The organism is Streptomyces sp. NPDC127100, assembly GCF_042724095.1.
Lineage (GTDB): Bacteria > Actinomycetota > Actinomycetes > Streptomycetales > Streptomycetaceae > Streptomyces.
Genome location: NZ_JBHXFL010000006.1, coordinates 1 through 56959, shown reverse-complemented (window position 1 = coordinate 56959; position 56959 = coordinate 1). Strand labels below are relative to the sequence as shown.

Genomic DNA, 56959 nt, shown 5'->3' with positions numbered 1-56959 from the left:
GCCCGCTACTACCAGGCGGTCGCCCCCGGCATCCTGCGCGCCCTGCGCGACCGGCCCACCACCCTGGAGCGCTACCCCGACGGGGTCACGGGCGAGTGGTTCTACCAGAAGCGCGCCCCCAAGGGCATGCCCGACTGGATCCCCACCGCGCACATCACCTTCCCCAGCGGACGCAGCGCCGACGAGATGTGCCCCACCGAACAGGCCGCGGTCGTGTGGGCCGCCCAGTACGGCACCCTCACCTTCCACCCCTGGCCCGTGCGCCGCGACGACGTCGACCACCCCGACGAACTGCGCATCGACCTGGATCCCCAGCCCGGCACCGATTACGACGACGCGGTCCGCGCCGCGCACGAACTGCGGGCGGTGCTGGAGGAGTTCGGGGGCCTGCGCGGCTGGCCGAAGACCTCCGGCGGGCGCGGCATCCACGTCTTCGTGCCGATCGAGCCGCGCTGGACCTTCACCCAGGTGCGCCGCGCCGCCATCGCCGTCGGGCGGGAGCTGGAGCGGCGGATGCCGGACCGGGTCACCATCAAGTGGTGGAAGGAGGAACGCGGCGAGCGCATCTTCGTCGACTACAACCAGACCGCCCGGGACCGCACCATCGCCTCCGCCTACTCCGTGCGCCCCCGGCCGCACGCCCCCGTCTCCGCGCCGCTGCGCTGGGACGAGGTCGGTGTCGCGCACCCGCGGGACTTCGACATCACGACCATGCCCGCGCGCTTCGCCGAACTCGGCGACGTGCACGCGGACATGGACGATCACGCCTACTCCCTCGACGCCCTGCTGGACCTGGCGACGAAGGACGAGCACGACCACGGACTCGGTGATCTGCCGTACCCGCCCGAGTATCCGAAGATGCCGGGAGAACCCAGGCGGGTACAGCCGAGCCGGGCGAAGAAGCCCGTCTCAGGAGCGGAGTGAGCTACAGCTCCTTGATGCGGACGTCCCGGTACGAGACCACGTCCGTCGTGCTGTGCACCTGGAGCCCGACGTAGCCGGAGGCGAACCGCCGCCCGTCCGTGCCCGGGTCGTCCGAGCGCGCCGGGTAGAAGTCCTGACCGCCGATGTTGTCGAACTCGTTGATCAGCACGCCGTTGCGGTACACCGAGTAGTGCTGGTCGACCACCCGGATCTCGTAGTCGTTCCAGGTGCCCTTCCCGGTGACGCCGGCCCCGGCGAGCCCGACCCGGTCGAATCCGTAGAGGGACCCGGTCTTGTACATGTCGCCGGTCGGGCTGTCGAGCACCTGCACCTCGTGCCCGTACTTGATGGCGACCCACTCCGGCCGCGTCTCCTCCGGGTGGTCGTGGACCCACGGGAAGCGCACGAACACGCCGCCGTTGGCGTTCCCGGAGGCCGGTGCGTCGTCACGCCACTGGAGCTTCAGCGAGAAGTCGCCGTACTTGCGCTCGGGGAACCACAGCATGCCCATGCCCGGCGTGCTGGTGCTGGAGGTGATCGACCCGTCCGCGTTCAGCGCGAACGAACCACCGCCCACCTGCTCCCACTTCGCGAACGACTCCTGGGTGCCGTCCATGATCTTGCGGTAGCCGTCGGTCTGGCCGGGCTTGCCGATCCCGGACTGGCGGGCGGCCTTGTTGATCGCCTTGACCTCCCGCTTGTCGACGACGCCCTCGTCCAGGAGCGCGTCCAGGACCTCCCCGACGTGCTTGAGGAAGAGCGCCTGGGACGTCCACTCCTTCTCGTCCTCGATCAGCTCGTTGATGCGGCACCGGTTGTTCGTCACCCGGTTCGGCACCCCCGAGTCGACCGTGCCGACGATCACCGTCAGCCGCTCGTCGTACTCCGGGCACGGCGGCGCCGGCACGCCTCCGCCCGCCACCACCGTGAAGCTCACGCTCAGCGGCTCGGACGTGTTGCCCGCCCGGTCGCTCGCCCGGTAGGTCACGGTGTGCCGTCCGGCCCGGTCGACGACCACGGGCGCGGTGTAGGCCAGGTAGGGCCCGGCGTCGAGGGAGTACTCGATGCCGGCCACGCCGGAACCGCCCTCGTCCGCGGCACTGACGGTCACCCGCGCGTTGCCGACGTACGCGCCGTCGGAGTTCTTCGTGCCCTCCACGGTCGCGCCCGTCACCGGGGCGGTGGTGTCCTGCGGGGGAGCGGCGACGACCGTGAACTCGACGCTCTTGTCGGCCGCGACGTTGCCGGCCTTGTCGGTGGCGCGGTACCGCACGGTGTGGGTGCCCACCTGATGCACCATCACCGGGGCCGTGTACGCCTGCCAGGCACCGTCGCCGACCGCGTACTCGATGCCGTTGACGCCGGAACCGGTGTCGGAGGCCGTGACGGTCACCGTCGCCATGTCGATGTACGCGCCGTCCGCGTTCCGCTCGCCGCCGACCGTCGCCGAGGTCTCCGGCGGCGTGGTGTCGTCGGTCGGCGGGGCGGCCACGGTGAACGTGACGCTCTTCTCGGCGGCGACGTTGCCCGCCTTGTCGAACGCCCGGTAGCGCACCGTGTGTTCACCGACCTGGTCCACCACGACCGGCGCGGTGTACGGCTGCCAGGCACCGTCGGCGCCGATCGCGTACTCGACGCGGTCCACCCCGGAACCGCCCTCGTCGGTCGCGGCGATCGTGACGGCCGCGGAACCGACGTACGCGCCGTCGGCGTTCCGCGTGCCGTCCACCTTCGCCGAGGTCGCGGGCGCCGTGGTGTCGTCGCCGCCCCCGCCCTCGGTGACCGTGAGCACGCCCGTCATCTGGCCGTGGCCGGGGATCGTGCAGTGGTACAGGTAGCGGCCCGGGGTGAGGGTGACCTCGACGCTGTGCTTGCCGCCCTGGGCGTCGAACGGGTTGGCCAGGATGTTGAGCTGCACGTCGGTGTTGTACGCCGGGTCACTGGTCACGAACGTCAGCGTGTGCGGCATGCCGGTGGTGTTGCCGGTCGCCTCGCTGTTCTCGAAGACGATCGTCGCCGGTCCGGCCACCGCCGTCTCGGGTGCGGACGTGTACTTGGTGATGTCGTCACCGGCGGTCCAGGTGAGGACCTGCTCGGCGGCCGGCGCCTCGGCCCGGGGCTGTCCGGAGGCGGACGTGGCCTGGAGGCCCAGCACCATCAGCAGGCCGGCCAGCAGGGCGGCCCACATTCTTCGTCGGCGTATCACTCGGTCCCCCTCGCCAGTTGTGCGGCGGCCGGGGTCGGCCCACCGCCCTTGTAGGTGACCCGCCACAGGGCCGACTTGGAGTCGGAGGTGAAGAAGCCGCGGCCGTAGTCGAGGACGTACAGCGCGCCGTCCGGGCCGAACTTCCAGCCCATCAGGTTCTTGATGCCGTCGTTGCCGACCGGCACGATCTTCTTCAGCGACTCCGCGTGCACCGGCAGACCGCCGTCGCCCTGCGTCCTCGGGTCCATCAGCACCGCGTTGCGCGGCTGGTCGGCGTCGTAGAAGTCGCCGACGAACCACTTGCCGTCCCAGTAGGCCGGCCACTTGGTCTCGCTGGTGCTCGCCGCGTCGTAGCGGTAGACCGGGCCGTTCATCGCGGCCTGGCCGCCGCCCTTGAGCCAGGGCAGCCTGTAGGTGGCCTCGTCCTGCTTGTACGACGGGACGCCGTTCTCGTCGCGCGGGAAGTCGGGGCCGCCGCCCTGCGGCGAGTACCAGATGTTGTTGCCGGTCACCGGCGGCAGGTTGACCAGGCCGTCGTTGTTCGGCGACTCGTTCTTCGGGTGGTCGCAGTCGTACCAGCCCAGCGGCTTCGACGGGTCCGGCAGGTTCCGGTCCCGGTACGGCTGCTTGTTGCCCATGCAGTACGGCCAGCCGCGGTTGCTCGCCTTGGTGATCACGGCGAAGGTGTCGTACTTGGCCGGGCCCCACGTCGGCGACGGCGCGCCCGCGTCCGGGCCGACCCAGCCCGCGTAGAGGGTGTCGGTCGACTTGTCGACGGAGATGCGCGCCGGGTTGCGGACGCCCATCACGTAGATCTCGCCGCGCGTCTTGCCGCCGCCCTCGGCGGTCTCCTTGCCGGTGAACAGGTTGCCCTCGGGGAGCGTGTAGGTCCCGTCCGGCTCCGGGTGGATGCGCAGGATCTTGCCGTTGAGGTTGTTGGTGTTGCCGGCGGTGCGGCGCGCGTCGGCGAAGGACACACCCTTGAAGTTGGGCTGCGGGTTGTTGCCCGAGTAGCCGTCGCTGAAGCCGCTGGAGTTGTTGTCACCGGTGGCGATGTACAGGTTCCCCTTGGAGTCCCAGGCCATCCCGCCGCCCGCGTGGCAGCAGCTGTGGATCTGCACCGGCCACTTCAGCAGCACCTTCTCGCTGCCCAGGTCCAGCTTGTTCGTCGCCCGGTCGAGCGTGAAGCGGGAGACGCGCCGCTCGGCCATGTGGGTGTCGCGGTTGATGCCGGAGTGCGGCGTGTAGTGCAGGTACACCCACCCGTTCTGCTCGAAGGCCGGGTCCAGCTCGATGCCGAGCAGGCCCTCCTCGACCTTGACCAGTTCGTCGCCGCCGCCCTTGTTGCCGAAGACGGTCAGCTCACCGGCCAGTGTCACCTTCCCGGTCTTCGGGTCCCAGACGTGGACCTGGCCCTTGCCCTTGCCGATGTCCGGGTTGTTCCAGTCGGTGACGACGGGCTGCGACGAGTCCGCGCCGCCCCGGCCGATGTAGAACACCCTGCCGTCGGGCGCGGTGACCAGGCCGTGCGGCTCGCCGATCTGGTCGTTCTGGCCGGCCTGGTTGGGCTGGGTCAGCCGCTCGGCCCGGTAGTTGCCGGTGATGGTCGCCTTGCAGTCGGCCTGCACCAGCCGTGTCGTCCACAGCAGGGCGCCGCGCAGATGGGCGCGGAAGTCGGTCTCGTCGTACGACGACACCGTGCCGCCCATGCCGGTGTAGAAGGACCGCCCGCCGTCGTAGTCCCGGCACCAGCTGACCGGGTGGTCGGCGCCGTTGGCGCTCGCGCCGGGCGCGTACGTCGACTCGCGGACCCGCGCCACGGTGTGGACGTCACCGGACGGGTTCTTCTGCCAGTTCAGCCACGCGTCGGGGCGCTTCCACTCCAACGGCAGGTCCTTGGTGGCCGGATGGCGCCGGTCGCCGACCTCCACCGTGGCCCGCTGGACCTTCGCCGGGCTGGAGGCGGCCGGCCGCGCCCCCACCAGACCGGTGAACCAGTCCGAGTAGGGCTCGGCGCGGGCCGCGTCGTGGACGCCGACGAAACCGCCGCCGGCCTCCATGTACGCCTCCAGACCCGCCTCCTGGTCCGGATCGAGGACGTCACCGCCCCCGGTCAGGAACACGACCGCGTTGAAGCGGCCGAGCTTCTTCCCGTTGGTGAACACCGAGGCGTCGTCCGTCGCCTCGACCTTGAAGCGTTCCCTCGCCGGGCCGGACAGCCCGATCCGCTCGATCGCCGCGATCCCGGCGTTCACCACCGGTGACTCGTCCCCGGCCGCGGCGGAACCGTAGAAGATCAGGACGCGGACGTTCTCGCCGCCCGGCGGCGACTTGATCGACATCGTTGTCAGGGATGGATCCGGCGCGGGCCGCGCGCTGGCGGCAGGGCCCGACAGCAGTCCGGCGGCGACGAACCCGGCGGTCGCGAACGCCGCCCAGCCCCTTCTTCTCGTGCTCAACCCTCGTAAGCGCATGGGCACCTCCTAGGTCACGGCAGCAGCGCCATGGAAGTTAGACCTCTTTGCGCGATTCGCCAATAGGTATCACCGGGATGGGTCGAACTTTGTCCTGAGTGTGGATAAACAGAGCGGGGCCCGGTACCGTCTCACAGGCTCATCACAGCTACGTCTGAGCAAATTCCGTACCAGTGTGGGGAGTTCGGCATGGACAGACGGGGCTTCAACCGCCGCGTGCTGCTGGGCGGCGCTGCCGCGGCGACATCGTTGTCGGCGGCTTCGGGGGCGGCCGGCGCCGCCGACCGTACGCAGGCGGTGCAGGCGGGAACGGCGACGGCGCCGGCCGGCGGCAAGGTGAAGCACATCAAGCTGTACGCCGAGAAACTGCCCGACGGGCAGATGGGGTACGGCCTGGAGAAGGGCCGGGCGACGATCCCCGGCCCGCTGATAGAGCTCAACGAGGGCGACACGCTCCACATCGAGTTCACCAACACGATGGACGTGGCGGCGAGCCTGCACGTCCACGGTCTCGACTACGAGATCTCCAGCGACGGCACGAAGATGAACCGGAGCGACGTCGAGCCCGGCGGCACCCGCACCTACACCTGGCGCACCCACGCGCCCGGCCGCCGCCCGGACGGCACCTGGCGGTCGGGCAGCGCGGGGTACTGGCACTACCACGACCACGTCGTCGGCACCGAACACGGCACCGGCGGCATCCGCAACGGCCTCTACGGTCCGGTCGTCGTCCGCCGCAAGGGCGACGTGCTGCCGGACGCCACGCACACCATCGTCTTCAACGACATGCGGATCAACAACCGTGCGCCGCACACGGGTCCGGACTTCGAGGCCACCGTGGGCGACCGCGTCGAGTTCGTGATGATCACGCACGGCGAGTACTACCACACCTTCCACATGCACGGTCACCGCTGGGCGGACAACCGCACCGGCATGCTCACCGGTCCGGACGACCCCAGCCGGGTCGTCGACAACAAGATCGTCGGTCCGGCGGACTCGTTCGGCTTCCAGGTGATCGCGGGGGAGGGGGTCGGTGCCGGGGCGTGGATGTACCACTGCCACGTGCAGAGCCACTCCGACATGGGGATGGTGGGGCTGTTCCTGGTGAAGAAGACGGACGGCACGATTCCCGGGTACGAGCCGCACGAGCACTCCCAGCCGGCCGGGGACGCCCCGGAGCACGAGCACTGACGACGGGCGGCGGCCGGTGCGCCGGCCCCAGCCGCGCCCTCCCCGAGCATCCCGGCCGCAGGGGCCGGGAGCCGGCTCCCGCCCGGCGACCTGCCGCTATCCTGAGCGGCAGCCGCCGAGGAGGAGCCCGTGACCGAGACCGCGCCGCGTCCCACGCTGGAGGCCGTGGCCGCGCGGGCCGGGGTCTCCCGGGCCACCGTCTCCCGCGTGGTCAACGGAGCGCACGGGGTGCGGGACGCGCTGGCCGAGCGGGTCCGGCGTGCCGTGGAGGAGCTCGGCTACGTCCCCAACCAGGCCGCCCGCAGCCTGGTGACGAGACGCCACGACGCCATCGCCGTCGTCGCCGCCGAACCGGAGACCCTGGTCTTCGCCGATCCCTACTTCGCCCAGCAGCTCCGCGGGATCAGCAAGGAGCTGACCGCCCACGACAACCAGCTCGTCCTGCTGCTCACCGAGGGCCGCGAGGACCACGCCCGCGTCGGCCGCTACCTGGCCGGCGGGCACGTCGACGGCGCCCTCGTCTTCTCGCTCCACCTCGACGACCCGCTGCCCGGCCTCGTCCGCGGCGCCGGTCTGCCGACCGTGTTCGGCGGACGGCCCGGCTGGGACGACGGCCGGGAGGACGCGCTCTACGTGGACAGCGACAACCGCGGCGGTGCCCGAGAGGCCGTACGCCACCTGGCCGGACTCGGCCGCACCCGTATCGCGCACATCGCCGGCCCGCTCGACCAGACCTCCGCCGCCGACCGGCTCGCGGGCTTCCGGGACGTCCGGGTGGACGCCGGCCCGGGCCTGGTCGCGCAGGGGGACTTCACGCCGGGCGGCGGTGAGCGGGCGATGCGCGAGCTGCTGGACCGGCGCCCGGACCTGGACGCCGTGTTCGCGGCCAACGACCTCACCGCGGCGGGCGCCCTGCGGGTGCTGCGCGAGCGGGGACGGCGGGTGCCGGACGACGTGGCCGTGGTCGGCTTCGACGACATGGCGCCCGTCGCCGAGCAGACCGACCCCCCGCTCACCACGGTCCGCCAGGACATCGAGGGGATGGGCCGGCTGATGGCCCGCCTGCTGCTGCGGGTGCTGGACCGCGGGACGGCGGGCGACGGCGGGGACGCCGCGGTCCACGGGGCGGGAGCCGCGCCGGGCACGGACCCCGGCGTGATCCTGCCGACCACCCTGGTCCGGCGCGCCTCCGCCTGAGCGCGCCGGACCGGGCACGCCGCTCAGCCCTGCCGCGGCGCCGGCCTGAGCACCGCGAACCGGGCGCCGTACGGGTCGGCGAGGCGGGCGAGGCGCCCGACGCCCTCGATGTCCGTCGCGGGCATCCGCACCGTGCCGCCCAGCTCCCCGGCCCGGGCGACCGTGGCGTCCGTGTCGGCGACGGCGAAGTACGGCAGCCAGTGGGCGTCCGTCTCCACCGCGTCGTCGGCGAGTGGTACGACACCGCCGAACATGCTCTCCTCACCCTCCCCGGACGGGTTCACGCACGTGTACGTCCCGGCGCCGGGGAAGGGGACGGCGGAGGTCTCCAGCCCCAGCGCCGCGTGGTAGTAGGCGGCGGCGGCCGCGACGTCCGGCGTGTACAGCTCGACCCAGCACAGGGCACCGGTCTCGCCCGCCACGCCGAGGCCGCCCAGCCGTCCCGGCTGCCAGACGCCGAACGGCACCCCGGCCCGGTCGGCGAGGATCGCCACGGTGCCCTGGTCCATCACGTCCGCCGGCCGCACGAGCACACCGCCGTGGGCCTGCTCGGAGGCCTTGGCGGTGGCCTCGGCGTCGGGGGTCTGGAAGTACACCGTCCAGGACGGCGGTCCCTGGTCCGCCGTGGTCCGCATGCCGCCGGCCGCGATCCGGCCGTCCAGCTCGAAGAAGCCGTACCCCCCGGCCTCGGGCCCCGCCGACCGGAACCGCCAGCCGAAGAGACCGCCGTAGAAGGCCGCGGCGCCGTCGAGGTCGGACGTGCCGACGTCGATCCAGTTCGGCGCGCCGGTGACGAAACGGGTGGTGAGCATCATCGCCCTCCTCGGAAGGGTCCCGTTGCCTGCACTGCCGAGTCTTCCACCGGTCACCGGCGATCGCTTCCGCGCGCCGCCGTGCGCGTCCCCCCGGGGCGGGGCGATCATCGGGGTGTCCGCCGGGGCGGCCGTCGCCCGGCCGAGGCGGCGTTGATCCCGCGTTGATCGAACGTTTTTCTCCTGCGGGCACCATCCTGCGCATGCACATCGACACGATCGCGACGCCCGACCTCACCTGGCAGCAGGAGGCGTTGTGCGCCCAGACCGGGGCCGATTTCTTCTTCCCCGAGCCCGGAAGCTCCGTGCGGGACGCGAAGCGGATCTGCGCGCTGTGCCCGATCCGCTCGGCCTGCCTGGAGTACGCGCTGAGCAACGACGAGCGCTTCGGCGTCTGGGGCGGGCTGTCGGAGAAGGAACGGCTGGCACTGCGGCGCACCGCGCGCTGAGCCGGACCGGCCAGCGCCCGCGCCGGACACCCCCGACGCACCGGGGCCCCGGGCGGTGTCGTCACCGCCCGGGGCCCCGCGCAGTGCCCGCACCGGACCTCGCGGACCGGCCGGGCGGGACGCCGTCGGGTCAGCCCGCGGCGCGCGCCGCCATCCGGGCCTTGCGCGCCGCCAGCTTCTCGTCGAACTTGGCGGCCTCCGCGTCGAGCCCGCCCATGTACAGGCCGAGCTCCTCCTGGGCCCGCTGCCCCTCGGGGCCGAGGCCGTCGATCTCCATGATCTTCAGGAAGCGCAGCACGGGCTGGATCACGTCGTCGTGGTGGATGCGCAGGTTGTAGACCTCGCCGATGGCCATCTGGGCCGCGGCGCGCTCGAAGCCGGGGATGCCGTGGCCGGGCATCCGGAAGTTCACGACCACGTCCCGCACCGCCTGCATCGTCAGGTCGGGCGCGAGGTCGAAAGCGGCCTTGAGCAGGTTCCGGTAGAAGACCATGTGCAGGTTCTCGTCGGTCGCGATGCGGGCCAGCATGCGGTCGCAGACCGGGTCGCCGGACTGGTGGCCGGTGTTGCGGTGGGAGATGCGGGTGGCGAGCTCCTGGAAGGCCACGTACGCCACCGAGTGCAGCATCGAGTGCCGGTTGTCCGACTCGAAGCCCTCGCTCATGTGGGACATGCGGAACTGCTCCAGCTTGTCCGGGTCGACGGCGCGCGAGGCGAGCAGGTAGTCGCGCATCACGATGCCGTGCCGGCCCTCCTCGGCGGTCCAGCGGTGCACCCAGGTGCCCCAGGCGCCGTCGCGGCCGAAGAGGGAGGCGATCTCGTGGTGGTAGCTGGGCAGGTTGTCCTCGGTCAGGAGGTTCACCACCAGGGCGATCCGGCCGATCTCGGTGACCTGGGACTGCTCCTTCTCCCAGGCCTCGCCGTCCTCGAAGAGCCCCGGGAAGTTGCGGGCGTCGCTCCACGGCACGTACTCGTGCGGCATCCAGTCCTTGGCGACCTTCAGATGCCGGTTGAGTTCGGTCTCGACCACTTCCTCCAGGGCCTGCAGCAGCCGGGCGTCGGTCCAAGCGGCGGAAGTGCCGAGGTGCGGGGAAGTGATCGTCACGGGTACTCCAGGGGGACGTGCGACAGAGCGGATGGTGAACCGGCGAGCGGTGCCGGGAACCTACGGGATCGTAGGCTACGAAACCGTAGGTTACGAGACCGTAGGTTAAACGCACTGTAAAGGCCGCTGATCAGCCGCTGTCCACCGGGGTGTGGCGCGGCCCGACCCGCAGGTCCTGGGCCGAACGGGTGAAAGGCGGTGCGCCGACGGGCCATCATGCAGTGCCGGCGCCCGCGCGCGGAACCCCCGGAGGCGTCCGGTGACGCCTCCGGGGGTCCCGCCCCGGCCGGAACGCCTCCGTCAGCCGGCCCGCTGTCCCGCGGCCGGGCCCGCCTCCCGCGTGACGTCCCTCAGCTCTCCCTCCTCCAGCAGCAGCCGGCGCGTGATGCCGAGCGAGTCCAGGAACGGCATGTCGTGACTGGCCACGATCAGCGCCCCCTCGTACGACTCCAGGGCCGTGGTGAGCTGCCGGACGCTCGCCATGTCCAGGTTGTTCGTCGGCTCGTCCAGCAGGAGCAGCTGGGGTGCGGGTTCGGCCAGCATCAGCGCGGCCAGGGTGGCCCGGAAGCGTTCGCCGCCGGACAGCGTGGCCGCCTTCCGGTCGGCCCGGGCGCCCCGGAACAGGAAGCGGGCCAGGCGCGCCCGGACCCGGTTGCCGGTCACGCCCGGCGAGAGACGGGCCACGTTCTCGGCGACGGTCAGTTCGTCGTCCAGGACGTCGAGCCGCTGCGGCAGGAACCGCAGCGGGACGTGCGCGGTCGCCTCGCCCGACACCGGTTCCAGCTCGCCGGCGATCGTGCGCAGCAGCGTGGTCTTGCCCGCGCCGTTGCGCCCGGTCAGCGCGATCCGCTCGGGCCCGTGCAGGTCCAGACCGCCCCGCACCCGCGCGCCGTACACGAGCTCCAGGTCCCGCAGGGTGAGCACCGTCCGGCCCGGCGGGACGGCGGTGTACGGCAGGTCGACGCGGATCTCGTCGTCGTCCCGCACGGCTTCCACCGCGTCGTCGAGTCGCTCCTTCGCCTCGGCGAGTTTCTCCTCGTGCATGATGCGGTACTTCCCGGCCGACTCCTGGGCGGTGCGCCTGCGCATCCTCATCACCGCCCGGGGCTCGCGCTTGGTGTCGTACATCTTCTGCCCGTACCGCCTGCGCCGGGCCAGGACGACATGGGCGTCGGACAGTTCGCGCCGCTGTCTGCGCAGGTCGGCCTCGGCGACCCGCACCATGCGTTCGGCCGCCTCCTGCTCGACGGCCAGGGCCTCCTCGTAGGCGGAGAAGGTGCCGCCGTACCGGGTGATCCCGCCGGCCCGCAGGTCTGCGACCTGGTCGACGAGCTCGAGGAGCTCACGGTCGTGGCTGACCACGACCATCACCCCCGGCCAGGAGGCGACGGCCGCGTACAGCCGCCTGCGGGCGTACAGATCCAGGTTGTTGGTGGGCTCGTCCAGCAGCAGGACGTCCGGCCGGCGCAGCAGCAGGGCCGCCAGCCGGAGCAGGACGGACTCGCCGCCTGACACCTCGCCGATGGTGCGGTCCAGCGCCACGTGGCCGAGGCCGAGCTCGCCGAGCGTGGCCAGCGCGCGCTCCTCGACGTCCCAGTCGTCGCCGACGGCCTCGAAGTGCTCCTCGGACACGTCACCGGCCTCGATGGCGTGCAGCGCGGCCCGCCGCGCGGCGATGCCGAGCACCTCGTCGACCCGCAGGCCGGTGTCGAGCGTGACGTTCTGCGGGAGGTGGCCCACCTCGCCGGCCACCCGGACGGTGCCGTCGGCGGGGACGAGCCGCCCGGCGATCAGCTTCAACAGGGTGGACTTGCCGGACCCGTTGACGCCGACGAGTCCGGTCCGGCCGGGGCCGAACGAGGCGTCGAGACCCTCGAAGACGGAGGTGCCGTCGGGCCAGGAGAAGGAGAGGGCCGTACAGGTGATGGAAGCGGTCATGCGAAGTCTCCGCGGTTGCTCGATGCGGTCAGGGGCAAACGCGTATCGAGACACCGGAAGGCGGCGGCCGCCGCAGGGCGGGGAAGGGAGGAGTCCGCCGGCGGCGGGCATGAGAAATGCCCTGTTCCGCCAGGGACGGCTCGAACGCCGAGGCCGCACGCGACGTGCACCCACGCTGGGCGGGTGACGCGGTGTCTCAGAACCTCAGACGAACAACGTCCTTCTCCGATCGGCGGCAACAGAAGCGTTGTACACCGTAGGAGCGCCCGATCCGGGCTGTCAACGCATTTACCGCCGAGCCGGTCCCACAGCCCCGAGGAGGCCCTCGTGCCCAACGGCCCACTCTCCCCGCCGTCCCGGCTCTGCCTGCTGGCCTGGAACCCGGCGCGGCCCGGGAGTGCCGACACGGCGCGGCTGCACCACCTGGTGCGCGCCGGCGCCCTCACCGAACTCGCCCGGCGCGGCCTGCTCACCGACGACGACGGCATCGCCACGCCCGTCGACCCCGACTCCCGCACCGGTGACGCCGTCCTCGACGGACTGCTGGACCTCGTCCGCGAGTCCGTGCCGCGCCGCTGGCGGGCGTGGGTGCGGCCGTACGCGCGTGTCACCTTCGACGCCGTCCGGGAGCAGCTCGTGGCCGACGGGTACCTGCGGGCGGAGAAGAAGCGGGTGCTCGGGGTGTTCCCCTCCGTGGACCACGTCCTGGCCCGGGTCGCCGCGGCGCAGGCCCTGCGCGAGGAGGCGCGGGACGTCCTGGAGGGCCCGCTGCCGGCCGGGGAGGTCTCCGGGCGGGACGCGATCGTCGTCGCGCTGGCGGCCTCCGCCGAACTGCGTGCCCTGGGGCCCGTGGGGGACCGGGTGCGAAGGGAGGGCCGGATCGAGGAGCTGACCGCGCGCGGCGCGGCGGGGACGCCCGGCCTGGGGAAGGTGCTGCGGGAGGTGCGGGCGGAGGTGAGCGCGGAGACGGCGCGCGCGGTGGCCACCGCGGGCCGCTGACGGACGTCGGCGGGGGACGGGCCCGGCCCCCGCCCGGGACCGCTCGTCTCGGCCGCGCGGCGCGCGCCGGCCGGCCGGTCCGCTCAGCAGGTTCCGCGCATCAGCTCCGCCAGGTCGTGGTCCAGGTCCAGTTGCAGATGCTCCAGGCCCACCGGGACCAGTTCACTGGTGGCCTGCAGGAACCGGCGCAGCTCGCCGGAGCGGACGTGGACGACGGCGGTGCCCTCGGGGGCGTGGAACTCCAGGACGGTGCGGTCGTACCCGTAGGGCCGCACGCGCACGTCACCGTGGCCGTCGGGTTCCTGCATCCCGGCGATGAGCAGCTCGCGGGAGAAGGTCCAGCACACGTCCACGCCCTCCAGCGTGGCCGGGGCCGGGAAGCTCATGCGGACGGCGAACGGATCGCTGCGGTCGTAGTGCAGCGTGGCGGGAATGCTCGGCATACGCGGCGCGGCAGCGACGAGACGCGCCTCGACGGGCTGCTCGATGACGGTGGACAACGCCTTGCTCCCTCGTGACGGCTGGACGGGCTTCCGGGGGTGGTACGGGCCGGGCACTGGAAGAGACGACGGAATCAGCCAATCCGTGCACACGATGTGCGAGTGACCTCTGTCACCGCCTTCATGCACCCGAGTGACAAGACTCTCCTCGGTAGTCGCACAAGCCACTTGCGGCCGCCGCGCCACGCGCCCGTCCGCTGCCCCGCCCGGCGGAGCTCCGGACGCCGGGCAGGGTGTTCGTCCGTAACGTGGGTATCCGTTCGCTGAACGCGAGAGGAAGTGAGCGGACATGCCACGTGGTTCGAGCCCCAAGCGGGAGCGGCAGTACGAACACATCAAGGAGAGCGCCGAGGACCGTGGCGAGAGCACCGGCCGGGCGAAGGAGATCGCGGCCCGGACGGTGAACAAGGAGCGTGCGCAGTCGGGCGAGTCGAAGACCGCCAGCCGTACGTCCACGCAGGACAAGTCGCCGAGCAGGCGCGGCGGACAGCGCTCCGGGTCCCGGCAGGGCGCCCAGGGCCCCACCTTCGACCAGCTCTACCAGGAGGCCAAGCGCCGTGACATCAGCGGCCGTTCGAACATGAACAAGGGCGAGCTGCGGCGCGCGCTCGGCAAGTGAGCCGCGTCCGCCCTAACCGGGCGTCTCCCGGTAGCGCTCCAGCGCCGGGGCCGTCTTCGTGGCGACGAACTCGGTGACGCGGTACGCGCACACGCCCGCCTCGACGAAGGGATCGCCCGCGGTGATCTCCTCGATCCGTGCCCGGTCCTCCGCGACGGCGATGATCACTCCGCCGTTGCGGGGTTCCTGGCGCCCGGAGGCCAGGAACACCCCCTGTTCGTACAGGGCGTCGAGCCAGGCCACGTGAGCCGGCAGCACGGCGTCGACCGCTTCGAGCGGCGCGGTGTAGGACAGCTCCAGTACGAACATGACCGGGAGCCTACTCCCGGGGTCCCGTAGGCTTGCGGCCACCATGACGACCGTGACCGCGCAGACCCCCGCCGACTGGCCCACGACGGAGGAACGGGCCCGCGCCGTCCAGGACGAACTGCGGGCCCGGGTGGTGCTCGACGAGCCGGGCCCGCCCCCGGGCTCGGGACGGGTGACCGGCGTGGACGTCGCCTACGACGACGAGCGGGACGTCGTCGCGGCGGCCGCCGTCGTCCTCGACGCGGCGACCCTCGCCGTGGTCGCCGAGGCCACCGCCGTCGGCCGGATCTCCTTCCCCTACGTGCCCGGCCTGCTCGCCTTCCGCGAGATCCCCACCGTCCTCGCCGCTCTCGCCGCCCTGCCCTGCCCGCCCGGCCTGGTCGTCTGCGACGGCTACGGACTGGCCCATCCGCGCCGCTTCGGCCTCGCCAGTCACCTCGGCGTGCTCACCGGACTGCCCACGATCGGCGTCGCCAAGAACCCGTTCACCTTCACCCACGACGACCCCGGGGCTCAGCGCGGCAGCGCGTCCCCGCTGCTCGCCGGTGCCGAGGAGGTCGGGCGCGCGCTGCGCACGCGCCACGGGGTCAAGCCGGTCTTCGTCTCCGTCGGCCACCGCGTGAGCCTCGACAACGCCTGTGCGCACACACTGGCGCTGACCCCCGCCTACCGCCTGCCGGAGACGACCCGCAGGGCGGACGCCCTGTGCCGCGCCGCCCTGCGGGATGCCACCTACTGGGCCCGGTCCTCGACGCTCCAGCGGCCCACCTCCCCGTACCGCGAGTCGTAGACCGCCGAGCCGTCGCCCGGGCGCAGTGCGTAGTGCCGCAGGTTGCCTCCCCAGTACCGCAGGATCCGCTGGACCTCACCCACCGGGTCCGCGGCGACCGCGCCGTCGTCCAGATCCACCTCGAGCAGGAACTTCGTCATGCCTCAATCGTTTCACTGAACTTCCCTGTGGCACTTGGGCCCACGGCGCCGCAGGTGAGGAGTGAGAGAGGCCGCCAAAGTCTCAAAGCGGGTGGATGCCAGGGGTCAGCGTGCGGCGGCCACCCGGAAGGCGATGCCCGCGGTCCGCAGCCGCTGGGTGAGCGCGTCGCCCATCGCCACCGCCGTGGTGACCTGACCGGCCGTCGCCGGCAGGTCGTCGAGGGCGAGGGACAGTGCGGCCTCGGCGAACATCTTCGCCGTCTCGTCGTACCCGGGATCACCGCCCGCGACCTCGGTGAACACCCGGCGGCCACCGCCCTCGCCCACGAAGCGGACCCGGAACCAGCTCCTCGCGCGCTTCTGCGGGCTCGGTCCGTCACCCGGTGCGAGCAGGCCGGACAGGCGGCGCCGCACCGGCGGGACCTGCGCGGCGGCCACCAGCGCGCCGAGTGCCGTCACCGAGCCCACCGCGACGGGCAGATGCCGGACGGCCGCGTAGTGCCGGTAGCGGAAGTCGGGGCCGTACCGGTCGAGTGCCTTGGCGGAGCGGCGCACGATCTGCGGGTCGACGGTCGGCAGCGGCAGCGCCCAGGCCCCCACCTCACCGGCGTACCGCGGGGCGCCCGTCGGCGTCACCGCCCGGCGGCCCACCAGCCGCGGCTCGTGCCGGCGCCGTTCCCGCGCCGCGTCCCGCATCTGCCGGCCGCGTGCGAACTGGCCCAGTGCGGAGGCGAACGTGCCGCCGGAGAAGGCGGCACCGGCGGTCACGAAGCCGTCCACGGTCAGCGGCACGCCCTCCGGCAGCTGCCGCACCGTGAAGTACACGCCCAGGTCGTGGGGTACGGAGTCGAAGCCGCACGCGTGCACCAGACGCGCTCCCGTCTCCCGGGCACGTGCGTCGTGCCGCACGTACATGAGGTCCACGAACTCGGGCTCGCCGGTCAGGTCCAGGTAGTCCGTGCCGGTGTCCGCGCAGGCGGCGACGAGCCCCTCGCCGTACCGGATGTACGGGCCCACCGTCGAGGCGACCACGCGTGCCTGCTCGGCGAGCGCGCGCAGGGAGGCGGGGTCGGTCACGTCCGCCCGCAGCATGCCGACGTCCGTGCCGCCGGGCAGCCGCTCGGCGAGCCGGCGCAGCCTGCCCTCGTCGCGGCCGGCGATCGCCCAGCTCAGTCCCTCCGGTGCGTGCGCGGCGAGGTACTCCGCGGTGAGCTCGCCGACGAATCCCGTCGCCCCGAAGAGGACGATGTCGTACGGCCGGTCCGACCTTTTTAGCCTGCTCATGACACTCCTTCGCCACCGTCCGGCATCCCGTCGGTGTCACTCGGCGGCCTCGCCGGCACCCCTGGGCCCACAGCACGCGCCGTCGCCGGTGGCTGAGGCTAGCGTGAGGAGTGCCGGGCCCGGCGACGCGCCTGCCCCATAATTGGCTAAGCGCTTGCTCGTCAGGTCTTGTGCCGAGTGGAACACGTTCTTAGCATCGCTGGTGTTACATCAGTTGTGTCACAGAGCTTGGGGGCTCGATGACGGAGGCGAAGACGCCGGGTGACGGCCCGCTCAGCGGCGTGCGCGTGGTCGAACTGGCCGCCATCGGCCCCGGGCCCTTCGCCGCCATGCTCCTCGCCGACCTCGGCGCCGACGTGGTCCGCGTCGACCGGCCCGGCGGACCCGGCCTCGCCATCGACCCCGCCCTCGACGTCACCAACCGCAACAAGCGCTCGGTGGTCGTCGACCTCAAGGCGCCCGACGGTCCGGCCCGCGTCCTCGACCTCGCCGAACGCGCCGACGTCCTGATCGAGGGCTACCGCCCCGGAGTCGCCGAGCGCCTCGGCGTCGGCCCCGGGCCCTGCCACGCCCGCAACCCGCGCCTGGTCTACGGGCGCATGACCGGCTGGGGCCAGGACGGCCCCCTCGCCCAGCGGGCCGGCCACGACATCGGATACATCGCCCTCACCGGAACCCTAGGCATGATCGGCGCCCCCGACGGAGCGCCGGCGGTCCCCGCCAACCTGCTCGGCGACTACGCGGGCGGCTCGCTCTACCTGGTCGTCGGCATCCTCGCCGCCCTGCACCACGCCCGCGCGACCGGCACCGGCCAGGTCGTCGACGCGGCCATCGTGGACGGCGCCGCCCACCTCTCCGCGATGATCCACGGCATGCTCGCCGCCGGCGGCTGGCAGGACCGGCGCGGCAGCAACCTCTTCGACGGCGGCGCCCCCTTCTACGGCACCTACGAGACGGCCGACGGCGGGTACATGGCGGTCGGCGCCCTGGAGGCCCGCTTCTACGCCGAGTTCCTGGAGCGGCTCGGCATGCCGGACCAGGTGCCGTCCCGCGACGACCCGGCGTGCTGGAGCGAGCTGCGCGAGGCGATCGCCGCCCGCTTCAAGGCCCGCACCCGGGACGAGTGGACGGCCGTCTTCACGGACTCCGACGCCTGCGTGGCCCCCGTCCTGTCACTGCGCGAGGCCCCGCACCACCCGCACCTCGCCGCCCGCGGCACCTTCACCGACCACGGCGGCATCACCCAGCCGGCCCCCGCGCCCCGCTTCTCGGCGACCCCCACCGCCGTCCGTACCGGACCCGCCCGGCCGGGCGCCGACGCGGAGGCCGTCGCCCGCGACTGGGACCTGCCCCGCACCCAACAGCAGAACAGCCCCGCGAACCCTCAGTGAAAGGCCTGCCAGTGAGCACCGAAGCGTACGTGTACGACGCGATCCGCACCCCGCGCGGACGCGGCAAGGCGAGCGGCGCCCTGCACGGCACCAAGCCCGTCGACCTGGTCGTCGGCCTGATCCACGAGATCCGCGCCCGCTTCCCCGGCCTCGACCCGTCGGCCGTGGACGACATCGTGCTCGGCGTGGTCGGCCCGGTCGGCGACCAGGGCTCCGACATCGCCCGCATCGCCGCCATCGCCGCCGGACTTCCCGACACGGTGGCCGGCGTCCAGGAGAACCGCTTCTGTGCCTCGGGTCTGGAGGCCGTCAACATGGCGGCCATGAAGGTCCGCTCCGGCTGGGAGGACCTGGTCCTGGCCGGTGGCGTCGAGTCCATGTCCCGGGTGCCGATGGCCTCGGACGGCGGCGCCTGGTTCAACGACCCGATGACCAACCTCGCCACCAACTTCGTCCCGCAGGGCATCGGCGCCGACCTGATCGCCACCATCGAGGGCTTCTCCCGCCGCGACGTCGACGAGTACGCGGCCCTCTCCCAGGAGCGCGCGGCCACGGCGTGGAAGGAGGGCCGCTTCGAGCGGTCCGTCGTGCCGGTGAGGGACCGCAGCGGCCTCACCGTCCTCGACCACGACGAGCACCTGCGGCCCGGCACCACCGCCGACTCCCTGGCGAAGCTCAAGCCGTCCTTCGCCGACATCGGCGAACTCGGCGGCTTCGACGCCGTCGCGCTGCAGAAGTACCACTGGGTGGAGAGGATCGACCACGTCCACCACGCGGGCAACTCCTCCGGCATCGTCGACGGCGCGTCGCTGGTCGCCATCGGCTCCAAGGAGGTCGGCGACCGCTATGGGCTGACCCCGCGCGCCCGGATCGTCTCCGCCGCCGTGTCCGGTTCCGAGCCCACGATCATGCTGACCGGGCCCGCCCCCGCTACCCGCAAGGCCCTCGCCAAGGCCGGGCTGACCATCGACGACATCGACCTGGTCGAGATCAACGAGGCGTTCGCGGCGGTCGTCCTGCGGTTCGTCAAGGACATGGGGCTGTCGCTGGACAAGGTCAACGTCAACGGCGGCGCCATCGCGCTGGGTCACCCGCTCGGCGCCACCGGCGCGATGATCCTCGGCACCCTCGTGGACGAACTGGAGCGCCAGGACAAGCGGTACGGCCTCGCCACCCTGTGCGTGGGCGGCGGCATGGGCATCGCCACCATCGTCGAGCGCATCTGACCCCCTCCCGACGGATCACCTGGAGCACCCCCTCATGACCACCGAGTCCACCACCATCCGCTGGGAGCAGGACGACACCGGCGTCGTCACCCTCGTCATCGACGATCCCGACCAGTCCGCCAACACCATGAACGCCGCGTTCCGGGCGTCCCTCGCGGCCGTCGCCGACCGCCTGGAGGCCGAGAAGGACGCGATCCGCGGCGTCATCGTCACCTCCGCCAAGAAGACCTTCTTCGCCGGCGGCGACCTGCGCGACCTGATCCGGGTCACCCCCGAGACCGCGCAGGACCTCTTCGACGGCGGCATGGCGATCAAGCGCGACCTGCGCCGCATCGAGACCCTCGGCAAGCCCGTCGTCGCCGCGATGAACGGCGCCGCCCTCGGCGGCGGTTACGAGATCGCCCTCGCCTGCCACCACCGCGTCGCCCTGGACGCGCCCGGCTCCAAGATCGGCTGCCCCGAGGTCACCCTCGGCCTGCTCCCCGGTGGCGGCGGCGTCGTCCGCACCGTCCGGATGCTCGGTATCACCGACGCGCTGCTGAAGGTCCTCCTCCAGGGCACCCAGTACAGCCCGCGCCGCGCCCTGGACAACGGCCTGGTCGACGAGGTCGCCGACAGCCGCGAGGACATGCTCGCCAAGGCCCGCGCCTTCATCGACGCCAACCCGGAGTCCGCCCAGCCCTGGGACCGGCCCGGCTACCGCATCCCCGGCGGCACCCCCGCCCACCCGAAGTTCGCCGCCAACCTGCCCGCCTTCCCGGCCAACCTGCGCAAGCAGACGGCCGGCGCCCCCTACCCGGCGCCGCGCAACATCATGGCCGCCGCCGTCGAGGGCTCCCAGGTCGACTTCGAGACCGCTCAGGTCATCGAGGCCCGCTACTTCGTCGAGCTGGCCGCCGGCCAGACCGCGAAGAACATGATCCAGGCGTTCTTCTTCGATCTCCAGGCCGTCAACTCCGGTGCCAACCGCCCGAAGGACATCGAGCCGCGCAAGGTCACCAAGGTCGCCGTCCTGGGCGCCGGGATGATGGGCGCCGGCATCGCCTACTCGTGTGCCCGCGCGGGCATCGACGTCGTCCTCAAGGACGTCTCGCTGGAGGCGGCGCTCAAGGGCAGGGCCTACTCCGAGAAGCTGTGCGCGAAGGCCGTCGCCAGGGGCCGCACGAGCCAGGAGAAGGCCGACGCGCTGCTCGCCCGGATCACCCCGACCGCCGAGGCCGCCGACCTGGCGGGCTGCGACGCGGTCATCGAGGCGGTCTTCGAGGACACCTCCCTCAAGCATAAGGTGTTCCAGGAGATCCAGCACGTCGTCGCCCCCGACGCGCTGCTGTGCTCCAACACCTCCACGCTGCCCATCACCGCGCTGGCCGAGGGCGTCGAGCGCCAGGACGACTTCATCGGACTGCACTTCTTCTCGCCCGTCGACAAGATGCCGCTGGTCGAGATCATCAGGGGCGAGCGCACCGGCGACGAGGCCCTGGCCCGTGCCTTCGACCTGGTCCGGCAGATCAGGAAGACGCCGATCGTGGTCAACGACTCGCGCGGCTTCTTCACCTCCCGCGTGATCGGCCACTTCATCAACGAGGGCGTCGCCATGGTCGGCGAGGGCATCGAGCCCGCCTCGGTCGAGCAGGCCGCGGCCCAGGCCGGCTACCCGGCCAAGGTGCTCTCCCTCATGGACGAGCTGACCCTCACCCTCCCCCGGAAGATCCGCAACGAGACCAAGCGGGCCGTGGAGGAGTCGGGCGGCACCTGGACCGCGCACCCCGCCGAGGCCGTCATCGACCGCATGGTCGACGAGTTCGAGCGCCCCGGCCGCTCCGGCGGCGCCGGCTTCTACGAGTACGGCGAGGACGGCAAGCGGACCGGACTGTGGCCGGGCCTGCGCGAGCACTTCACCAAGCCGGGCTACGAGATCCCGTTCCGCGACATGCAGGAGCGCATGCTGTTCTCCGAGGCGCTGGACACCGTCCGCCTCCTGGAGGAGGGCGTGCTGACCTCCGTCGCCGACGCCAACATCGGCTCGATCTTCGGCATCGGCTTCCCCGGCTGGACCGGCGGCATCCTCCAGTACATCAACGGCTACGACGGCGGCCTGCCCGGCTTCGTCGCCCGCGCCCGGGAACTCGCCGAGCGCTACGGCGACCGGTTCACACCGCCCGCGCTGCTCGTGGAGAAGGCGGAGAACGGGGAGGTCTTCACCGACGGCCGCTGACGGTGGCCTCCCACCGACGGCGGGCGACTGAGGAACTTCTCAGCGCTCGCCGTCGGCGTCCAGCCACTCGCGCAGCTCGTCCCGCAGCGACCGCTGGAAGGTGGTCAGCAGCGCCTGCACCACGATCGGGTGCATGTGGGCGGACAGGGACCGCACGTCCCGCGCGTCGCGCTCGGTGACGGCGTCGCGCAGCAACCGCGACAGGTCGCGCGCGGCGGCCCGGGAGTGCTCGAGCAGAGAGGTGCGTGCGGCGAGGACCGTCTCGGGGGACAGGGGCACGTCGAGCAGCTCGACGCCGAGCCGGAGCAGCCCCGCGTCGACGCGGTAGGCGTCCCCGCGCCCCGCGTTCCCGTCTTCCGCGTTCCCGTCTTCCGCGTCCCCGCGCCCCGCGTCGCCGCCTTCCGCGTCCCCGTTCTTCGCGTCGCCGTCCCGCGCGACGATGTCCATCTCCGTCAGCCGGGCCACCTCGTCGTCGGTCAGCGGCCGCCCGGCCCGCCGGCCCAGCTCCTCGCGCGTGACCCGCTCCACCGTCTCCGGCGCCCAGGACGCCACCACCGCGCGGTGCAGCGCCAGGTCGTGGACCGTCAGGTCGGGCGGCAGCTGCTTCAGATACCGCTCGATCGCGGCCAGCGTCATGCCCTGGTGCTGCAACTCCTCGATCAGCGCCAGCCGGGCCAGGTGCTCCCGGCCGTACCGACCCACCCGCCGAGGGCCGATCGCGGGCGGCGGCAGCAGGCCCTTGGTGCCGTAGAAGCGGACCGTGCGCACCGTGACGCCGGCCCGCGCGGCCAGCTCGTCGATCGTGAGGGCCGGCTCCCCGGTGTCGCTCGTCGTCATGTGCAGCAGTATCGCTGTCTCACCAGTGCTGTGACACCTCATGTGCCCCACGTGAAGACGCCCGGCGGGTCCTGTGAGAAGTCACGCTCTGTGACATGAACCACCGCATGTGAACGCAGAGTCGTGGGAAGGTGCTGCACTGGTCTGTGCCGCGAAGGGTGGTGCGGGCCACGTCACTGTACGGACGACCCGGGCGCACCCCGCCCGGGCGCACCAGAGAGTGGAACCACCCGTGAGCAAGGACGCCGTCGACACGGCACAGGCCGCCGCCCATCCCCAGGCGGCCGGGACACCCGCGGACGCGGGCGACGCCGGCTACAGCAAGGACCTCAAGGCCCGCCACGTCAACATGATCGCCATCGGCGGCGCGATCGGCACCGGCCTCTTCCTCGGCGCCGGCGGCCGGCTGCGCGACGCGGGCCCGGCGCTCGCCGTCGCCTACCTGGTCTGCGGTGTCTTCGCCTTCTTCGTGGTCAGGGCGCTCGGCGAGCTCGTGCTCTACCGGCCCTCGTCCGGGTCGTTCGTGTCGTACGCGCGCGAGTTCCTCGGCGAGAAGGGCGCCTACGTCGCCGGCTGGATGTACTTCCTGAACTGGTCGACCACCGGCATCGCCGACATCACCGCGATCGCGCTGTACACGCACTACTGGAGCCTGTTCACGAGCATCCCGCAATGGGTGCTCGCCCTGGCCGCCCTCGCGGTGGTCCTGGCCGTGAACCTCATCTCGGTGAAGATCTTCGGCGAGATGGAGTTCTGGTTCGCGATCATCAAGGTCGCCACCCTGGTGGGCTTCATGCTGATCGGCATCTTCCTGCTGGCCACCCAGCACGACGTGGGCGGCTACACCCCGGGCGTCGGCATGATCACCGACCACGGCGGCATCCTCCCGCACGGCGTGATGCCCGTGGTGCTCGTGATGCAGGGCGTGATCTTCGCCTACGCGGCCCTGGAACTGGTCGGCGTGGCCGCCGGCGAGACCGCCGAGCCGGAGAAGGTCGTCCCGCGCGCGGTGAACTCGATCATGTGGCGCGTCGCCCTCTTCTACGTCGGCTCGGTCGTCCTGCTGGCCCTGCTGCTGCCCGGATCGCTCTACTCGGGTGACGAGAGCCCCTTCGTCACGGTGCTGTCCAAGGTCGGCGTCCCGGCGGCCGGCGACGTGATGAACCTCGTCGTCCTCACCGCCGCCATGTCGTCGCTGAACTCCGGCCTGTACTCCACCGGCCGCATCCTGCGCTCCATGGCGATGGCGGGCTCCGCGCCCAAATTCACCCGCGTGATGAGCCGCAGCCAGGTCCCCTACGGCGGCATCCTGCTGACCTGCGGCATCTGCGTGCTCGGCGTGGGCCTGAACTACCTGATGCCGAGCAAGGCCTTCGAGATCGTGCTGAACGTGGCCTCCCTCGGCATCATCAGCACCTGGGTGATCATCATGATCTGCCACCTGGTCTTCGTGCGCCGCGCCCGGGCCGGGCTGGTCACCCGCCCGCACTTCCGCCTGCCCGGCAGCCCGGTCACGGAGATCGCCACGGTCGCCTTCCTCGTGGCCGTGCTGTGCATGATGGGCAACGACCCCGAGATCGGCCGCTGGACCCTTCTGCTGATCCCGGTGGTCGCGCTGATGCTGGTCGTCGGCTGGTTCGGCGTCCGCCGCCGGGTGGCGCACAACGCCGACCGGGAACTGGGCCGGCTGAACGGCTAGCCGACCCGGGCCGCTGTCAGTGGCGGCCTCTACGGTGGCGTCATGTCGGAGATCGCGTACGTCCGTGGTGACGCCACCGCCCCGTCGGTGAAGGGCGTCAAGGTGATCGCCCATGTCTGCAACGACCTCGGCGGCTGGGGCAAGGGCTTCGTCCTGGCCCTGTCCCGCCGCTGGCCGGAGCCGGAGGCGGCCTACCGCGCCTGGCACCGCGACCGCGCCGCGAACGACTTCGGTCTGGGCGCCGTGCAGTTCGTCCAGGTCGAGCCCTGCACATGGGTGGCCAACATGATCGGCCAGCGCGGCACCAGGACCGGCAGCAAGGGCGTCCCGGTTCGCTACGAGGCGATCGACACCGCGCTGGGCCGCGTCGCCGCCCGGGCGGCCGAGCTGAACGCCTCCGTGCACATGCCCCGCATCGGCTGCGGCCTGGCCGGCGGAAAGTGGTCCCGCGTCGAGCCGCTCGTCACGCAGCGGCTCACCCGGCAGGGCATATCCGTGACCGTGTACGACCACGGGGACGGCGCCTGAGCGGACGCCGTCCCCGGTGCCTCAGTGCTCGTGCACGTCGTTCGTCGCGGCGATCCCCTTCCACGACCGCGGCTGCGCGGGCGCGGCCGGCGCCTTCGCGAGGGACGCCGCGCGAGCCGCCGGCGCGTCCGGCCTCGACGGCTGGAACAGCCAGGTGTCGAACAGCGCGGCCAGCGGCTTGCCGGACACCTCCTCGGCATACCGCCGGAAGTCGGCGACCGACGCGTTGCCGTAGGCGTACCGCTGCGGCCAGCCCTTCAGGACCTCGAAGAACGCCTCGTCGCCGATCTCGTTGCGCAGTGCCTGCACGGCCAGCGCGCCCCGGTCGTAGACCGCGGCGTCGAACTGGTTCTCCGGACCGGGGTCACCGGGCCGCACCGTCCAGAACGGGTCGTCGGCCGGGTGCGAGGCGTACGTGTAGTCGGCGAGCTCCTGCGCCGTGCCCTCGCCCTCGTGCTCGGACCACAGCCACTGGGCGTACCGCGCGAAGCCCTCGTTGATCCAGATGTCCTTCCAGCCGCGCACGGACACCAGGTCGCCGTACCACTGGTGGGCCAGCTCGTGGACGACGACGGACACGTTCGACCCGTTCGCGAACTGCCGCGGGCTGTAGAAGGGCCGGGTCTGCGTCTCCAGCGCGTACCCGGTGGTCGTGTTCGGCACGTACCCGCCGAGCGCGTTGTAGGGGTACGGCCCGAAGTAGCCGCTCAGCCAGTCGGCGATCTCCCCGGTCCGCTCCACGCTGGCCCGCGCCGCGCCGTCGTGGGCGCCGAGGTCCCTGCTGTAGGCGTTGACGACCGGGATGCCGCTCTCGGTCGTGCCGGTGGTGAGGTCGAACCTCCCGACCGCCAGGGTGGCGAGATACGTGGCCTGCGGCTTGTCCGAGCGCCAGTTGTACCGGGTCCAGCCGAGTCGTGAGCTGCTGGACTGGAGGGTGCCGTTGGAGATGGCCTGGGTGCCGTCCGGCACCTGCACCGACACGTCGAAGGTGGCCTTGTCGAGCGGGTGGTCGTTGCTGGGGAACCACCACCAGGCCGCCTCGGGCTCGTTCGCGCCGACGCCGCCGTCGGGGGTGCGGTGCCAGCTGGTGAAGCCGTACGCCTGCTTGGAGGACGGCACCCCGCTGTAGCGCACCACCACGGTGACGGGCGTGTCCTTGCGCAGCGGGCTCTTCGGGGTGATCACCAGCTCGTGCTCGCCCGACGTCGTGAACGACGCCTTCGCGCCGTTCACCCGCACTTCGGCCACGTCCAGCAGGAAGTCCAGGTCGAAGCGCGACAGGTCCTGCGTGGTGCGGGCCAGGATCGTCGCCGTGCCCTCCAGGCGGTCGGTCGCCGGCTGGTACTTCAGGCGCAGGTCGTAGTGGGAGACGTCGTATCCGCCGTTGCCGTAGGCCGGGTAGTAGGGATCGCCGATGCCCGGAGCGCCGGGGGAGTGGGCCGCCGCCGACGCCGGGATCGCCAGCATGAGGGAGGCGGCGCCCAGTGCGCCCGGCACGATGAATCTGCGGTGCACGAAAGCTCCAAGTCGTAAGGGTGCGCGGTCTGTTCGGAGCCTATTCAGCACCTGTGCGCCCGGTCATGTCCACGGCCACCGCGGTCACACGATCGTCATCCGGCCGTCATGGAACACCGAGGGGGCCCCGACACCCGCCGCCGGGGAGGTGAGTTCCGCGTCGCGCGTGGTAAGGGCGTACCAGAGGACTATTTTCGGCCTCACCGATGTGAAAGGTGCCGCCTGTGACGCAGGACCGATCGAGCGACGAGGAACACCATGAAAGAGGCACGCTTCCGGGTTCGGAGGCGGCCCTCCCCGGGCAGGAGAAGCACCCCCGGACCGACCGGGTCGTCTTCGGCGTCACGGCTGCCCTGACCCTCGCCTTCGTCATCTGGGGCGCCGCCTTCACCGACTCGCTGGAGAACGCCTCCAGCACCATGCTCGGTGGCCTGATGCACAACGGCGGCTGGGCGTTCATGCTGGCCGCCTCGGGCTTCGTCGTCTTCGCCCTCTGGCTCGCGGCCAGCCGTTACGGCCGGATCCACCTCGGCAGCGAGGGCGAGAAGCCCGAGTTCCGCACGGTGTCCTGGGTCGCGATGATGTTCAGCGCGGGCATGGGCATCGGCCTGATGTTCTACGGCGTCAGTGAGCCGCTGGCGCACTACACGACGCCCCCGCCGGGCACCTCCCCGGCCGACTCCGGCGACCGCATGGAGACGGCCATGGCCACCACCCTGTTCCACTGGACGCTCCACCCGTGGGCCATCTACGCGGTGGTCGGTCTCGGCATCGCCTACAGCACCTTCCGCAGGCGCCGCCGCCAGACCATCAGCGCCGTGTTCACCCCGCTCATCGGCGAGAAGAACGCCAACGGCGTCGGCGGCCGGATCATCGACATGCTCGCCATCATCGCGACCGTCTTCGGCTCCGCCGCCTCGCTCGGCCTCGGCGCCCTCCAGATCGGCTCCGGCGTGGAGAAGCTGGACTGGCTGGACAAGGTCAGCACGGGACTGCTCGTCACCATCATCGCGGTGCTGACCGTGGCGTTCGTGGCCTCCGCGATCTCCGGTGTGGAGAAGGGCATCCAGTGGCTGTCCAACACCAACATGGTGCTGGCCCTGATCCTCGCGGTGTTCGTCTTCGTCGCCGGCCCGACCATCGTGGTCCTCGACCTGGTGCCCACCTCGGTCTTCGCCTACCTCGGCGACCTGCCCCAGCTGGCCGGCCGCACGGAGGCCAGCGGCGGCAAGGGCGTCGCCGACTGGCTGGGCAGCTGGACCGTCTTCTACTGGGCCTGGTGGATCTCCTGGACGCCCTTCGTCGGCATGTTCATCGCCCGCATCAGCCGGGGCCGGACGATCCGGCAGTTCATCGGCGGCGTCATCCTCGTGCCCAGCACGGTCAGCCTGATCTGGTTCGCGATCTTCGGCGGCTCGGCGATGAAGCTGCAGGAACAGGGCCGGCTCGGCAACGACTCGACGCCCGAGGGCCAGCTCTTCGCCGTCCTCCAGGAATTCCCCGTCGCCACCGCCACCAGCCTGCTGGTGATGATCCTCGTCGGCATCTTCTTCGTCTCGGGTGCCGACGCGGCCTCGATCGTGATGGGCACCCTCTCGCAGAAGGGCGCGCTCGAACCCAGCCGCTGGGTGGTCGTGTTCTGGGGCGTGGTCACCGGTGCCGTCGCCGCGATCATGCTCCTGGTCGGCAGCGGCCAGGGCGACGCGCTGACCGGCCTGCAGAACCTGACGATCCTCGCGGCGGCGCCGTTCGTCATCGTGATGATCTTCATGTGTGTCGCCCTCATGCGCGACCTGCGCCGGGACCCGCTCATCGTGCGGGGCGAGATGGGCTCCGAGGCCGTCGAAATGGCCGTCATCGCGGGCCACGAGAAGTACGACGGCGAGTTCGAGCTCCGCATCGGCCCGGGCGCCGGCACGGAAGTGGAGGGCGACCCGATCGGCAAGCACGACGCCTGACCACCGCCGGGGCGGTCCCCGCGTCCCGCATCCGCGGGGCGGCCGGGGACCACGCCTCGCCTCGGTGGGCGAGGCGTCGCTCACGGGTCCGGACTCCGGGCGGCTCCGCCTCCGGCCGGCCGGGCCCGCCCGGAGTCCGGCAGCCCCTTCGGCCTCGCCGAGGCCAGGGCGGCTGACCGCCGGGTACCCGTCCGACCGCCCATGGGGTCCGACTGCGGGCGGTGGAGGCCGTGGCGGTCGCCCCCGCCACCTGCCCGACCGCCCATGGGGCCCGACTGGTGGCGGTGGAGGCCGGGGCCGGGCCGTCTCCGGGCCCCGGCACCCGTCCGCCCGCCCGACCGCCCGCGGCCGCAGAGCGGCGGCGGCTCCACCGGGGAGGGGCACCCCGCACCGTCCGCCGGCCCCGGCGGAGCCACCCGCGGTCCCGTCGTCAGCCTGCCGCCAGTCGCGCCGCCTCCCGGGCGCAGCCCCAGGCCACCGTCACGCCCGCGCCGCCGTGACCGTAGTTGTGCACCAGCAGCCGCCCGTCCGGCAGCCGCTCGCTCTCCAGCCGCACCGCGTCCCGCGCCGGCCGCAGCCCCACCCGGTGCTCCAGCACCCGAGCCCCGGCGATCTCCGGCCGCAGCGCGGCACACCGCCGCACGATCGCCTCCGCGACCGCCGGGTCCGGCTCCGCCGACCAGGCGTCCTCCTCGGCCGTGCCGCCCAGCACGAGCCGGCCGGGGTGCGGGAACAGGTACGCCATCTCCCCGGAGACCGGGTCGGTGGAGACCAGCCAGGTGTCGATGCCCGGGTTCTCCACCACCACCAGCTGCCCGCGCACCGGACGCACGGACGCGTCCGGCACCAGCTCCCGGGCGCCCAGCCCCGTGCAGTTGACCACCACCGGCGCCCCGACCTCCGCCAGGTCGGCCACCGCCCGCGTCTCCACCACACCGCCCGCCGCCGCCAACCGCTCCCGCAGCCATGGCAGATGAGTCGACATGTCGATCAGGGGCAGCCGCGCCCACAGCCCCGACCCGCCGTACTCGTCGGCGCGCGCCGGACGGAGCCCCGGCAGCCGCGCGGTCGCCCATCCGTCGACCTCGGCCGGTTCCGTCTCGCCCAGCACCCCCTCGACCACGCGGACGCCCGTCCCCTCGGGTCGCGCCGCGAGTTCCTCGTACACGTCCAGGGAGCGCAGCGCCCATTCCCGCGCCAGCGCCACCGGTTCGATGCGGTACGGCCACCACAGCGCGCCCGCGACCGCTGAGGTGGTGCGCTCGACGGGCTCCCGCGTCCACACCCGCACCCGCCGGCCGCGCTCGGCGAGCACGACGGCCGTCGTCAGCCCGATCACACCGCCGCCGACCACGACGACCTCGTCACCCAGTTCGTTTTCCACACCGGGACGATAGGCCCTCGCCGCCCGGGAACGTCAGGGCGTGCACAGCCGAACGACGCCGGCTGCCCCGCCCGACGGCGGCCGGCCGCGCGGCAGGGCGCGGTTAGGATCGACGGTCTGATGACTGCCACCCTCGTCGCCAAGAACCTCGCCGCCGGCCACGGCGACCGCTCCCTGTTCACCGGGCTCGACCTCGTCGTCGCCCCCGGCGACGTGATCGGACTCGTCGGGGCCAACGGCGCCGGCAAGTCCACCCTCCTGCGGATGCTCGCCGGCCTCACCACCCCTGAGCAGGGCGAGCTGCGCCTGTCCCCGCCGAGCGCCACCGTCGGCCACCTCCCGCAGGAGCCGGAGCGCCGGCCCGGCGAGACCGTCCGGGCGTTCCTCGCCCGCCGCACCGGCGTCACCGAGGCCCAGCGCGCCATGGACGAGGCCACCGAGGCGCTGGTCGAGGGCGCCCCGGGCGCCGACGACGCCTACGCGACCGCCCTGGAACGCTGGCTCGCCCTCGGGGGCGCCGACCTCGACGACCGTGCGGAGGAGACCGCCGCCGCGCTGGGCCTCACGGTGGGCCTGGACCAGCCGATGACGTCCCTGTCCGGCGGCCAGGCGGCGCGGGCGGGCCTCGCCTCGCTCCTGCTGTCCCGCTACGACGTCTTCCTGCTCGACGAGCCGACCAACGACCTGGACCTGGACGGCCTGGAGCGCCTCGAGCGCTTCGTGACCGGCCTGCGCGCCGGCACCGTCGTCGTCAGCCACGACCGCGAGTTCCTCACCCGCACCGTCACCAAGGTCCTGGAACTGGACCTGGCCCAGCGGCAGATCAACCTCTACGGCGGCGGCTACGAGGCCTACCTGGAGGAACGCGAGGTGGCCCGCCGGCACGCCCGCGACGAGTACGAGGAGTACGCCGACAAGCGCGCGGCGCTCCAGGACCGGGCGCAGATGCAGCGCACCTGGATGGACAAGGGCGTCAAGAACGCCCGGCGCAAGGCGGGCAACGACAACGACAAGATCGGCCGCAAGTTCCGCAGCGAGGCCAGCGAGAAGCAGGCGGCCAAGGCCCGCCAGACCCAGCGCATGATCGAACGCCTCGACGTCGTCGAGGAGCCGCGCAAGGAGTGGGACCTGCGCATGGAGATCGCGTCGGCGCCGCGCTCCGGCGCGGTGGTCGCCACGCTGCGCGACGCGGAGGTCCGGCGCGGCGACTTCACGCTCGGCCCGGTCTCCCTCCAGATCGACTGGGCGGACCGCGTGGCGGTCACCGGAGCCAACGGCGCGGGCAAGTCCACACTCCTCGGCGCCCTCCTGGGCCGCGTCCCGCTCGACGCCGGGCACGCGGCGCTGGGCTCGGGCGTCCTGCTCGGCGAGGTGGACCAGGCACGCGCGCTGTTCCACGGGCCCGAGTCCCTGCTGGACGCCTTCCGCACGGCGACACCGGACACCGAGCCGGCCGACATCCGCACCCTGCTGGCCAAGTTCGGCCTCAAGGCGGACCACGTCGTGCGTCCGGCGTCGACCCTCTCCCCGGGCGAACGCACGAGGGCCGCCCTGGCCCTCCTCCAGGGCAGGGGCGTCAACCTCCTGGTCCTCGACGAGCCGACCAACCACCTGGACCTGCCGGCCATCGAGCAGCTGGAAGCGGCCCTCGACGCCTACGAGGGCACCCTCCTCCTGATCACCCACGACCGTCGCATGCTGGACGCCCTCCACGTCACCCGCCGCCTGGAAGTGACGGACGGCAAGGTCACGGAAAGCCGCCCGTAGCCGCGGGCAGTCGTGCCTCAACCCAGTGCCTGAACGGCCTGGGAGGTCGCCAGGGGCGGCACGGGTGGGCGCGGCGGCGGCACCCGGCAAGCGCCGGTCCGCCGCGCCCACCCCGAGCCACGGCGTCGCGCGACTACGCCAGCCCGGCCCGCCGCAGCGCGTCCGCCATCGCCCCGTTGGAGGGAGCCGGCGCGGCCGACGACCGCCCCTTCCCCCCGGACGGCTGCCGCTGCTGCCGCTGCCGGGGCGGCTTCCCGCCGCGCTCCCGCTTCTGCTCCGTCTGCGGGGCGGCCTCGTCGTCCAGCCGCAGCGTCAGCGAGATCCGCTTGCGCGGGATGTCGACGTCCAGCACCTTCACCTTCACGATGTCCCCGGGCTTCACCACGTCCCGCGGGTCCTTCACGAACGTCTTCGACATCGCGGACACGTGCACGAGCCCGTCCTGGTGCACGCCGACGTCGACGAACGCCCCGAAGGCGGCCACGTTCGTGACGACGCCCTCCAGGACCATCCCGGACGCCAGGTCGGAGATCTTCTCCACGCCCTCCTTGAAGGTGGCGGTCTTGAACGCCGGCCGCGGGTCGCGCCCCGGCTTCTCCAGTTCCTTCAGGATGTCGCTCACCGTCGGCAGGCCGAACTTGTCGTCCACGAACTCCGCCGGCCGCAGCGACCGCAGCACCGAGGTGTTGCCGATCAGCCCGGCCACCTCCTGCCCGGCGGTCTTCACCATCCGCCGCACCACCGGGTAGGCCTCGGGGTGCACGCTGGACGAGTCCAGCGGGTCGTCGCCGCCCCGGATCCGCAGGAAGCCCGCGCACTGCTCGTACGCCTTCGGCCCGAGCCGCGACACCTTCTTCAGCTCGGTCCGCGAGCGGAACGGCCCGTTCGCGTCGCGGTGCGCCACGATGTTCTCGGCGAGCCCGGAGGTGATGCCGGAGACACGGGCCAGCAGCGGCGCGGAGGCCGTGTTGACGTCCACGCCCACGCCGTTCACACAGTCCTCGACCACCGCGTCCAGCGAGCGCGACAGCTTCACCTCGGACAGGTCGTGCTGGTACTGGCCGACGCCGATCGACTTCGGGTCGATCTTCACCAGCTCGGCCAGCGGGTCCTGGAGGCGCCTGGCGATCGACACGGCGCCGCGCAGCGACACGTCCATGTCGGGCAGTTCCTGCGAGGCGAAGGCGGACGCCGAGTACACCGAGGCGCCCGCCTCGGACACCATCACCTTGGTGAGCTTCAACTCCGGGTGCTTGGTGATGAGTTCACCAGCGAGCTTGTCGGTCTCGCGGGACGCCGTGCCGTTGCCGATCGCGACCAGCTCGACCGCGTGCTCCTTCGCCAGCCGTGCCAGCCTGGCGATCGCCTCGTCCCACCGGTTGGCGGGGACGTGGGGGTGGATCACGTCCGTGGCCACGACCTTGCCGGTCGCGTCGATCACGGCGACCTTGACACCGGTGCGGAAGCCCGGGTCCAGGCCGAGCGTCGCACGCGTCCCGGCCGGGGCGGCCAGCAGCAGGTCGCGCAGGTTGGCGGCGAAGACGTTCACCGCCTCGTCCTCGGCGGCCGTGCGCAGCCGCAGCCGCAGATCGATGCCGAGGTGGACCAGGACCCGCGTGCGCCAGGCCCAGCGGACCGTGTCCGCGAGCCACTTGTCACCGGGCCGCCCGCGGTCGGCGATCCCGTACCTGCTCGCGACGATCGCCTCGTACGACGACGGCCCGTCGGTGGGCTCCTCGGGCTCCAGGACGAGGTCGAGGACGTCCTCCTTCTCGCCGCGCAGCATCGCGAGGATCCGGTGCGAGGGCAGCTCGGTGAAGGGCTCGGTGAAGTCGAAGTAGTCGGCGAACTTGGCGCCGGCCTCCTCCTTGCCCGCCTTCACCTTGGCGGCGAGCCGTCCGCGCACCCACATCCGCTCGCGCAGCTCACCGATCAGGTCGGCGTCCTCCGAGAACTTCTCGGTCAGGATCGCCCGGGCGCCGTCCAGGGCGGCCTGCGGATCGGCCACCCCCTTGCCGGCGTCGACGAACGCGGCGGCCGCGGAGAGCGGGTCCACCGACGGGTCGCCGAGCAGCCCCTCGGCCAGCGGCTCAAGACCGGCCTCCCGCGCGATCTGCGCCTTCGTGCGCCGCTTGGGCTTGAACGGCAGGTAGATGTCCTCCAGGCGGGCCTTGGTCTCCGCCTCCAGGATCCGGGCCCGGAGCTCCTCGGTGAGCTTGCCCTGCTCGCGCACCGAGTCGAGGATCGCGGAACGCCGCTCCTCCAGCTCCCGCAGATAGCGCAGCCGTTCCTCGAGCGTGCGCAGCTGCGCGTCGTCGAGCATCTCGGTCGCTTCCTTGCGGTAGCGGGCGATGAAGGGCACCGTCGAGCCGCCGTCGAGCAGCTCCACCGCGGCCTTCACCTGCCGCTCCCGTACGCCGAGCTCCTCGGCGATCCTGCTTTCGATGGACCTCACGTCGATGGACGCGCTGGATCCGGGTGTCGTCACGATCCCGTACCGCCTTCTCACAGAGGTTGCGCGGCAATTGTGGCAGGTGACGACGACAATCGGGGATCAGGGCGCCGCCCGGCCCCGTCGCGGCCGGACGGCACGGCGACGGGGCATCAGGCCCTGCGGGCCGAGGACGAGGCCCCGCCGAACAGCCGGGCCACCGCCCGGAACGGAAGCGTGACGACGGTGGCGACGGCGCCACCGATCTGGCGCAGGACGTCTGCGATGGCACGGAACACGTGAAGCCCCTTTCCTACTCCCGGCCCCTCCGGCCGGGAGTAGTACAGGTACCTCGGGATCGGCCCCGCATGCCCCGTGCGCACGGACCGGGGGCTCAGCGCTTGCCGAGCAGGTCCGCCGGGAAGGCGCCGGCACCGAGTGCCCTGCGCGCGAAGACCGCCCCCAGCTCCGTCAGACGTGCCACGCCCTCCGCGCCCAGGTGCGCGTACGGGGCGTCGTCCATCCGGTCCGTCTCGCGCTCGATGCCGTCGCGCAGGGCGACGCCCCGCTCGGTCAGCTCACCGGCGTCGTCGAGCACCCCGCGCTCCCGCAGCCGGTCCGACGCCGCGTCCCACTCCTCCTGGTTCCAGCCACGGGTGGTGAAGACCCACTTCGGCGTCATGCCCCGGCCGGTCGCGGTGTGCGTCACCAGCGCCTCCAGGCCGTCGAGGCCCGCGGCCAGCAGCGCGGCGACGTGCCCGTCGCCCCGGTGCTCGCGCAGCAGGGTCGCCGCGTGCCACAGCGCGAGGTGCGGATCGCCGGGCACGGGCAGGTCGGCGTGGGCCGAGTACAGCGGGCGTGCGCCGCGCGAGCAGCCCTCGGCGGCCCGGAGCGCCAGTCCGGCCGCCTCCGCCATCTCCGCGGACGCCACGGCCTCCTCGCCCAGCAGGCGGCGCAGGGTCGCGTCGACGGCACGCAGGCGGGCCTCCAGGACCTGAGCGGGCGTGACCGTCTCCCACACGGCGGGCACGTGCCGCGCCACCAGGTCGTGCTTGTAGTTGTAGAACGTCGCCGTCACGGCACCGGCCCCGACCGGACCGAGCGCGGCGGCGCGCACCGCGAAGTTGACGGCCCGCGGGTCGGTGACCCCGAGTGCCGCCAGCTCGCGGCCCACGTCGGGCGAGAAGTAGTGCGTCGAGTGCAGGGAGTTCAGCGCGTTGTGGCAGCGGCGGCCGGCACGGGCGTCGAGAGCGGCGGTTGTCATGCCGGGCAGGTTACCAACCGCTCAGTACGCCCTCCAGGGGTGCTGGAGGCACGGCAGGAAAGGTGGGGAACTCGTCATTGTGGTCATCGCGGGGCGGCCGAAGAATCGGCGGCATGGCGCAGCGCACCGTTCTCGTCGTCCTCTTCGACGACGTCCAGAGCCTCGATGTCACCGGCCCCGTGGAGGTCTTCGCGGGCGCCGAGACCCACACGCCCGGCACGTACCGCATCCGCACCGCCTCCCTGGACGGCGCTCCCGTGCGGACGTCCAGCGGCCTGACCGTCGTACCGGAACGAGCCCTCACCGAGGTGTCCGGCCCGCACACCCTGCTGGTCCCCGGCGGCCCCGGCACCCGGAAGCCGGACCCGCGCCTCATCGCGTGGCTGCGCACGCACGGGCCCCGCGCCCCGCGCCTGGTCTCCGTCTGCACCGGAGCCGGCCTGCTCGCCGCGGCCGGCCTGCTGGACGGCCGCCGCGCCACCACCCACTGGACCTACTGCGACCGGCTCGCCCGTGAGCACCCGGCCGTCGAGGTCGACCCCGACCCGATCTACGTCCGCGACGGCCACGTCGCCACGTCCGCCGGTGTCACCGCCGGCATCGACCTCGCGCTCGCCCTGGTGGAGGAGGACCTGGGCAGGGACGCCGCCCTCACCGTCGCCCGCCACCTGGTGGTCTTCCTGCGCCGGCCCGGCAACCAGGCACAGTTCAGCGCCCAGCTCGCCGCCCAGACCGCGCGCCGCGAACCGCTGCGCGAGGTTCAGCAGTGGATCACCGAGCACCCCACCGAGGATCTGAGCGTCGAGTCCCTCGCCGCCCGCGCGGCCCTGTCCCCGCGCCACTTCGCCCGCGCCTTCCAGGCCGAGACCGGTACGACGCCCGGCCGGTACGTCGACCGGGTGCGCCTGGAACACGCCCGCCGGCTGCTGGAGGACGGCGGCGACGGCATCGAGGAGATCTCCCGCGCCAGCGGCTACGGCACCCCGGAGGCCATGCGCCGCGCCTTCGTCAAGGCCCTCGGCACCTCACCGGCCGAGTACCGCCGCCGGTTCCGGCCCGCGGCCGCCCGCTGACGACCACCCCCGCCCACCGGATGAACACGAAGCCCACCAGTCCCCACGAAAGGCCACACGTGCAGATCGCCATCGTCCTCTTCGACCGCTTCACCGCCCTCGACGCCGTGGGCCCGTACGAGATCCTGAGCCGCATCCCGGACGCGGAGACCGTCTTCGCCGCCGAGCGGACCGGCCCCGTCCGCAACGACACGGGGAGTCTCGCGCTGACCGCCGACCGGACCCTCGCGGACGTACCGGCCCCGGACGTCGTCCTGGTGCCGGGCGGCCCCGGTCAGGAGGCGCAGATGGACAACGGGACCCTGCTGGACTGGCTGCGCGCCGCGGACGCCACCAGCACCTGGACCACCTCCGTCTGCTCCGGCTCCCTGCTGCTCGCCGCGGCGGGGCTGCTCACCGGCCGCCGCGCCACCTCGCACTGGCTGGCCCTGGAGCTGTTGAAGCGGTTCGGCGCCGAGCCGACCGGGGAGCGGGTGGTCACGGACGGCAAGTACGTCACCGCGGCCGGCGTCTCCTCCGGCATCGACATGGGCCTCGCCCTGGTAGGCCGGATCGCCGGAGACGAGCACGCCCAGGCGGTCCAGCTGCTGACCGAGTACGACCCGCAGCCGCCCTACGACGCCGGGTCCCCGCAGAAGGCTCCGGCGCGTCTCGTCGAGGAGTTCCGCACCGGGAGCCGCTTCATCCTGACGTAGGCACGCTCCAGCCGAACCGCGGCTGCCTGCGCTCCAGGAACGCGGCGACGCCCTCCGCGGTGTCGCCGCTGCCGCGTGCCTGCGCGGTCCAGTGCTCGTCGCGGTCGGTGCGGCCGCCCGCGAACTCCTTCGCCGCGGCCTGCGTCAGCTGCGAACGGGAGACCAGGACGCGGGTGAACTCGGCCACCCGCTTGTCGAGTTCCTCCCCCGGCAGCACCTCGTCGACCAGACCGGTGCGCAGCGCCCGCCCGGCGTCGATCAACTCGCCCGAGAACAGCAGGTACTTCGCGGTGGCCGGTCCCACCAGCGACACCAGCCGCCGGGTCGCCGACGCCGGATACACCACGCCCAGCTTCGCGGGGGTGACGCCGAACAGCGCCCCCTCCTCGGCGAACCGCAGGTCGCAGGCCGCCGCCAGCTGGGCGCCGCCGCCCACGCAGTGACCGCGGATCGCCGCCAGCGTGGGCTTGGGAAAGGCCGCGAGGGCCTCCTCGGCGCGCACGGCGAGCAGCTGCGCCTCCTCGGCGGACTCCCGCAGGGTCGAAATGTCGGCCCCGGCGCAGAACGTCGCGCCCTCACCGGTGAGCACCAGCGCCCGCACCGAGGGGTCGCCCGCCAGACCGCCGAGCAGCTCCGGCAGCGCCCGCCACATCGCGGCCGTCATGGCGTTGCGCTTGGCCGGGTGGTGGACGACGACGGTGGCCACCGAGTCGCGGACCCGGTGCAGCAGATGCGGCTCCATGCGCCGGATGCTATCCACCCGTGCCGGCGCTCCACGGAGCAGGTGTGCGCGGGACAGGAACGGTCCCACAACCGACCCGGTCATACGCCAACGGTCAGAACCGTTCGATAGTTGCTGACTTGTGTTCAGTTCCCTGGCGCGGAGGGGCGCGTTACCAACACTCTGAGTGTGGTGACAATCGAGCCCGAGGGCGGCGACCGGACGATGGACGAGACCGGGCCTCCGCAGCCGCTGCCGTACGAAGGCGTCTGGCGGTTCACCGCGCCCGCCGTCGACGCCTCGGTCCCGCAGGCCCGGCACGCCGTCCGGGACCTGCTGGTACGCCAGGGCGTACCGGTCTGCGACGACGTCGCCCAGGGTCTGCTGCTGATCGTCTCCGAGCTGGTCACGAACGCCGTCCGGCACGCGGCGGTGCTGTCGCCGACGCTCGCCGTGGAGGTCGCCGTCGGACCCGAATGGGTCCGGGTGTCCGTGGAGGACAGCCACCCCTACCGCCCGACCGCCCTGGAGACGGACCACGGCCGGACGGGCGGGCGCGGCCTGCTCCTGGTCCGGGAGATCACCCTCGAGGCGGGCGGGGCGTGCGACGTCGCTCACACGGCGAGCGGCGGCAAGGTGATCTGGGCCGCCCTGCCGCTCAAGCCCGCACCGCACTAGCGCGGGGCGCCCGGGCGCGCCCCGCGCCGGCGCCGCTCACCAGCCGGCGGAGGGGCCCGTCAGCTCGCGGACGGCGGGCCTGGCCGCGTCCAGCACCGTCATGAACCACGCCGAGAAGGTGTCCTTCGCGTGCCGTTCGGCCAGCTCGTCCGGGGTCACGAACGCCGTCCCGGCCACTTCCTCCGCGTCGGGCCGCACAGGTGCCTGCACCAGGCCGACGAACAGGTGGTTGTACTCCTGCTCGACCAGCCCCGAGGCCGGGTCCGGGTGGTTGTAGCGCACCGTGCCCGCCTCGGCGAGCAGCGACGGCGAGACACCGAGCTCCTCGAACGTCCGCCGGGCCGCGGCGGCGAACGGCGCCTCACCGGGGTAGGGGTGACCGCAGCAGGTGTTGGACCACACACCGGGGGAGTGGTACTTGCCCAGGGCCCGCTGCTGGAGCAGCAGCCGGCCGCGCTCGTCGAAGAGGAACACGGAGAAGGCGCGGTGCAGCCGTCCTGGTGGCTGGTGCGCGGCGAGCTTCTCCGCGGTACCGATCGTCACGCCGTTCTCGTCGACCAGTTCCAGCAAAATCGCGTCTGCGGTGCCGTTCGACGAACTGTGCGTCGCGGTGGCAGGAGTGATCGGCATACCCATCCTTCACATCGGTCCTCGCGCCCCAAGTGTGCCCCACGCGTTCGGTACACCCGGCACTTACCGGCACACCCGCATGTCCCGCGCGCTCGCGCGGGCCGCGGCCTTCACCGGTCGGACGCGCCGAGGGGGCCCGATGGAGGATCGTGCCCTGCGCCGCCCGCCCGGAACCGTCCGGGACGCGACCTCGGGGAGCGCCGGGGGAGCGGGGACGCGGGGACCGGCGGACGCCGGCGCCCCCCGGCGCACACCGCACCCGCCCACGCCCCCGGCCTCAGTGGCACAGCCGGGCCTCGTGCTCCGCGTGCCCGCCCGGCTCCAGCTGGAAGGTGCAGTGCTCCACGTCGAAGTGATCGCCCAGGCAGCCCTGCAGCTCGTGCAGCATCTTCTCGTGGCCGATCGTGCTCAGCGCCTCGCCGCTCACCACCACGTGCGCCGACAGGACGGGCATGCCCGACGTGATGGTCCACGCGTGCAGGTCGTGGACGTCCTCGACGCCGTCCAGCGCGAGTATGTGGGCGCGCACCTCGGCGATGTCCACGCTCTTGGGGGCCGCCTCCAGCAGCACGTCCAGCGTCTCCCGCAGCAGCCGCAGCGTGCGCGGCACGATCATCAGGCCGATCAGCAGGGAGGCGATCGGGTCGGCCGCCTGCCAGCCGGTGGCCAGGATCACCAGCGCCGAGACGATCACCGCCAGCGAGCCCAGCGCGTCCGCCGCCACCTCCAGGAAGGCACCGCGCACGTTCAGGCTGTCCTTCTGCCCCCGCATCAGCAGCGTCAGCGACACCATGTTCGCCACCAGGCCGATCACGCCGAAGACGACGGTCAGCCCGCCCGCGGTGCCGGCCGGTGTGATGAACCGCTCGATCGCCTCGTACAGGACGTACCCGCCGACCCCGAGCAGCAGCAGACAGTTCGCCAGGGCCGCGAGGATCTCCGCGCGGGCGTAGCCGAAGGTGCGCCGGTCGCTCGGCGGCCGGTTCGCGAAGTGGATCGCCAGCAGCGCCATGCCCAGCCCGAGCGCGTCCGTCGCCATGTGCGCCGCGTCGGCGACCAGCGCGAGGGAGTCGGCGAGCACACCGCCGACGATCTCGACGACCATGACGGTGAGCGTGATCGCCAGCGCACCCCGCAGCCTGCCGCGGTACGCGGCCGTCGCCGTCCCGCCGCCGTGCGCGCCGTGCGCGTGTCCGTGATCGTGCCCTGCCCCCATGAAGGCCGCCTCCCTGTGTCTGCGGATCCCCAGTCAACTACGGGTGGGGGGTATCAGGCAACGCGGCACTGAACACCGTTGTCATGTGCCCTGACCTGCGGAAACGTTACGCAGGTCAGCGCGCTGCCCGGATGCCGGAACGGCCCCGGAGTCCGCTCGCCCGCGGTCCGGTCTGACCCTCCGCGCACACCCCTCGACACTGCGCGATGCCCTTGATGTCCGTTTGGGGAGCGCGGTTTGTGGGGCGGGCCCCGGATCCCCGATGATGATCGCGGCTAAGGCGGGTGCAAGCGGCGTCGACCGACCGTGAAACGGGCGGTGAACACGGTGTTCCGGGCATCCGATAACCTCTGCCGACATGCCGCCCGGGTGCCCCAGGCACGGGCGCTCCACCATGCACAGGCCGGCGCGCTGGCGCCGGCACCAGGGAGTGAGTTCGGTTGTCGACCGCCATCCTCACCGGTCAGCCGGTCCCCGGTTCGTCCGTCGAGAGCGAGCTGCGGTCCCTCGGCTTCGAGGTTCGGCTCGCCTCCGACACGGCGGACGCCGAGACGCTGCTGGCCCAGGTACCGGGCGAGGAGCGGGTCGCCGTCGTCGACGCCCGCTTCGTGGGCCATCCGCACGCCCTGCGCCTCGGCCTCACCGACCCGCGCTTCCCGATCGCCGCGATCCCCGGCGCCGTGACCGCGCAGCCCGACGCCCGCCGGGCCCTCACCCGAGCGATGGCCCGGGAGAGCTCCTCGGCAGGGCGAGCCCCCGCGCGGGCCGGGGCGGACGTGGAGGTCGTCGACAGCCTCGCCGACCGGATCGTCTCCGCGCTCGACGCCGACGGCACCGACGTGCACCGGCCGGAGCTCGGCAGTCTCGTCGCCGTCGTGCCCACCGACCCGCAGGCCCGCAACGAGGCACGGCAGGCCGTGGCCTCCGTCGACGACGAGGCCGTACGCCTGAAGTCGGCGGTCAAGGCCCGCGACGGCTTCGTCACCACCTTCCTCATCAGCCCCTACTCCCGCTACATCGCCCGCTGGTGCGCGCGCCGCGGACTGACCCCCAACCAGGTCACCACCGCCTCGCTGCTCACCGCGCTCATAGCGGCGGCCTGCGCGGCCACCGGCACCCGCGGCGGCTTCGTCGCCGCCGGCGTCCTGCTGATCGCCTCCTTCGTGCTCGACTGCACCGACGGGCAGCTCGCCCGCTACTCCCTGCAGTACTCCACCCTCGGCGCCTGGCTGGACGCCACCTTCGACCGCGCCAAGGAGTACGCCTACTACGCGGGCCTCGCCCTCGGCGCCGCCCGCGGCGGCGGCCATGACGACGTATGGGCCCTCGCACTCGGCGCGATGGTCCTCCAGACCTGCCGGCACGTCGTGGACTTCTCCTTCAACGAGGCCAACCACGACGCCACCGCCAACACCAGCCCCACCGCGGCGCTCTCCGACAAGCTCGACAGCGTCGGCTGGACGGTCTGGGTGCGCCGCATGATCGTCCTGCCCATCGGCGAACGCTGGCTCATGATCGCCGTCCTGACCGCGGCCACCACCCCGAGGATCACCTTCTACGCGCTGCTGATCGGCTGCGCGTTCGCCGCGACGTACACCACGGCAGGCCGCGTCCTGCGCTCGCTCACCCGCAGGGCCACCCGGACCGACCGGGCGGCGAAGGCGCTCGCGGACCTCGCCGACTCCGGCCCGCTCGCCGAGGCCGTCGCCGCCGGCCTGCGCGGGCCCGCCCGCCGGCTGCCCGGCTCCACCGCCCCCGCGGTCGCCCTCCTCGGCGGCCTCGCCGTCGTCGCGACGGCCGCGTTCACCGATTTCGGCGGCCCGTGGCCGGCCGTCGCCGCGGCCGTCTACGTGCTGACGTCCGCGCTCGCCGTCGCCCGTCCCCTCAAGGGCGCCCTCGACTGGCTGGTCCCGCCCTTCCTGCGCGCCGCCGAGTACGGCACCGTCCTGGTGCTGGCGGCGAAAGCGGACGTGAACGGGGCGCTTCCGGCGGCTTTCGGGCTGGTGGCCGCGGTCGCCTACCATCACTACGACACGGTCTACCGCATCCGCGGCAACGCGGGTGCGCCCCCGCACTGGCTGGTGCGGGCGATCGGGGGGCACGAGGGCCGCACGCTGCTGGTCACGGTGCTGGCCGTGCTGCTCACCGCCTCCGCTCTCAAGGTCGCGCTCACGGTCCTCGCCGTGGCCGTCGCCCTCGTGGTGCTCGTCGAGAGCATCCGTTTCTGGGTCGCCGCCCACAAGGTCGGCGCACCCGCCGTACACGACGAAGGAGAACCCGCATGATCGGCCTCGTGCTGGCGGCCGGCGCCGGACGCCGTCTGCGCCCCTACACCGACACCCTGCCCAAGGCACTGGTCCCGGTCGGCCCCGAGGGCGCGGAGGACGACATCACGGTGCTGGACCTGACCCTGGGCAACTTCGCCGAGGTCGGCCTCACCGAGGTCGGGGTGATCGTCGGGTACCGCAAGGAGGCCGTGTACGAGCGCAAGGAGGCGCTGGAGCAGAAGTACGGCGTCAAGCTCACCCTCATCGACAACGACAAGGCCGAGGAGTGGAACAACGCCTACTCCCTGTGGTGCGGCCGTGACGCCCTCAAGGACGGCGTGATCCTCGCCAACGGCGACACCGTGCACCCGGTCTCCGTCGAGAAGACCCTGCTCGCCGCCCGCGGCGACGGCAAGCGGATCATCCTGGCGCTGGACACCGTGAAGTCCCTCGCCGAGGAGGAGATGAAGGTCGTCGTCGACCCCGACAAGGGCGTCCAGCGCATCACCAAGCTGATGGACCCGGCCGAGGCGACCGGCGAGTACATCGGCGTCACCCTCATCGAGGGCGAGGCCGCCGCGGAGCTGGCCGACGCGCTGAGGACCACCTTCGAGCGCGACCCGCAGCTGTACTACGAGGACGGCTACCAGGAGCTGGTCAACCGCGGCTTCCGGATCGACGTGGAGCCCATCGGCGACGTCAAGTGGGTCGAGATCGACAACCACGACGACCTCGCCAGGGGACGGGAGATCGCGTGCCAGTACTGACGAGGCTCATCCCGTCGCCGGTCGTCGTGGACATCCGCCCGGGTGCCCTCGACGACCTGGGCTGTGTGCTCGCCGACGAGCGCATCTCCCACTCGGGCAAGCTCGCCGTCGCGGTCAGCGGCGGCTCCGGTGCCCGGCTGCGCGAACGCGTCGCCCCGTCGCTGCCCGGCGCCGACTGGTACGAGGTCGGCGGCGGCACCCTCGACGACGCCATCAAGCTGGCCGGCGCCATGAAGGGCGGCCACTACGACGCGGTCGTCGGCCTCGGCGGCGGCAAGATCATCGACTGCGCCAAGTTCGCAGCGGCGCGCGTCGGCCTGCCGCTGGTCGCCGTGCCGACCAACCTCGCGCACGACGGCCTGTGCTCCCCGGTCGCCACCCTCGACAATGACGCGGGCCGCGGCTCCTACGGCGTGCCCAACCCGATCGCGGTCGTCATCGACTTGGACGTCATCCGCGCGGCGCCGGTGCGGTACGTGCGCGCCGGCATCGGCGACGCCGTCTCCAACGTCTCCGCGATCGCGGACTGGGAGCTGGCCAACCGCGTCAAGGGCGAGCGCATCGACGGCCTCGCCGCCGCGATGGCCCGCCAGGCCGGCGAGGCCGTGCTGCGGCACCCGGGCGGCGTCGGCGACAACGAGTTCCTCCAGGTGCTGGCGGAGGCCCTGGTGCTCAGCGGCATCGCCATGTCGGTGTCCGGCGACTCGCGCCCGTCCTCCGGCGCCTGCCACGAGATCAACCACGCCTTCGACCTGCTCTTCCCGCAGCGCGCGGCGGCCCACGGCGAGCAGTGCGGCCTGGGCGCGGCGTTCGCGATGTACCTGCGCGGTGCCCACGAGGAGTCGGTGTACATGGCCGGGGTCCTGCGCCGGCACGGACTGCCGGTGCTGCCCCAGGAGATCGGTTTCACCCCGGACGAGTTCGTCCGGGCCGTGGAGTTCGCGCCCCAGACCCGGCCCGGCCGCTACACGATCCTCGAACACCTCGACCTCACGACCGACCAGATCAAGGACATGTACGCCGACTATGTCAAGGCCATCGGTAGCTGAACTACGCCCGGTCGTCCATCCCGCGGGGGTCAAGGACCGGCGCAGCGGTGAGCACTGGGCGGGACGCCTCTACATGCGCGAGGTCTCGCTGCGGATCGACCGCTACCTGGTGAACACCAGGATCACACCCAACCAGCTCACGTACCTGATGACCGTCTGCGGCGTCCTCGCCGCCCCGGCGCTGCTGGTGCCCGGCATCACGGGCGCCGTGCTCGGCGTGGTGGCGGTCCAGCTGTACCTGCTGCTGGACTGCGTCGACGGCGAGATCGCGCGCTGGAAGAAGCAGTACTCGCTCGGCGGCGTCTACCTGGACCGCGTCGGTGCCTACCTCACCGACGCCGCGGTCCTCGTCGGGCTCGGCCTGCGCGCCGCCGACCTCTGGGGCACCGGCCGGATCGACTGGCTGTGGGCCTTCCTCGGCACCCTGGCCGCCCTCGGCGCCGTCCTGATCAAGGCCGAGACCGACCTGGTCGGCGTTGCCCGGCACCAGGCCGGGATGCCGCCGGTCGAGGAGGCCGCCTCCGAGCCGCGCTCCTCCGGCATGGCCCTGGCCCGCCGGGCCGCCGGTGCGCTCAAGTTCCACCGGCTGATCCTCGGCATCGAGGCGTCCCTGCTGATCCTCGTCCTCGCCGTCGTGGACGCGAGCCGCGGCGACCTGTTCTTCACCCGCCTCGGCACCGCCGTCCTGGCCGGCATCGCCCTCCTGCAGACCCTGCTGCACCTGGTGTCCGTCCTCGCCTCCAGCAGGCTGCGATGAGCGGGGCCCCGAAGGTCGGCGCGGTCGTCATCACCATGGGCAACCGCCCCGGGGAACTGCGCGCCCTGCTCGACTCGGTCGCCGGGCAGGACGGCGACCCGGTCGAGGTCGTCGTCGTCGGCAACGGCTCACCCGTCCCGGAGGTGCCCGCCGGCGTCCGCACCGTCGAGCTGCCCGAGAACCTGGGCATCCCCGGCGGCCGCAACGTCGGCATCGAGGCCTTCGGCCCCGGCGGCACCGACGTCGACATCCTGCTCTTCCTCGACGACGACGGACTGCTCGCCCGGACCGACACCGCCGAGCTGTGCCGCAAGGCGTTCACGGACGACCCGGAACTCGGCATCATCAGCTTCCGCATCGCCGACCCGGACACCGGCGAGACCCAGCGCCGGCACGTGCCGCGTCTGCGCGCCTCCGACCCGATGCGCTCCTCCCGGGTCACCACCTTCCTCGGCGGCGCCAACGCCGTCCGCACCCGCGTCCTCGCGGAGGTCGGCAACCTGCCGGACGAGTTCTTCTACGCCCACGAGGAGACCGACCTGGCCTGGCGGGCCCTCGACGCCGGCTGGATGATCGACTACCGGTCCGACATGGTGCTGTACCACCCGACGACGGCGCCCTCGCGGCACGCGGTCTACCACCGCATGGTCGCCCGCAACCGCGTCTGGCTCGCCCGCCGCAACCTCCCCGCGCTCCTCGTGCCCGTCTACCTCGGGGTGTGGCTGCTGCTCACGCTGCTGCGCCGTCCCTCGCGCCCGGCCCTGAAGGCCTGGTTCGGCGGTTTCCGGGAGGGCTGGGGAACCTCGTGCGGTCCTCGCCGGCCCATGAAGTGGCGTACGGTGTGGCGGCTGACCCGGCTGGGCCGGCCTCCGGTGATCTGACAAGCTCGTATCCGAGAGAACTCCGGCCGTCCGAGGCCGGCCGGCTCATGCCGGGCCCGCAGGGGCCACGCATCGACGAAGACGAAAGTTTCCACTAGTGAGTGAGACAACGCACGACGGCACGGTCGCGATGACCAGGCCCGTGTCGCCCGACGAGGGCCTCACGGCGGCACGGCTCGCCGCCAAGTACGGCCTGGCCGTGAGCGGCGCCCGGCCGTCCCTCGTCGAGTACGTCCGTCAGCTCTGGGGCCGGCGGCACTTCATCCTCGCCTTCTCGCAGGCGAAGCTGACCGCCCAGTACAGCCAGGCGAAGCTCGGCCAGGTGTGGCAGGTGGCCACCCCGCTGCTGAACGCGCTGGTCTACTACCTGATCTTCGGCCTGATCCTGGACGCGGGCAGGGGCATGCCGAAGGACGTGTACATCCCGTTCCTGGTGACGGGGATCTTCGTCTTCACCTTCACGCAGTCCTCGGCGATGGCCGGCGTCCGCGCGATCTCGGGCAACCTGGGCCTGGTGCGCGCCCTGCACTTCCCGCGCGCCTCGCTGCCGGTCTCCTTCGCGCTCCAGCAGCTCCAGCAGCTGCTCTTCTCGATGATCGTGCTCTTCATCGTGGCCGTGGCCTTCGGCAGCTATCCCACGCTGTCCTGGGTGCTGATCGTCCCGGCGCTCGCCCTGCAGTTCCTCTTCAACGCCGGTGTCGCGCTGATCGTGGCGCGGATGGGGGCCAAGACGCCGGACCTGGCGCAGCTGATGCCGTTCATCATGCGGACCTGGATGTACGCCTCCGGCGTCATGTTCTCCATCCCGGTCATGCTCAAGGACAAGCCGTCCTGGATCGCCGACGTGCTCCAGTGGAACCCGGCGGCCGTGTACATGGACCTGATGCGCTTCGCCCTGATCGACGGCTACGGCTCCGGCAACCTCCCGCCGCACGTGTGGGCGGTGGCGGCCGGCTGGGCCGTCCTCGCCGTGGCCGGCGGCTTCGTGTACTTCTGGAAGGCGGAGGAGAGGTACGGCCGTGGCTGAGCAGCAGCAGGACGAGCGGGTGCCCACGGTCATCGCGGAGGACGTCCACATCGTCTACCGCGTCAACGGGGCCAGGACCGGCAAGGGCAGCGCCACCGCGGCCCTCAGCCGCATCGTGGGGCGAGGCTCCGGCCGGGCGGAGCGGGGCGTGCGCAAGGTGCACGCCGTGCGGGGCGTCTCCTTCGTCGCCTACCGGGGCGAGGCCATCGGCCTGATCGGCTCCAACGGTTCCGGCAAGTCGACGCTGCTGCGGGCCATCGCCGGCCTGCTGCCCGCCGAGAAGGGCAAGGTCTACACCGACGGCCAGCCGTCCCTGCTCGGGGTGAACGCGGCCCTGATGAACGACCTGACCGGCGAGCGCAACGTCATCCTGGGCGGACTCGCCATGGGCATGAGCCGCGAGGAGATCAAGGCCCGCTACCAGGACATCGTCGACTTCTCCGGCATCAACGAGAAGGGCGACTTCATCACGCTGCCGATGCGCACCTACTCCTCCGGCATGGCCGCCCGGCTGCGCTTCTCCATCGCCGCCGCCAAGGACCACGACGTCCTCATGATCGACGAGGCCCTGGCCACCGGCGACCGCAAGTTCCAGACGCGCTCCGAGGAACGCATCCGCGAGCTGCGCAAGGAGGCCGGCACGGTCTTCCTGGTCAGCCACAACAACAAGTCCATCCGCGACACCTGCAACCGCGTCCTGTGGCTGGAACGCGGCGAACTGCGCATGGACGGGCCGACCGACGAGGTGCTCAAGGAGTACGAGAAGTTCACGGGCAAGTAGCCCGACACGCCCGGGGCCCCGCCGGAACTGTTCCGGCGGGGCCCCGCGTCTGCAAAGGAAGCGTCAACTCCTGTGCGGACAGGGAATCTTGGAGCCCGCCGGTGAGTTGTGGTGAGGCGGGGAAGACCCCGGCGGAGCTCGGTGAGTCGTACGACGTAAGCTGTACCGGTCCCCAAACGCGGCACATGGGGCCATAATGCCCGTCACCCTCGAGCGGGCCCGCCGCACGGGCGGCCGGGCGGCGTGTCCGAAATAGTGTGTATTGGGTCGGCAGTGTAGAACGGGAGATGTGACGGCAATGGCTACGGAAACTCCCCTGCTCCGCGGAGCGTGCGCCGTCCCCGTCCCGGGCAGCCGGCGATGACGGTGACCGCCACGGCGCACGCCGTGGACCCGGAACGCGCCACGCTCGACAAGGCCGCGGGCGAGAACTTCCCCGTGGCCCCCTTCTTCCTGCCCCGCGACTGGCGCACCGACCTCATGGCCGTCTACGGCTTCGCGCGCCTGGTCGACGACATCGGCGACGGCGACCTGGCCCCCGGCGGTGCCGACGCCCGCCTGCTCGGCGTCCCCGACGACGGCGCCGGCGACCGGCTGCTGATGCTGGACGCCTTCGAGGCCGACCTGCGCCGGGTCTTCGACGGCACGCCCCGCCACCCCCTGCTGCGGCGCCTGCAGCCCACCGTGCGCCGCCGCTCGCTCACCCCCGAGCCCTTCCTCGGTCTCATCGCCGCCAACCGCCAGGACCAGCTGGTCGGCCGGTACGAGACCTACGACGACCTCCTCGCCTACTGCGAGCTGTCCGCCAACCCGGTCGGCCGTCTCGTCCTCGCCGTCACCGGCACCTCCACACCCGAGCGGATCCGCCACTCCGACCGGATCTGCACGGCCCTGCAGATCGTCGAGCACCTCCAGGACGTCGCCGAGGACCTGACCCGGGACCGCGTCTACGTGCCCGCCGAGGACATGAAGCGCTTCCACGTCCAGGAGGCGGACCTCGCCGCGCCCACCGCGGGCGCGTCGGTGCGCGCCCTGATCGCCTTCGAGGCCGGCCGGGCCCGCGATCTGCTGGACGAGGGTTCCCCCCTGGTGGGCAGCGTCCACGGAAGGCTGAGGCTGCTGCTCGCGGGATTCGTGGCCGGGGGGAGGGCGGCCGTCGGGGCGATCGCCGCCGCCGGTCACGACGTACTTCCCGGCCCGCCCAAGCCCGGTAAGGTCCGGTTGCTGCGCGAGGTGGGCTCGACCCTGCGAGGAAAGGGGTGATCCGGACCGTGGAGTCGTCAGCACACGTGTCCGCTCCGGTACTCGCCGCGTACAGCTACTGCGAGACCGTCACCGGACAGCAGGCCCGGAACTTCGCCTACGGCATCCGGCTCCTGCCGACGCCCAAGCGCCGGGCGATGTCGGCGCTGTACGCCTTCTCGCGCCGCGTCGACGACATCGGCGACGGCGATCTGCCGGCCGACGTCAAGGTCGTCCGGTTGGAGGAGACCCGGGCGCTGCTCGGCCGCGTGCAGGAGGGCGCGGTCGGCGAGGACGACACCGACCCCGTGGCCGTGGCCCTGGCCCACGCCGCGCGGCGGTTCCCGATCCCGCTGGGCGGGCTGGACGAACTGATCGACGGCGTCCAGATGGACCTCAGGGGCGAGACCTACGAGACCTGGGACGATCTGAAGGTCTACTGCCGCTGCGTCGCCGGTGCCATCGGACGCCTCTCGCTCGGCGTCTTCGGCACCGGAGCGGGGGCGCACGGCGCCGAGCGCGCGCCCGAGTACGCCGACACGCTCGGGCTCGCGCTCCAGCTGACCAACATCCTCCGGGACGTCCGCGAGGACGCGGAGGACGGCCGCACCTATCTGCCCGCCGACGACCTCGCCAAGTTCGGCTGCTCGGCCGGGTTCGGGGGACCGACGCCACCGGAGGGCTCCGACTTCGCCGGCCTGGTGCACTTCGAGGTGCGCCGGGCCCGCGCCCTCTTCGCCGAGGGCTACCGGCTGCTCCCGATGCTCGACCGGCGCAGCGGTGCCTGCGTCGCCGCCATGGCCGGCATCTACCGCCGCCTCCTCGACCGCATCGAGCGCGACCCGGAGGCCGTGCTGCGCGGCAGGGTCTCGCTGCCCGGGCGGGAGAAGGCGTACGTCGCCGTGCGCGGGCTGTCCGGGCTGGACACCCGGCACGTGGCCCGGCGGGCCGTCAGGAGGCGCCCGTGAGGGGCGCACCGGCGCACGGCGGGTCTCCCGGCACCCGGCGGCGGGCAACCCTCGGGTGGCGGACGGCGTCCCTGACTGAGACGGTCGGCCGTACAGCGTTCACACACCACGGCGACCGGGCAGGAAAGGTGCACGATGACCCACGGCAACGGCATGCGTGACGACGGGCCCCTCGGGGACGTCTCCGCCGTCCCAGCCGGCAGACACGCCGTCGTGGTCGGCGGCGGACTCGCCGGTGTCACCGCCGCGCTCGCACTCGCCGACGCCGGGGTCCGCGTCACCCTTCTGGAGGGACGGCCGCGTCTGGGCGGGCTCGCCTTCTCCTTCCGGCGCGGCGAGCTGACCGTCGACAACGGGCAGCACGTCTACCTGCGCTGCTGCACCGCCTACCGCTGGTTCCTCGACCGCGTCGGCGGGACGGCGCTCGCGCCGGTGCAGGAACGTCTCGACGTGCCCGTCGTCGACCTGGCCAAGCCCGAGGGACGGCGCCTCGGCCGGCTGCGCCGCGACGCGCTGCCCGTGCCCCTGCACCTGGGGCGCAGCCTCGCCGCGTACCCGCACCTCTCGCTGGCCGACCGCGCCCGGGTCGGGCGGGCCGCCCTCGCGCTCAAGGGCCTCGACCCCGCCGATCCGGCGCTGGACGGCCAGGACTTCGGCAGCTGGTTGACCGCGCACGGTCAGTCGGCGCGTGCCGTCGAGGCCCTGTGGGACCTGGTCGGCGTCGCCACCCTCAACGCGGCCGCCGGCGACGCCTCGCTCGGGCTCGCCGCGATGGTGTTCAAGACCGGCCTGCTGTCCGACCCGGGCGCGGCCGACATCGGCTGGGCCCGCGTCCCCCTGGGCGAACTGCACGACGGGCTGGCCCGCAGGGCGCTCGACTCCGCGGGCGTCCGTACCGAGGTCCGTACACGCGTCACCTCCGTCCACAGGAACGGAGACGGGGAGTGGAGCGTTCAGGCCCCCGGCGAAACGCTCGCGGCGGACGCGGTCGTCCTCGCCGTACCGCAGCGCGAGGCGCACGGACTGCTGCCCCCGGGCGCGCTCGACGCCCCCGGAAACCTGCTGGAGATCGGCACCGCACCGATCCTCAACATCCATGTGCTCTACGACCGGCAGGTCCTCGCGGCGCCCTTCCTCACGGCCCTCGGCACCCCCGTGCAGTGGGTCTTCGACCGCACCGCGGCCTCCGGCCTGAAGGACGGTCAGTACCTGGCGCTGTCCCAGTCGACCGCGCAGGACGAGATCGACACGCCCGTGGCCACGCTGCGCGAGCGCTACCTGCCCGAACTCGAACGGCTGCTGCCGCGCGCCCGGGGCGCCGAGGTGAGGGACTTCTTCGTCACCCGGGAGCGCACCGCGACCTTCGCGCCGGCCCCCGGTGTCGGCCGGCTCAGGCCCGGCGCCCGCACCAAGGCACCCGGCCTGTACCTGGCCGGGGCGTGGACCGCCACCGGGTGGCCCGCGACCATGGAGAGTGCCGTCCGCAGCGGTGTCGGGGCGGCGGGAGCCGCGCTCGCCGCCCTGGGACGGTCCCGCGACCGACTCCCCGACTTCGAGGAGGCGGCATGAGAACCGATCCGCGTGGGACCGACTCCCGCACTCCCGGTACCGCAACTGGAGGAGAGACTGTGTCCACTGTGCCCCCGGCCCCGAAGGCCGATCGACGGACCACGGTGGACGTGGCCTCGCTCCTGGAGCGCGGCCGGGACCTGTCCACGCCGGTGCTGCGAGCGGCCGTCGAAAGCCTGGCACCCCCCATGGACACCGTCGCCGCCTACCACTTCGGCTGGATCGACGCCCAGGGCAACCCCGCGGACGGCGACGGCGGCAAGGCCGTCCGGCCCGCGCTCGCGCTGCTCTCCGCCGAGGTCACCGGCGCCGCGCCCGAGGTCGGGGTGCCCGGCGCGGTCGCCGTGGAGCTGGTGCACAACTTCTCCCTCCTGCACGACGACCTGATGGACGGCGACGAGCAGCGCCGCCACCGGGACACCGTCTGGAAGGTGCACGGCCCCGCCCAGGCCATCCTGGTCGGCGACGCCCTGTTCGCCCTGGCCAACGAGGTGCTGCTGGAGCTCGGCACCGTCGACGCGGGCCGCGCCACCCGCCGGCTGACCCGCGCGTCCCGCGCCCTGATCGACGGCCAGGCGCAGGACATCTCCTACGAGCACCGCGACCGGGTCAGCGTCGAGGAGTGCCTGGAGATGGAGGGCAACAAGACCGGCGCCCTGCTCGCCTGCGCCAGCTCCATCGGCGCGGTGCTCGGCGGCGCCGACGAGCGCACCGCCGACACCCTGGAGCGGTACGGCTACCACCTGGGCCTCGCCTTCCAGGCCGTCGACGACCTCCTCGGCATCTGGGGCGACCCGGACGCCACCGGCAAGCAGACCTGGAGCGACCTGCGCCAGCGCAAGAAGTCCCTGCCGGTCGTGGCCGCCCTGGACGCGGGCGGCCCCGCCTCCGAACGGCTCGGGGAGATCCTCGCCGCCGACGCCAAGAGCAGCGACTTCGCGAACTTCTCCGAGGAGGAGTTCGCGGCCCGCGCCGCCCTCATCGAGGAGGCGGGCGGACGCGAGTGGACCGCCGACGAGGCGCGCCGCCAGCACACCATCGCCATCGAAGCCCTCGACGCCGTCGACATGCCCGACCGGGTACGGGACCGGTTCACGGCGCTCGCCGACTTCGTCGTCGTACGAAAGAGATGATCACTATCGGTCGAATAGCCCTCGCGTAGTCGCCGGCCGGTGTCGCGGGAAGCGGAGCACCGGCCGACGGCGGACCCACAGCAGAAGCACCACCTGCACACTGCACGAAGGGGAAGCCATGACAGCGACGACCGACGGAAGCACCGGGGCGACCCTCCCGTCCCGCGCAGCCGCGGCCAGCGAAACAGCCGACATCACGAGCCCCGCCGCGGCGGCCGGGGTACACCAAGCCGCCGTCCGCGCGACCCAGCGCGCCACCGACTTCCTGCTCTCCCTGCAGGACGCCGAGGGCTGGTGGAAGGGCGACCTCGAGACCAACGTCACGATGGACGCCGAGGACCTGCTCCTGCGTCAGTTCCTCGGCATCCGGGACGCGGAGACCACCCGCGCCGCGGCTCTCTTCATCCGCGGCGAGCAGCGCGAGGACGGCACCTGGGCCACCTTCCACGGCGGCCCCGGAGACCTGTCCGCGACCGTCGAGGCCTACGTCGCCCTCCGCCTGGCAGGCGACGCACCCGACGCCCCGCACATGGCGAAGGCCGCGGAATGGGTCCGGGCCCGGGGCGGCATCGCCGCCTCCCGCGTCTTCACCCGGATCTGGCTGGCCCTGTTCGGCTGGTGGAAGTGGGACGACCTGCCCGAACTCCCGCCGGAGCTGATCTACTTCCCGACCTGGGTGCCGCTGAACATCTACGACTTCGGCTGCTGGGCCCGGCAGACCATCGTGCCGCTGACCGTCGTCTCGGCGAAGCGGCCGGTGCGCCCGGCGCCGTTCCCGCTCGACGAACTGCACACCGACCCGGGCCGGCCCAACCCGCCCCGCCCCCTGGCACCGGCGGCGAGCTGGGACGGCCTCTTCCAGCGCCTCGACAAGGCGCTGCACGTCTACCGCAGGGTGGCGCCGAAACGCCTGCGCCGGGCCGCGATGAACACGGCCGCCCGCTGGATCGTCGAACGGCAGGAGAACGACGGCTGCTGGGGCGGTATCCAGCCCCCGGCCGTGTACTCGGTCATCGCCCTCCACCTCCTCGGCTACGACCTCGGGCACCCCGTCATGCGGGCCGGCCTGGAGTCCCTGGACCGCTTCGCCGTGTGGCGCGAGGACGGGGCCCGGATGATCGAGGCCTGCCAGTCCCCGGTCTGGGACACCTGTCTGGCGACCATCGCGCTCGCCGACGCCGGGGTGCCCGCGGACCATCCGCAGCTGGTGAAGGCCGCGGACTGGATGCTCGGCGAGCAGGTCGTGCGTCCCGGCGACTGGTCGGTGAAGCGGCCCGGTCTTCCGCCCGGCGGCTGGGCCTTCGAGTTCCACAACGACAACTACCCCGACATCGACGACACCGCCGAGGTCGTCCTCGCCCTGCGCCGCGTCCGGCACCACGACGCCGAGCGCACGGAGAAGGCCATCGCGCGCGGGGTGCGCTGGAACCTCGGCATGCAGTCGAGGAACGGCGCCTGGGGCGCCTTCGACGTCGACAACACCAGCGCCTTCCCCAACCGCCTGCCGTTCTGCGACTTCGGCGAGGTGATCGACCCGCCGTCCGCGGACGTCACCGCGCACGTCGTGGAGATGCTCGCGGTCGAGGGCCTCGCCCACGACCCGCGCACCCGGCGCGGCATCGAGTGGCTGCTCGCCGAGCAGGAGGCGGACGGCTCCTGGTTCGGCCGCTGGGGCGTCAACTACGTCTACGGCACAGGCTCCGTCGTCCCCGCCCTGACCGCCGCGGGCATCCCCGCCTCGCACCCGGCCGTCCGCCGCGCGGTGACCTGGCTGGAGTCCGTCCAGAACGACGACGGCGGCTGGGGCGAGGACCTGCGCTCCTACCGCCACGTCAGGGAGTGGAGCGGCAGGGGCGCCTCCACCGCCTCCCAGACGGCCTGGGCGCTGATGGCCCTGCTGGCGGCGGGGGAGCGGGACTCCAAGGCCGTCGAGCGCGGCATCGGGTGGCTCGCCGCCACCCAGCGGGAGGACGGATCCTGGGACGAGCCGTACTTCACCGGCACCGGCTTCCCCTGGGACTTCTCCATCAACTACCACCTCTACCGGCAGGTGTTCCCGCTCACCGCGCTCGGCCGGTACGTCCACGGCGAGCCCTTCGCCAAGGCGCCCCGCACGGTCCAGGCGTTCGCCGAGTCGCTGTCAGAGGCGAAGGGGAGCTGATGAGCGCCCAGCCCGGACCGGCCCCGCTGCTGATCGCCTGCGCGCTCGGCATCGAGCACCTCGCCCTGCGCGCCGGCGACCGCGGCGGGGCCGGGGGGCCGGTCACGGTCCTGCGCACCGGCATGGGACCGAAGGCGGCCGAACGCTCCGTCGCCCGGGTCCTGGCCGGCCCGGGGTTCGGCGACGCCGCCGTGCTGGCCACGGGCTTCTGCGCGGGACTCGCCCCCGGGATGCACCCCGGCGACCTGGTCGTCGCCGAGGAGACCCGGGACCCGCGGGGCACGGTCGGGTGCGCCGGCACCGACCGGCTCGTCAAGGAACTGGTGCGCGCCGTGCCCGGCCGCACCGTACATACCGGGCCGCTGACCGGCTCGGACCACGTCGTGCGCGGTCCCGAGCGCGCCGACCTGCTCGCGACCGGCGCGATCGCCGTCGACATGGAGTCCGCCGCCACGCTCCTGAGCGCCGTCCGCGCGGGCCCGCGCCCCGTTGCGGCCGTCCGGGTGGTCGTGGACGCTCCCGAACACGAACTCGTCCGGATCGGCACCGTGCGCGGTGGAATATCGGCTTTCCGCGTCCTTCGGTCCGTACTTCCCGCGTTTTTCGAATGGCACCGTTCTTTGCCGCTCCCCAGGAGGTGAGCCCAGATGGCCATGCCGCTGCGTCAGTCCATCAAGGTCGCTACATACTTGGCCGAACAGAAGCTCCGGCGGCGGGACAAGTTCCCGCTGATCGTGGAGCTGGAGCCGTTGTTCGCCTGCAATCTCAAGTGCGAGGGATGCGGCAAGATCCAGCACCCGGCCGGTGTGCTCAAGCAGCGCATGCCGGTCGCGCAGGCGGTGGGGGCGGTGCTCGAATCCGGGGCGCCGATGGTCTCCATCGCCGGCGGCGAGCCGCTCATGCACCCGCAGATCGACGAGATCGTCCGCCAGCTGGTGGCCAAGCGGAAGTACGTCTTCTTGTGCACCAACGCCCTGCTCATGCGCAAGAAGATGGACAAGTTCACTCCCTCGCCGTACTTCGCGTTCGCGGTGCACATCGACGGGCTGCGCGAGCGGCACGACGAGTCCGTGGCGAAGGAGGGGGTGTTCGACGAGGCCGTCGAGGCCATCAAGGAGGCCAAGCGGCGCGGCTTCCGGGTCACCACCAACTCGACCTTCTTCAACACCGACACCCCGCAGACCATCGTCGAGGTGCTCAACTTCCTCAACGACGACCTCAAGGTCGACGAGATGATGATCTCGCCCGCCTACGCCTACGAGAAGGCGCCCGACCAGGAGCACTTCCTGGGCGTGGAGCAGACCCGCGAGCTGTTCAAGAAGGCCTTCTCGGGCGGCAACCGGGCCCGCTGGCGGCTCAACCACTCCCCGCTGTTCCTCGACTTCCTCGAGGGCAAGGTCGACTTCCCCTGCACCGCCTGGGCGATCCCGAACTACTCCCTCTTCGGCTGGCAGCGTCCCTGCTACCTGATGAGCGACGGGTACGTCCCCACGTACCGGGAGCTGATCGAGGACACCGACTGGGACAAGTACGGCCGCGGCAAGGACCCGCGCTGCGCCAACTGCATGGCGCACTGCGGCTACGAGCCCACCGCCGTCCTGGCCACCATGGGCTCGCTCAAGGAGTCCCTGCGGGCCATGCGGGAGACGGTCTCCGGGAACCGGGACTGAGGGCGTGACCGCCGTCTCCCTGGGCGTCCCCGGGGTACCGGTCCGGCCGATCGCCGAGCGGCGCGAGTCGCGGCGGATCCAGGTCGGGCCGGTGGCGGTCGGGGGCGGGGCCCCGGTGTCGGTGCAGTCGATGACGACGACCCGTACGTCCGACATCGGCGCGACCCTCCAGCAGATCGCCGAGCTGACGGCCTCCGGCTGCCAGATCGTGCGTGTGGCGTGCCCCACGCAGGACGACGCCGACGCCCTGCCGGTGATCGCGAAGAAGTCGCAGATCCCGGTGATCGCCGACATCCACTTCCAGCCGAAGTACGTCTTCGCCGCCATCGAGGCGGGCTGCGCCGCGGTCCGTGTGAACCCGGGCAACATCAAGCAGTTCGACGACAAGGTCAAGGAGATCGCCCGGGCGGCGAAGGACCACGGCACGCCGATCCGCATCGGCGTGAACGCGGGCTCCCTGGACCGGCGCCTGCTGCAGAAGTACGGCAGGGCGACCCCCGAGGCGCTCGCCGAGTCCGCCCT

51 protein-coding genes (1 of these 51 cut by a window edge) are annotated in these 56959 nt (G+C 72.5%); 33 read left to right on the top strand and 18 right to left on the bottom strand.

Going from position 1 to position 56959, the window contains the following annotated elements; translation table 11 throughout:
- Positions 1 to 924 carry the 3' portion of a non-homologous end-joining DNA ligase gene (gene ligD, locus ACFWJB_RS09345; RefSeq protein ID WP_386921281.1) on the top strand. Its footprint begins 102 nt before the window's first position, so only the last 924 of its 1026 coding nucleotides appear in the window; its start codon lies beyond the left edge, outside the window; its stop codon occupies positions 922 to 924.
- A gap of 1 nt (position 925) precedes the next feature.
- Here ligD and ACFWJB_RS09340 read toward each other — a convergent pair whose 3' ends face one another.
- Both ACFWJB_RS09340 and ACFWJB_RS09335 read right to left on the bottom strand, forming a co-directional pair.
- Positions 926 to 3112, bottom strand: coding sequence for an OmpL47-type beta-barrel domain-containing protein (locus tag ACFWJB_RS09340; protein WP_385460828.1), 2187 nt, complete (start codon positions 3110 to 3112; stop codon positions 926 to 928).
- Between the two features lie 14 nt (positions 3113 to 3126).
- Entirely contained in the window at positions 3127 to 5604 is a 2478-nt protein-coding gene (locus ACFWJB_RS09335) for a ThuA domain-containing protein (RefSeq protein WP_386921279.1), read from the bottom strand.
- A 189-nt stretch (positions 5605 to 5793) separates the two neighbouring features.
- On the opposite strand from ACFWJB_RS09335, the gene ACFWJB_RS09330 reads away from it, so the two are divergent.
- Positions 5794 to 6795, top strand: a complete 1002-nt coding sequence (locus ACFWJB_RS09330) for a multicopper oxidase domain-containing protein (protein ID WP_386921277.1) — start codon at positions 5794 to 5796, stop codon at positions 6793 to 6795.
- A 129-nt stretch (positions 6796 to 6924) separates the two neighbouring features.
- The gene (locus ACFWJB_RS09325; protein ID WP_385460819.1) at positions 6925 to 7992 is read left to right on the top strand and encodes a LacI family DNA-binding transcriptional regulator; all 1068 of its coding nucleotides are present in this window, start codon (positions 6925 to 6927) and stop codon (positions 7990 to 7992) included.
- Between the two features lie 23 nt (positions 7993 to 8015).
- Here ACFWJB_RS09325 and ACFWJB_RS09320 read toward each other — a convergent pair whose 3' ends face one another.
- The gene (locus ACFWJB_RS09320; protein WP_385460933.1) at positions 8016 to 8804 is read right to left on the bottom strand and encodes a VOC family protein; all 789 of its coding nucleotides are present in this window, start codon (positions 8802 to 8804) and stop codon (positions 8016 to 8018) included.
- 203 nt (positions 8805 to 9007) lie between these two features.
- Here ACFWJB_RS09320 and ACFWJB_RS09315 point away from each other — a divergent pair, with 203 nt between their 5' ends.
- Positions 9008 to 9253, top strand: a complete 246-nt coding sequence (locus ACFWJB_RS09315; protein ID WP_385460816.1) for a WhiB family transcriptional regulator — start codon at positions 9008 to 9010, stop codon at positions 9251 to 9253.
- A 130-nt stretch (positions 9254 to 9383) separates the two neighbouring features.
- Here ACFWJB_RS09315 and ACFWJB_RS09310 read toward each other — a convergent pair whose 3' ends face one another.
- Positions 9384 to 10358, bottom strand: a complete 975-nt coding sequence (locus ACFWJB_RS09310; protein ID WP_385471408.1) for an acyl-ACP desaturase — start codon at positions 10356 to 10358, stop codon at positions 9384 to 9386.
- Between the two features lie 300 nt (positions 10359 to 10658).
- Positions 10659 to 12296: an ABC-F family ATP-binding cassette domain-containing protein gene (locus ACFWJB_RS09305; protein ID WP_386921273.1), complete on the bottom strand. Its 1638-nt coding sequence runs from the start codon at positions 12294 to 12296 to the stop codon at positions 10659 to 10661.
- 327 nt (positions 12297 to 12623) lie between these two features.
- Here ACFWJB_RS09305 and ACFWJB_RS09300 point away from each other — a divergent pair, with 327 nt between their 5' ends.
- Positions 12624 to 13295: a GPP34 family phosphoprotein gene (locus tag ACFWJB_RS09300; RefSeq protein ID WP_386921271.1), complete on the top strand. Its 672-nt coding sequence runs from the start codon at positions 12624 to 12626 to the stop codon at positions 13293 to 13295.
- 83 nt (positions 13296 to 13378) lie between these two features.
- Here the strand turns inward: ACFWJB_RS09300 and ACFWJB_RS09295 are convergent, their stop codons facing one another.
- Entirely contained in the window at positions 13379 to 13795 is a 417-nt protein-coding gene (locus ACFWJB_RS09295; protein ID WP_385471417.1) for an SsgA family sporulation/cell division regulator, read from the bottom strand.
- Positions 13796 to 14084: 289 nt separating this feature from the next.
- Here ACFWJB_RS09295 and ACFWJB_RS09290 point away from each other — a divergent pair, with 289 nt between their 5' ends.
- Positions 14085 to 14414, top strand: a complete 330-nt coding sequence (locus ACFWJB_RS09290; RefSeq protein ID WP_386921269.1) for a plasmid stabilization protein — start codon at positions 14085 to 14087, stop codon at positions 14412 to 14414.
- A gap of 12 nt (positions 14415 to 14426) precedes the next feature.
- On the opposite strand, the gene ACFWJB_RS09285 is transcribed toward ACFWJB_RS09290, so the two are convergent.
- Positions 14427 to 14723 carry a YciI family protein gene (locus ACFWJB_RS09285; protein ID WP_385471423.1) on the bottom strand — a complete coding sequence of 99 codons (297 nt, stop codon included), beginning with the start codon at positions 14721 to 14723 and terminating at the stop codon, positions 14427 to 14429.
- A 43-nt stretch (positions 14724 to 14766) separates the two neighbouring features.
- On the opposite strand from ACFWJB_RS09285, the gene ACFWJB_RS09280 reads away from it, so the two are divergent.
- Positions 14767 to 15513, top strand: coding sequence for an endonuclease V (locus tag ACFWJB_RS09280; RefSeq protein WP_385471426.1), 747 nt, complete (start codon positions 14767 to 14769; stop codon positions 15511 to 15513).
- On the opposite strand, the gene ACFWJB_RS09275 is transcribed toward ACFWJB_RS09280, so the two are convergent.
- Complete coding sequence (locus tag ACFWJB_RS09275) at positions 15456 to 15653, bottom strand: hypothetical protein (RefSeq protein ID WP_385471429.1); 198 nt, start codon at positions 15651 to 15653, stop codon at positions 15456 to 15458. The two genes, ACFWJB_RS09280 and ACFWJB_RS09275, sit on opposite strands and share 58 nt — an antisense overlap.
- Before the next feature lie 105 nt (positions 15654 to 15758).
- A complete protein-coding gene (locus ACFWJB_RS09270; protein ID WP_385471432.1) occupies positions 15759 to 16937 on the bottom strand; it encodes a saccharopine dehydrogenase family protein in 1179 nt (392 codons plus the stop codon).
- A 239-nt stretch (positions 16938 to 17176) separates the two neighbouring features.
- On the opposite strand from ACFWJB_RS09270, the gene ACFWJB_RS09265 reads away from it, so the two are divergent.
- From ACFWJB_RS09265 to ACFWJB_RS09255, 3 genes are read left to right on the top strand one after another with little or no spacing between them, the layout of a single operon-like run.
- Positions 17177 to 18328: a CaiB/BaiF CoA transferase family protein gene (locus tag ACFWJB_RS09265; RefSeq protein ID WP_386921266.1), complete on the top strand. Its 1152-nt coding sequence runs from the start codon at positions 17177 to 17179 to the stop codon at positions 18326 to 18328.
- An 11-nt stretch (positions 18329 to 18339) separates the two neighbouring features.
- Positions 18340 to 19554, top strand: coding sequence for an acetyl-CoA C-acetyltransferase (locus ACFWJB_RS09260; protein ID WP_385471438.1), 1215 nt, complete (start codon positions 18340 to 18342; stop codon positions 19552 to 19554).
- A 34-nt stretch (positions 19555 to 19588) separates the two neighbouring features.
- Positions 19589 to 21769, top strand: coding sequence for a 3-hydroxyacyl-CoA dehydrogenase NAD-binding domain-containing protein (locus ACFWJB_RS09255; protein ID WP_385471441.1), 2181 nt, complete (start codon positions 19589 to 19591; stop codon positions 21767 to 21769).
- Between the two features lie 39 nt (positions 21770 to 21808).
- On the opposite strand, the gene ACFWJB_RS09250 is transcribed toward ACFWJB_RS09255, so the two are convergent.
- Positions 21809 to 22606, bottom strand: a complete 798-nt coding sequence (locus tag ACFWJB_RS09250) for a MerR family transcriptional regulator (protein ID WP_386921264.1) — start codon at positions 22604 to 22606, stop codon at positions 21809 to 21811.
- 232 nt (positions 22607 to 22838) lie between these two features.
- Between ACFWJB_RS09250 and ACFWJB_RS09245 the strand changes: the two genes are divergently transcribed.
- Both ACFWJB_RS09245 and ACFWJB_RS09240 read left to right on the top strand, forming a co-directional pair.
- Entirely contained in the window at positions 22839 to 24305 is a 1467-nt protein-coding gene (locus ACFWJB_RS09245) for an amino acid permease (protein WP_385467325.1), read from the top strand.
- A gap of 42 nt (positions 24306 to 24347) precedes the next feature.
- Entirely contained in the window at positions 24348 to 24833 is a 486-nt protein-coding gene (locus ACFWJB_RS09240; protein ID WP_386921261.1) for a macro domain-containing protein, read from the top strand.
- A 21-nt stretch (positions 24834 to 24854) separates the two neighbouring features.
- On the opposite strand, the gene ACFWJB_RS09235 is transcribed toward ACFWJB_RS09240, so the two are convergent.
- The gene (locus tag ACFWJB_RS09235; RefSeq protein WP_386921259.1) at positions 24855 to 26348 is read right to left on the bottom strand and encodes a M1 family metallopeptidase; all 1494 of its coding nucleotides are present in this window, start codon (positions 26346 to 26348) and stop codon (positions 24855 to 24857) included.
- Positions 26349 to 26572: 224 nt separating this feature from the next.
- On the opposite strand from ACFWJB_RS09235, the gene ACFWJB_RS09230 reads away from it, so the two are divergent.
- The gene (locus ACFWJB_RS09230; RefSeq protein ID WP_386921257.1) at positions 26573 to 28306 is read left to right on the top strand and encodes a BCCT family transporter; all 1734 of its coding nucleotides are present in this window, start codon (positions 26573 to 26575) and stop codon (positions 28304 to 28306) included.
- Positions 28307 to 28736: 430 nt separating this feature from the next.
- On the opposite strand, the gene ACFWJB_RS09225 is transcribed toward ACFWJB_RS09230, so the two are convergent.
- Positions 28737 to 29690, bottom strand: coding sequence for an FAD-dependent oxidoreductase (locus ACFWJB_RS09225; RefSeq protein ID WP_386921255.1), 954 nt, complete (start codon positions 29688 to 29690; stop codon positions 28737 to 28739).
- Positions 29691 to 29810: 120 nt separating this feature from the next.
- Between ACFWJB_RS09225 and ACFWJB_RS09220 the strand changes: the two genes are divergently transcribed.
- Positions 29811 to 31457: an ABC-F family ATP-binding cassette domain-containing protein gene (locus ACFWJB_RS09220; RefSeq protein WP_386921253.1), complete on the top strand. Its 1647-nt coding sequence runs from the start codon at positions 29811 to 29813 to the stop codon at positions 31455 to 31457.
- A gap of 133 nt (positions 31458 to 31590) precedes the next feature.
- Here ACFWJB_RS09220 and ACFWJB_RS09215 read toward each other — a convergent pair whose 3' ends face one another.
- The 3 genes from ACFWJB_RS09215 to ACFWJB_RS09205 form a co-directional block, all read right to left on the bottom strand.
- A complete protein-coding gene (locus ACFWJB_RS09215; protein WP_386921251.1) occupies positions 31591 to 33945 on the bottom strand; it encodes a Tex family protein in 2355 nt (784 codons plus the stop codon).
- A 116-nt stretch (positions 33946 to 34061) separates the two neighbouring features.
- A complete protein-coding gene (locus tag ACFWJB_RS09210; RefSeq protein ID WP_385467347.1) occupies positions 34062 to 34187 on the bottom strand; it encodes an LPFR motif small protein in 126 nt (41 codons plus the stop codon).
- 95 nt (positions 34188 to 34282) lie between these two features.
- A complete protein-coding gene (locus tag ACFWJB_RS09205; RefSeq protein ID WP_385467350.1) occupies positions 34283 to 35152 on the bottom strand; it encodes a hypothetical protein in 870 nt (289 codons plus the stop codon).
- Between the two features lie 113 nt (positions 35153 to 35265).
- Here ACFWJB_RS09205 and ACFWJB_RS09200 point away from each other — a divergent pair, with 113 nt between their 5' ends.
- Together ACFWJB_RS09200 and ACFWJB_RS09195 are read left to right on the top strand one after the other, a co-directional pair.
- On the top strand, positions 35266 to 36225 hold the full coding sequence (locus ACFWJB_RS09200; protein WP_385467353.1) for a GlxA family transcriptional regulator: 960 nt from the start codon (positions 35266 to 35268) through the stop codon (positions 36223 to 36225).
- Positions 36226 to 36284: 59 nt separating this feature from the next.
- Complete coding sequence (locus tag ACFWJB_RS09195) at positions 36285 to 36920, top strand: DJ-1/PfpI family protein (protein ID WP_385467356.1); 636 nt, start codon at positions 36285 to 36287, stop codon at positions 36918 to 36920.
- Here ACFWJB_RS09195 and ACFWJB_RS09190 read toward each other — a convergent pair.
- Complete coding sequence (locus ACFWJB_RS09190) at positions 36907 to 37662, bottom strand: enoyl-CoA hydratase/isomerase family protein (RefSeq protein ID WP_386921248.1); 756 nt, start codon at positions 37660 to 37662, stop codon at positions 36907 to 36909. The two genes, ACFWJB_RS09195 and ACFWJB_RS09190, sit on opposite strands and share 14 nt — an antisense overlap.
- 204 nt (positions 37663 to 37866) lie before the next feature.
- Between ACFWJB_RS09190 and ACFWJB_RS09185 the strand changes: the two genes are divergently transcribed.
- Entirely contained in the window at positions 37867 to 38319 is a 453-nt protein-coding gene (locus ACFWJB_RS09185; protein WP_385467398.1) for an ATP-binding protein, read from the top strand.
- A 36-nt stretch (positions 38320 to 38355) separates the two neighbouring features.
- Here ACFWJB_RS09185 and idi read toward each other — a convergent pair whose 3' ends face one another.
- A complete protein-coding gene (gene idi, locus ACFWJB_RS09180) occupies positions 38356 to 38949 on the bottom strand; it encodes an isopentenyl-diphosphate Delta-isomerase (protein WP_385467361.1) in 594 nt (197 codons plus the stop codon).
- A 277-nt stretch (positions 38950 to 39226) separates the two neighbouring features.
- Entirely contained in the window at positions 39227 to 40165 is a 939-nt protein-coding gene (locus ACFWJB_RS09175; protein WP_386921246.1) for a cation diffusion facilitator family transporter, read from the bottom strand.
- Between the two features lie 440 nt (positions 40166 to 40605).
- Between ACFWJB_RS09175 and ACFWJB_RS09170 the strand changes: the two genes are divergently transcribed.
- From ACFWJB_RS09170 to ACFWJB_RS09095, 16 genes are all read left to right on the top strand, one after another.
- The gene (locus ACFWJB_RS09170; protein WP_386921244.1) at positions 40606 to 42450 is read left to right on the top strand and encodes a DUF5941 domain-containing protein; all 1845 of its coding nucleotides are present in this window, start codon (positions 40606 to 40608) and stop codon (positions 42448 to 42450) included.
- Positions 42447 to 43199 carry a sugar phosphate nucleotidyltransferase gene (locus ACFWJB_RS09165; protein ID WP_386921242.1) on the top strand — a complete coding sequence of 251 codons (753 nt, stop codon included), beginning with the start codon at positions 42447 to 42449 and terminating at the stop codon, positions 43197 to 43199. Before ACFWJB_RS09170 ends, ACFWJB_RS09165 begins: the two co-directional genes overlap by 4 nt.
- Positions 43187 to 44248, top strand: a complete 1062-nt coding sequence (locus ACFWJB_RS09160) for an iron-containing alcohol dehydrogenase family protein (RefSeq protein WP_385467372.1) — start codon at positions 43187 to 43189, stop codon at positions 44246 to 44248. Before ACFWJB_RS09165 ends, ACFWJB_RS09160 begins: the two co-directional genes overlap by 13 nt.
- Positions 44226 to 45005 (top strand): CDP-alcohol phosphatidyltransferase family protein, encoded by a 780-nt coding sequence (locus ACFWJB_RS09155; RefSeq protein ID WP_386921240.1) that lies wholly within the window; start codon positions 44226 to 44228, stop codon positions 45003 to 45005. The genes ACFWJB_RS09160 and ACFWJB_RS09155 overlap by 23 nt, the downstream gene beginning before the upstream one ends.
- Entirely contained in the window at positions 45002 to 45886 is an 885-nt protein-coding gene (locus tag ACFWJB_RS09150; protein ID WP_386921238.1) for a glycosyltransferase family 2 protein, read from the top strand. The genes ACFWJB_RS09155 and ACFWJB_RS09150 overlap by 4 nt, the downstream gene beginning before the upstream one ends.
- 97 nt (positions 45887 to 45983) lie before the next feature.
- Positions 45984 to 46913 carry an ABC transporter permease gene (locus ACFWJB_RS09145; protein WP_385467380.1) on the top strand — a complete coding sequence of 310 codons (930 nt, stop codon included), beginning with the start codon at positions 45984 to 45986 and terminating at the stop codon, positions 46911 to 46913.
- Positions 46906 to 47694: an ABC transporter ATP-binding protein gene (locus tag ACFWJB_RS09140; RefSeq protein WP_385467383.1), complete on the top strand. Its 789-nt coding sequence runs from the start codon at positions 46906 to 46908 to the stop codon at positions 47692 to 47694. Before ACFWJB_RS09145 ends, ACFWJB_RS09140 begins: the two co-directional genes overlap by 8 nt.
- A 360-nt stretch (positions 47695 to 48054) precedes the next feature.
- The gene (hpnC, locus tag ACFWJB_RS09135; protein ID WP_385467386.1) at positions 48055 to 48957 is read left to right on the top strand and encodes a squalene synthase HpnC; all 903 of its coding nucleotides are present in this window, start codon (positions 48055 to 48057) and stop codon (positions 48955 to 48957) included.
- Positions 48954 to 49904: a presqualene diphosphate synthase HpnD gene (gene hpnD, locus ACFWJB_RS09130; protein WP_385467389.1), complete on the top strand. Its 951-nt coding sequence runs from the start codon at positions 48954 to 48956 to the stop codon at positions 49902 to 49904. The genes hpnC and hpnD overlap by 4 nt, the downstream gene beginning before the upstream one ends.
- The gene (locus tag ACFWJB_RS09125; RefSeq protein WP_385467392.1) at positions 49901 to 50065 is read left to right on the top strand and encodes a DUF6380 family protein; all 165 of its coding nucleotides are present in this window, start codon (positions 49901 to 49903) and stop codon (positions 50063 to 50065) included. The genes hpnD and ACFWJB_RS09125 overlap by 4 nt, the downstream gene beginning before the upstream one ends.
- Positions 50040 to 51473: a hydroxysqualene dehydroxylase HpnE gene (gene hpnE / locus ACFWJB_RS09120; protein ID WP_385467395.1), complete on the top strand. Its 1434-nt coding sequence runs from the start codon at positions 50040 to 50042 to the stop codon at positions 51471 to 51473. The genes ACFWJB_RS09125 and hpnE overlap by 26 nt, the downstream gene beginning before the upstream one ends.
- 68 nt (positions 51474 to 51541) lie before the next feature.
- Positions 51542 to 52606, top strand: a complete 1065-nt coding sequence (locus ACFWJB_RS09115; protein ID WP_386921468.1) for a polyprenyl synthetase family protein — start codon at positions 51542 to 51544, stop codon at positions 52604 to 52606.
- Between the two features lie 118 nt (positions 52607 to 52724).
- On the top strand, positions 52725 to 54767 hold the full coding sequence (shc, locus tag ACFWJB_RS09110) for a squalene--hopene cyclase (protein WP_386921234.1): 2043 nt from the start codon (positions 52725 to 52727) through the stop codon (positions 54765 to 54767).
- Positions 54767 to 55408 carry a 1-hydroxy-2-methyl-2-butenyl 4-diphosphate reductase gene (locus tag ACFWJB_RS09105; RefSeq protein WP_385473428.1) on the top strand — a complete coding sequence of 214 codons (642 nt, stop codon included), beginning with the start codon at positions 54767 to 54769 and terminating at the stop codon, positions 55406 to 55408. The genes shc and ACFWJB_RS09105 overlap by 1 nt, the downstream gene beginning before the upstream one ends.
- A gap of 6 nt (positions 55409 to 55414) precedes the next feature.
- Positions 55415 to 56437, top strand: a complete 1023-nt coding sequence (gene hpnH, locus ACFWJB_RS09100; protein ID WP_385473431.1) for an adenosyl-hopene transferase HpnH — start codon at positions 55415 to 55417, stop codon at positions 56435 to 56437.
- A 4-nt stretch (positions 56438 to 56441) separates the two neighbouring features.
- Positions 56442 to 56959, top strand: a 518-nt coding sequence (locus ACFWJB_RS09095) for a flavodoxin-dependent (E)-4-hydroxy-3-methylbut-2-enyl-diphosphate synthase (protein ID WP_386921231.1), incomplete at its 3' end; no start/stop codon positions are given.

Excerpts from the sequence above, each read along its gene's own strand:
- ACFWJB_RS09340 (WP_385460828.1), bottom strand. The coding sequence starts at position 3,112 with ATGTGGGCCGCCCTGCTGGCCGGCCTGCTGATGGTGCTGGGCCTCCAG.
- ACFWJB_RS09335 (WP_386921279.1), bottom strand. The coding sequence starts at position 5,604 with ATGCGCTTACGAGGGTTGAGCACGAGAAGAAGGGGCTGGGCGGCGTTC.
- ACFWJB_RS09330 (WP_386921277.1), top strand. The coding sequence starts at position 5,794 with ATGGACAGACGGGGCTTCAACCGCCGCGTGCTGCTGGGCGGCGCTGCC.
- ACFWJB_RS09320 (WP_385460933.1), bottom strand. The coding sequence starts at position 8,804 with ATGCTCACCACCCGTTTCGTCACCGGCGCGCCGAACTGGATCGACGTC.
- ACFWJB_RS09315 (WP_385460816.1), top strand. The coding sequence starts at position 9,008 with ATGCACATCGACACGATCGCGACGCCCGACCTCACCTGGCAGCAGGAG.
- ACFWJB_RS09305 (WP_386921273.1), bottom strand. The coding sequence starts at position 12,296 with ATGACCGCTTCCATCACCTGTACGGCCCTCTCCTTCTCCTGGCCCGAC.
- ACFWJB_RS09290 (WP_386921269.1), top strand. The coding sequence starts at position 14,085 with ATGCCACGTGGTTCGAGCCCCAAGCGGGAGCGGCAGTACGAACACATC.
- ACFWJB_RS09285 (WP_385471423.1), bottom strand. The coding sequence starts at position 14,723 with ATGTTCGTACTGGAGCTGTCCTACACCGCGCCGCTCGAAGCGGTCGAC.
- ACFWJB_RS09280 (WP_385471426.1), top strand. The coding sequence starts at position 14,767 with ATGACGACCGTGACCGCGCAGACCCCCGCCGACTGGCCCACGACGGAG.
- ACFWJB_RS09275 (WP_385471429.1), bottom strand. The coding sequence starts at position 15,653 with ATGACGAAGTTCCTGCTCGAGGTGGATCTGGACGACGGCGCGGTCGCC.
- ACFWJB_RS09270 (WP_385471432.1), bottom strand. The coding sequence starts at position 16,937 with ATGAGCAGGCTAAAAAGGTCGGACCGGCCGTACGACATCGTCCTCTTC.
- ACFWJB_RS09265 (WP_386921266.1), top strand. The coding sequence starts at position 17,177 with ATGACGGAGGCGAAGACGCCGGGTGACGGCCCGCTCAGCGGCGTGCGC.
- ACFWJB_RS09255 (WP_385471441.1), top strand. The coding sequence starts at position 19,589 with ATGACCACCGAGTCCACCACCATCCGCTGGGAGCAGGACGACACCGGC.
- ACFWJB_RS09250 (WP_386921264.1), bottom strand. The coding sequence starts at position 22,606 with ATGACGACGAGCGACACCGGGGAGCCGGCCCTCACGATCGACGAGCTG.
- ACFWJB_RS09240 (WP_386921261.1), top strand. The coding sequence starts at position 24,348 with ATGTCGGAGATCGCGTACGTCCGTGGTGACGCCACCGCCCCGTCGGTG.
- ACFWJB_RS09220 (WP_386921253.1), top strand. The coding sequence starts at position 29,811 with ATGACTGCCACCCTCGTCGCCAAGAACCTCGCCGCCGGCCACGGCGAC.
- ACFWJB_RS09205 (WP_385467350.1), bottom strand. The coding sequence starts at position 35,152 with ATGACAACCGCCGCTCTCGACGCCCGTGCCGGCCGCCGCTGCCACAAC.
- ACFWJB_RS09200 (WP_385467353.1), top strand. The coding sequence starts at position 35,266 with ATGGCGCAGCGCACCGTTCTCGTCGTCCTCTTCGACGACGTCCAGAGC.
- ACFWJB_RS09190 (WP_386921248.1), bottom strand. The coding sequence starts at position 37,662 with ATGGAGCCGCATCTGCTGCACCGGGTCCGCGACTCGGTGGCCACCGTC.
- ACFWJB_RS09185 (WP_385467398.1), top strand. The coding sequence starts at position 37,867 with ATGGACGAGACCGGGCCTCCGCAGCCGCTGCCGTACGAAGGCGTCTGG.
- idi (WP_385467361.1), bottom strand. The coding sequence starts at position 38,949 with ATGCCGATCACTCCTGCCACCGCGACGCACAGTTCGTCGAACGGCACC.
- ACFWJB_RS09175 (WP_386921246.1), bottom strand. The coding sequence starts at position 40,165 with ATGGGGGCAGGGCACGATCACGGACACGCGCACGGCGCGCACGGCGGC.
- ACFWJB_RS09165 (WP_386921242.1), top strand. The coding sequence starts at position 42,447 with ATGATCGGCCTCGTGCTGGCGGCCGGCGCCGGACGCCGTCTGCGCCCC.
- ACFWJB_RS09155 (WP_386921240.1), top strand. The coding sequence starts at position 44,226 with ATGTCAAGGCCATCGGTAGCTGAACTACGCCCGGTCGTCCATCCCGCG.
- ACFWJB_RS09150 (WP_386921238.1), top strand. The coding sequence starts at position 45,002 with ATGAGCGGGGCCCCGAAGGTCGGCGCGGTCGTCATCACCATGGGCAAC.
- hpnC (WP_385467386.1), top strand. The coding sequence starts at position 48,055 with ATGACGGTGACCGCCACGGCGCACGCCGTGGACCCGGAACGCGCCACG.
- hpnE (WP_385467395.1), top strand. The coding sequence starts at position 50,040 with ATGACCCACGGCAACGGCATGCGTGACGACGGGCCCCTCGGGGACGTC.
- shc (WP_386921234.1), top strand. The coding sequence starts at position 52,725 with ATGACAGCGACGACCGACGGAAGCACCGGGGCGACCCTCCCGTCCCGC.
- ACFWJB_RS09105 (WP_385473428.1), top strand. The coding sequence starts at position 54,767 with ATGAGCGCCCAGCCCGGACCGGCCCCGCTGCTGATCGCCTGCGCGCTC.
- hpnH (WP_385473431.1), top strand. The coding sequence starts at position 55,415 with ATGGCCATGCCGCTGCGTCAGTCCATCAAGGTCGCTACATACTTGGCC.